At 71.4% G+C, this 50,396-nt stretch carries 45 protein-coding genes and 1 pseudogene (1 of these 46 only partly in view); 30 read left to right on the top strand and 16 right to left on the bottom strand.

Annotated features, from left to right (window positions below; translation table 11 throughout):
* Window positions 1-247: 247 nt before the first annotated feature.
* Entirely contained in the window at window positions 248-1,915 is a 1,668-nt protein-coding gene (locus KMS84_RS09725; RefSeq protein ID WP_256915699.1) for a fumarate hydratase, read from the bottom strand.
* A 189-nt stretch (window positions 1,916-2,104) separates the two neighbouring features.
* On the opposite strand from KMS84_RS09725, the gene KMS84_RS09720 reads away from it, so the two are divergent.
* Together KMS84_RS09720 and KMS84_RS09715 are read left to right on the top strand one after the other, a co-directional pair.
* Entirely contained in the window at window positions 2,105-2,812 is a 708-nt protein-coding gene (locus KMS84_RS09720) for a DUF1707 SHOCT-like domain-containing protein (RefSeq protein ID WP_256915698.1), read from the top strand.
* 131 nt (window positions 2,813-2,943) lie between these two features.
* Window positions 2,944-3,318, top strand: a complete 375-nt coding sequence (locus KMS84_RS09715) for a WhiB family transcriptional regulator (RefSeq protein ID WP_069768104.1) — start codon at window positions 2,944-2,946, stop codon at window positions 3,316-3,318.
* Between the two features lie 87 nt (window positions 3,319-3,405).
* Here KMS84_RS09715 and glpX read toward each other — a convergent pair whose 3' ends face one another.
* Window positions 3,406-4,440 carry a class II fructose-bisphosphatase gene (gene glpX, locus KMS84_RS09710; protein WP_256915697.1) on the bottom strand — a complete coding sequence of 345 codons (1,035 nt, stop codon included), beginning with the start codon at window positions 4,438-4,440 and terminating at the stop codon, window positions 3,406-3,408.
* Window positions 4,441-4,571: 131 nt separating this feature from the next.
* Between glpX and KMS84_RS09705 the strand changes: the two genes are divergently transcribed.
* Entirely contained in the window at window positions 4,572-5,096 is a 525-nt protein-coding gene (locus KMS84_RS09705; protein WP_256915696.1) for a DUF4245 domain-containing protein, read from the top strand.
* Window positions 5,097-5,194: 98 nt separating this feature from the next.
* Here KMS84_RS09705 and KMS84_RS09700 read toward each other — a convergent pair whose 3' ends face one another.
* The 3 genes from KMS84_RS09700 to xseA form a co-directional block, all read right to left on the bottom strand.
* Window positions 5,195-5,785 carry a malonic semialdehyde reductase gene (locus KMS84_RS09700; RefSeq protein ID WP_256910545.1) on the bottom strand — a complete coding sequence of 197 codons (591 nt, stop codon included), beginning with the start codon at window positions 5,783-5,785 and terminating at the stop codon, window positions 5,195-5,197.
* A gap of 455 nt (window positions 5,786-6,240) precedes the next feature.
* Window positions 6,241-6,492: an exodeoxyribonuclease VII small subunit gene (locus tag KMS84_RS09695; protein WP_256915695.1), complete on the bottom strand. Its 252-nt coding sequence runs from the start codon at window positions 6,490-6,492 to the stop codon at window positions 6,241-6,243.
* Window positions 6,489-7,763: an exodeoxyribonuclease VII large subunit gene (xseA, locus tag KMS84_RS09690; RefSeq protein ID WP_256915694.1), complete on the bottom strand. Its 1,275-nt coding sequence runs from the start codon at window positions 7,761-7,763 to the stop codon at window positions 6,489-6,491. The genes KMS84_RS09695 and xseA overlap by 4 nt, the downstream gene beginning before the upstream one ends.
* Before the next feature lie 164 nt (window positions 7,764-7,927).
* On the opposite strand from xseA, the gene KMS84_RS09685 reads away from it, so the two are divergent.
* Window positions 7,928-8,947 (top strand): 4-hydroxy-3-methylbut-2-enyl diphosphate reductase, encoded by a 1,020-nt coding sequence (locus tag KMS84_RS09685; RefSeq protein ID WP_256915693.1) that lies wholly within the window; start codon window positions 7,928-7,930, stop codon window positions 8,945-8,947.
* Between the two features lie 29 nt (window positions 8,948-8,976).
* Complete coding sequence (ppgK, locus tag KMS84_RS09680; protein WP_256915692.1) at window positions 8,977-9,723, top strand: polyphosphate--glucose phosphotransferase; 747 nt, start codon at window positions 8,977-8,979, stop codon at window positions 9,721-9,723.
* A gap of 62 nt (window positions 9,724-9,785) precedes the next feature.
* Here ppgK and KMS84_RS09675 read toward each other — a convergent pair whose 3' ends face one another.
* Window positions 9,786-10,199: a DUF6542 domain-containing protein gene (locus KMS84_RS09675; RefSeq protein ID WP_256915691.1), complete on the bottom strand. Its 414-nt coding sequence runs from the start codon at window positions 10,197-10,199 to the stop codon at window positions 9,786-9,788.
* Between the two features lie 365 nt (window positions 10,200-10,564).
* Here KMS84_RS09675 and ychF point away from each other — a divergent pair, with 365 nt between their 5' ends.
* Window positions 10,565-11,653, top strand: a complete 1,089-nt coding sequence (gene ychF / locus KMS84_RS09670) for a redox-regulated ATPase YchF (RefSeq protein WP_256915690.1) — start codon at window positions 10,565-10,567, stop codon at window positions 11,651-11,653.
* A gap of 133 nt (window positions 11,654-11,786) precedes the next feature.
* On the opposite strand, the gene KMS84_RS09665 is transcribed toward ychF, so the two are convergent.
* Window positions 11,787-12,050, bottom strand: coding sequence for a type II toxin-antitoxin system RelE family toxin (locus KMS84_RS09665; RefSeq protein ID WP_093677539.1), 264 nt, complete (start codon window positions 12,048-12,050; stop codon window positions 11,787-11,789).
* The gene (locus tag KMS84_RS09660) at window positions 12,043-12,312 is read right to left on the bottom strand and encodes a type II toxin-antitoxin system Phd/YefM family antitoxin (protein ID WP_019434848.1); all 270 of its coding nucleotides are present in this window, start codon (window positions 12,310-12,312) and stop codon (window positions 12,043-12,045) included. The genes KMS84_RS09665 and KMS84_RS09660 overlap by 8 nt, the downstream gene beginning before the upstream one ends.
* Window positions 12,313-12,750: 438 nt before the next feature.
* On the opposite strand from KMS84_RS09660, the gene KMS84_RS09655 reads away from it, so the two are divergent.
* Together KMS84_RS09655 and KMS84_RS09650 are read left to right on the top strand one after the other, a co-directional pair.
* Window positions 12,751-13,035: a hypothetical protein gene (locus tag KMS84_RS09655; RefSeq protein ID WP_256915689.1), complete on the top strand. Its 285-nt coding sequence runs from the start codon at window positions 12,751-12,753 to the stop codon at window positions 13,033-13,035.
* Window positions 13,017-13,430, top strand: coding sequence for a PIN domain-containing protein (locus KMS84_RS09650; protein ID WP_256915688.1), 414 nt, complete (start codon window positions 13,017-13,019; stop codon window positions 13,428-13,430). The genes KMS84_RS09655 and KMS84_RS09650 overlap by 19 nt, the downstream gene beginning before the upstream one ends.
* 464 nt (window positions 13,431-13,894) lie before the next feature.
* On the opposite strand, the pseudogene KMS84_RS09645 reads toward KMS84_RS09650, so the two are convergent.
* A pseudogene (locus KMS84_RS09645) lies at window positions 13,895-14,062 on the bottom strand (DNA-binding protein); the annotation flags it as partial.
* Between KMS84_RS09645 and KMS84_RS09640 the strand changes: the two are divergent.
* The 7 genes from KMS84_RS09640 (at window position 14,025) to KMS84_RS09610 (ending at window position 21,604) form a co-directional block, all read left to right on the top strand.
* Entirely contained in the window at window positions 14,025-14,237 is a 213-nt protein-coding gene (locus KMS84_RS09640; protein WP_256915703.1) for a hypothetical protein, read from the top strand. The pseudogene KMS84_RS09645 and the gene KMS84_RS09640 sit on opposite strands and share 38 nt — an antisense overlap.
* Before the next feature lie 329 nt (window positions 14,238-14,566).
* Complete coding sequence (locus tag KMS84_RS09635; RefSeq protein WP_256915687.1) at window positions 14,567-15,892, top strand: DUF4190 domain-containing protein; 1,326 nt, start codon at window positions 14,567-14,569, stop codon at window positions 15,890-15,892.
* 147 nt (window positions 15,893-16,039) lie between these two features.
* Complete coding sequence (locus KMS84_RS09630) at window positions 16,040-16,792, top strand: GntR family transcriptional regulator (RefSeq protein WP_256915686.1); 753 nt, start codon at window positions 16,040-16,042, stop codon at window positions 16,790-16,792.
* 512 nt (window positions 16,793-17,304) lie between these two features.
* Window positions 17,305-17,574, top strand: a complete 270-nt coding sequence (locus KMS84_RS09625) for a hypothetical protein (protein WP_256915685.1) — start codon at window positions 17,305-17,307, stop codon at window positions 17,572-17,574.
* A gap of 23 nt (window positions 17,575-17,597) precedes the next feature.
* Complete coding sequence (locus KMS84_RS09620) at window positions 17,598-18,008, top strand: (deoxy)nucleoside triphosphate pyrophosphohydrolase (RefSeq protein WP_256915684.1); 411 nt, start codon at window positions 17,598-17,600, stop codon at window positions 18,006-18,008.
* A gap of 248 nt (window positions 18,009-18,256) precedes the next feature.
* On the top strand, window positions 18,257-18,685 hold the full coding sequence (locus KMS84_RS09615; RefSeq protein ID WP_256915683.1) for an ATP-binding protein: 429 nt from the start codon (window positions 18,257-18,259) through the stop codon (window positions 18,683-18,685).
* A 270-nt stretch (window positions 18,686-18,955) separates the two neighbouring features.
* Window positions 18,956-21,604, top strand: a complete 2,649-nt coding sequence (locus KMS84_RS09610; protein WP_256915682.1) for a SpoIIE family protein phosphatase — start codon at window positions 18,956-18,958, stop codon at window positions 21,602-21,604.
* 7 nt (window positions 21,605-21,611) lie between these two features.
* Here KMS84_RS09610 and KMS84_RS09605 read toward each other — a convergent pair whose 3' ends face one another.
* Complete coding sequence (locus tag KMS84_RS09605; protein ID WP_256915681.1) at window positions 21,612-23,402, bottom strand: hypothetical protein; 1,791 nt, start codon at window positions 23,400-23,402, stop codon at window positions 21,612-21,614.
* 91 nt (window positions 23,403-23,493) lie between these two features.
* Between KMS84_RS09605 and KMS84_RS09600 the strand changes: the two genes are divergently transcribed.
* Complete coding sequence (locus KMS84_RS09600) at window positions 23,494-24,750, top strand: glycoside hydrolase family 18 protein (protein ID WP_256915680.1); 1,257 nt, start codon at window positions 23,494-23,496, stop codon at window positions 24,748-24,750.
* A 62-nt stretch (window positions 24,751-24,812) separates the two neighbouring features.
* Window positions 24,813-25,145, top strand: coding sequence for a hypothetical protein (locus KMS84_RS09595; RefSeq protein ID WP_256915679.1), 333 nt, complete (start codon window positions 24,813-24,815; stop codon window positions 25,143-25,145).
* On the opposite strand, the gene KMS84_RS09590 is transcribed toward KMS84_RS09595, so the two are convergent.
* Genes KMS84_RS09590 through KMS84_RS09575 form a run of 4 tightly spaced genes read right to left on the bottom strand, consistent with a single transcriptional unit; the run spans window position 25,126 to window position 29,040 of the window.
* Window positions 25,126-25,896 carry a succinate dehydrogenase/fumarate reductase iron-sulfur subunit gene (locus KMS84_RS09590; RefSeq protein ID WP_256915678.1) on the bottom strand — a complete coding sequence of 257 codons (771 nt, stop codon included), beginning with the start codon at window positions 25,894-25,896 and terminating at the stop codon, window positions 25,126-25,128. The two genes, KMS84_RS09595 and KMS84_RS09590, sit on opposite strands and share 20 nt — an antisense overlap.
* Complete coding sequence (locus KMS84_RS09585) at window positions 25,893-27,833, bottom strand: fumarate reductase/succinate dehydrogenase flavoprotein subunit (RefSeq protein ID WP_256915677.1); 1,941 nt, start codon at window positions 27,831-27,833, stop codon at window positions 25,893-25,895. Before KMS84_RS09585 ends, KMS84_RS09590 begins: the two co-directional genes overlap by 4 nt.
* Before the next feature lie 32 nt (window positions 27,834-27,865).
* Window positions 27,866-28,699, bottom strand: coding sequence for a succinate dehydrogenase subunit SdhC (gene sdhC, locus KMS84_RS09580; RefSeq protein WP_256915676.1), 834 nt, complete (start codon window positions 28,697-28,699; stop codon window positions 27,866-27,868).
* Between the two features lie 50 nt (window positions 28,700-28,749).
* On the bottom strand, window positions 28,750-29,040 hold the full coding sequence (locus tag KMS84_RS09575) for an Rv0250c family protein (RefSeq protein ID WP_256915675.1): 291 nt from the start codon (window positions 29,038-29,040) through the stop codon (window positions 28,750-28,752).
* Between the two features lie 279 nt (window positions 29,041-29,319).
* On the opposite strand from KMS84_RS09575, the gene KMS84_RS09570 reads away from it, so the two are divergent.
* The 4 genes from KMS84_RS09570 (at window position 29,320) to KMS84_RS09555 (ending at window position 38,379) form a co-directional block, all read left to right on the top strand.
* Window positions 29,320-31,716: an ABC transporter family substrate-binding protein gene (locus KMS84_RS09570; protein WP_256915674.1), complete on the top strand. Its 2,397-nt coding sequence runs from the start codon at window positions 29,320-29,322 to the stop codon at window positions 31,714-31,716.
* Between the two features lie 219 nt (window positions 31,717-31,935).
* Window positions 31,936-33,843, top strand: a complete 1,908-nt coding sequence (gene typA / locus KMS84_RS09565; protein ID WP_256915673.1) for a translational GTPase TypA — start codon at window positions 31,936-31,938, stop codon at window positions 33,841-33,843.
* A 247-nt stretch (window positions 33,844-34,090) separates the two neighbouring features.
* Entirely contained in the window at window positions 34,091-34,597 is a 507-nt protein-coding gene (locus KMS84_RS09560; protein ID WP_256915672.1) for a DinB family protein, read from the top strand.
* Between the two features lie 314 nt (window positions 34,598-34,911).
* Window positions 34,912-38,379, top strand: coding sequence for an AfsR/SARP family transcriptional regulator (locus KMS84_RS09555; protein WP_256915671.1), 3,468 nt, complete (start codon window positions 34,912-34,914; stop codon window positions 38,377-38,379).
* Window positions 38,380-38,407: 28 nt separating this feature from the next.
* Here KMS84_RS09555 and KMS84_RS09550 read toward each other — a convergent pair whose 3' ends face one another.
* The gene (locus KMS84_RS09550; protein ID WP_256915670.1) at window positions 38,408-39,193 is read right to left on the bottom strand and encodes an AfsR/SARP family transcriptional regulator; all 786 of its coding nucleotides are present in this window, start codon (window positions 39,191-39,193) and stop codon (window positions 38,408-38,410) included.
* Window positions 39,194-39,912: 719 nt separating this feature from the next.
* Between KMS84_RS09550 and KMS84_RS09545 the strand changes: the two genes are divergently transcribed.
* The 5 genes from KMS84_RS09545 (at window position 39,913) to KMS84_RS09525 (ending at window position 45,747) form a co-directional block, all read left to right on the top strand.
* A complete protein-coding gene (locus tag KMS84_RS09545) occupies window positions 39,913-41,529 on the top strand; it encodes a peptide ABC transporter substrate-binding protein (RefSeq protein ID WP_256915669.1) in 1,617 nt (538 codons plus the stop codon).
* 152 nt (window positions 41,530-41,681) lie between these two features.
* Window positions 41,682-42,608 (top strand): ABC transporter permease, encoded by a 927-nt coding sequence (locus KMS84_RS09540; protein ID WP_256915668.1) that lies wholly within the window; start codon window positions 41,682-41,684, stop codon window positions 42,606-42,608.
* Window positions 42,601-43,539, top strand: coding sequence for an ABC transporter permease (locus KMS84_RS09535; RefSeq protein ID WP_256915667.1), 939 nt, complete (start codon window positions 42,601-42,603; stop codon window positions 43,537-43,539). The genes KMS84_RS09540 and KMS84_RS09535 overlap by 8 nt, the downstream gene beginning before the upstream one ends.
* 11 nt (window positions 43,540-43,550) lie before the next feature.
* A complete protein-coding gene (locus KMS84_RS09530; protein ID WP_256915666.1) occupies window positions 43,551-44,606 on the top strand; it encodes an ABC transporter ATP-binding protein in 1,056 nt (351 codons plus the stop codon).
* Window positions 44,599-45,747 carry an ABC transporter ATP-binding protein gene (locus tag KMS84_RS09525; RefSeq protein ID WP_256915665.1) on the top strand — a complete coding sequence of 383 codons (1,149 nt, stop codon included), beginning with the start codon at window positions 44,599-44,601 and terminating at the stop codon, window positions 45,745-45,747. Before KMS84_RS09530 ends, KMS84_RS09525 begins: the two co-directional genes overlap by 8 nt.
* Window positions 45,748-45,818: 71 nt before the next feature.
* On the opposite strand, the gene KMS84_RS09520 is transcribed toward KMS84_RS09525, so the two are convergent.
* Window positions 45,819-46,358 carry a hypothetical protein gene (locus KMS84_RS09520; RefSeq protein ID WP_256915664.1) on the bottom strand — a complete coding sequence of 180 codons (540 nt, stop codon included), beginning with the start codon at window positions 46,356-46,358 and terminating at the stop codon, window positions 45,819-45,821.
* 535 nt (window positions 46,359-46,893) lie between these two features.
* On the opposite strand from KMS84_RS09520, the gene KMS84_RS09515 reads away from it, so the two are divergent.
* The 4 genes from KMS84_RS09515 to KMS84_RS09500 all read left to right on the top strand — a co-directional run.
* Window positions 46,894-47,184, top strand: a complete 291-nt coding sequence (locus KMS84_RS09515; RefSeq protein ID WP_256915663.1) for a helix-turn-helix domain-containing protein — start codon at window positions 46,894-46,896, stop codon at window positions 47,182-47,184.
* Between the two features lie 294 nt (window positions 47,185-47,478).
* Entirely contained in the window at window positions 47,479-49,110 is a 1,632-nt protein-coding gene (locus tag KMS84_RS09510; RefSeq protein WP_256915662.1) for a peptide ABC transporter substrate-binding protein, read from the top strand.
* 6 nt (window positions 49,111-49,116) lie between these two features.
* Window positions 49,117-50,040 carry an ABC transporter permease gene (locus tag KMS84_RS09505; RefSeq protein ID WP_256915661.1) on the top strand — a complete coding sequence of 308 codons (924 nt, stop codon included), beginning with the start codon at window positions 49,117-49,119 and terminating at the stop codon, window positions 50,038-50,040.
* Window positions 50,033-50,396: the beginning of an ABC transporter permease gene (locus tag KMS84_RS09500; RefSeq protein WP_256915660.1), read on the top strand. The gene runs 656 nt beyond the window's last position; the window shows 364 of its 1,020 coding nt (coding positions 1-364); its start codon is at window positions 50,033-50,035; the stop codon falls past the right edge of the window. The genes KMS84_RS09505 and KMS84_RS09500 overlap by 8 nt, the downstream gene beginning before the upstream one ends.

Below are 50,396 nucleotides of genomic sequence, written 5' to 3'. Positions count from 1 at the left end.
CCCCCCAGCCGCCCCCGCGCGCTCACCCGAGGCCGGGGCCGCGGACCGGGATCGTGGTGAAGGCGGGCGCGGGCGCCGGGTCCTGGAAGAAGTCGTTCGGCTTGTTCGTCCGACGGCACCAGCCAGCCCGTCCGGCGTTCGAGGACGAGGCCGTTCAGGCCGAAGCGGGGTCGAAGGGGCGGCAGGCCCTGGGGATGGGACGGGTAGGGGCGGCGGGGGCGAGATCCATCCCCGCCGCCGGGAGGCACTACGCCAGGCCCGGTCCCCGCACCGGGATCGACGTGAACGTCGGGGCCGGCGCCGGGTCCTGGAAGAAGTCGTTGCCCTTGTCGTCGACGACGATGAACGCCGGGAAGTCCTCGACCTCGATCTTCCAGACGGCCTCCATGCCGAGCTCCTCGTACTCGACGACCTCGACCTTCTTGATGCAGTCCTGGGCGAGCCGCGCGGCCGGGCCGCCGATGGAGCCGAGGTAGAAGCCGCCGTGGGCGTCGCACGCGTCGGTGACCTGCTTGCTGCGGTTGCCCTTGGCCAGCATCACCTTGGAGCCGCCCGCGGCCTGGAACTGCTCGACGTAGGAGTCCATGCGGCCGGCGGTCGTCGGGCCGAAGGAGCCGGACGCGTAGCCCTCGGGGGTCTTGGCCGGGCCCGCGTAGTACACCGGGTGGTCCTTGAGGTACTGGGGCATCTCCTCGCCCGCGTCCAGCCTCTCCTTGATCTTGGCGTGCGCGATGTCACGGGCCACGACCAGCGGGCCGGTCAGGGAGAGCCGGGTCTTGACGGGGTACCTGGTCAGCTCGGCGAGGATGTCGTCCATCGGCTGGTTCAGGTCGATCCGCACGACGTCGGACGACTCGTCGAGGTGCTCGTCCGTGGTCTCGGGAAGGAACCGCGCCGGGTCCGTCTCCAGCTGCTCCAGGAAGACGCCCTCGGCGGTGATCTTCGCGACGGCCTGGCGGTCGGCCGAGCAGGACACGGCGATGGCGACCGGGCAGGACGCGCCGTGCCGCGGGAGGCGCACCACGCGCACGTCGTGGCAGAAGTACTTGCCGCCGAACTGCGCGCCGATGCCGATCCTCTGCGTCAGCTCGAAGACCTTCTCCTCCAGCTCCTTGTCCCGGAACCCGTGGCCCAGCTCGGAGCCCTCGGCGGGGATCTCGTCCAGGTAGTGCGCGGAGGCGTACTTGGCGGTCTTCAGCGCGTACTCGGCGCTCGTGCCGCCGACGACGATCGCCAGGTGGTACGGCGGGCAGGCGGCCGTGCCCAGCGAGCGGATCTTCTCCTCCAGGAACTTCATCAAGGAGGCCTCGTTCAGGACGGCCTTGGTCTCCTGGTAGAGGAAGCTCTTGTTGGCCGAGCCGCCGCCCTTGGCCATGAACAGGAACTTGTACGCGCCGCCGTCCGCCGCGTACAGCTCGATCTGCGCCGGGAGGTTGGAGCCGGTGTTCTTCTCGTCCCACATGGTCAGCGGGGCCATCTGCGAGTAGCGCAGGTTCAGGTTCAGGTAGGCGTCGTAGATCCCGCGGCTCAGGGCCGCCTCGTCGCCGCCGTCGGTGAGCACGTTCTGGCCGCGCTTGCCCATGACGATCGCGGTGCCGGTGTCCTGGCACATGGGCAGCACGCCCGCGGCCGCGATGTTCGCGTTCTTCAGCAGGTCCAGCGCCACGAACTTGTCGTTGGCGGAGGCCTCCGGGTCGTCGATGATCCGGCGCAGCTGGGCGAGGTGGGCGGGGCGCAGGTAGTGCTGGATGTCGTGGATCGCCTCCTCGGCGAGCTTGCGCAGCGCCTCCGGCTCCACCTTGAGGAACGTCCGCCCGTCGGCCTCGAAGGTGGAGACACCCTCGGAGGTCACCAGCCGGTAGGGGGTGGTGTCCTCTCCCATGGGGAGCAGATCGGTGTACGCGAACTCAGGCATCTCGCCCATTCCTCACTCGACAGACGGCGCCCGCCTCCATTGGCGGGCGCCCACCAGCGTAGAACCTGCCGCGGACGGGCCGCCTGTGAGGTCGGGCTCAGTGGGGCCCGCATCCCGGCGCCGGGTTCCCGGCGGTGACGGCCTTCGGCGGGGGTATCGCGATCTATCGTGTTTGGGTACGCTGCTGCCGTGGACCTTCAGAAGCAGAGCAGCGCCCCTGCCGCCGCCCCCGCGGCCTCCGCGCCGGCCTCCGAGCTGCGTGCCTCGGACGCCGACCGCGACCGTATCGCCGACATGCTGCGCGAGGCCCTGGCGGAGGGCCGGCTGACGGCCGACGAGCACGCCGAGCGCGTCGAGGGAGTGCTGGCCGCCAGGACCGTCGGCGAGCTGGAGGCGTTCGTGCGGGACCTCCCCGCCGCGCACGAACGGCGCGCGGCCCCCGCCTCGGCCCCCTCCCGGCCCACCGCCGGCGCGATTCCGGCCGACCCCGACGACAGCGTCGTCGCGATCTTCAGCAGCGCGGTCCGCCGCGGGCGCTGGCGCGCGGGCCGGCGCATCCACGTCTACGCGGTCTTCGGCAGTGTGGAGATCGATCTCACCGAGGCGCTCTTCGAGTACCAGCAGGTCGTGATCAAGGCGATCTCGGTCTTCGGCAACGTGGAGGTCCGCGTCCCGGAGAACGTCTCGCTGCGCGGCACGGGCGGCGCGGTGCTCGGCAACTTCGAGGTGGTCGCGCTCGACTCCCCGCAGCCGGACGCGCCGGTGGTCTACGTGGACGGCTGGGCGGTCCTGGGCAACATCGAGGGCCGGCCGAAGCGGGGCAAGCTCGTGGCGGACATCCTCGACCGTGTGCAGCGCAAGGTCGACAAGGGGCTGCGCAGGCACCTGGACCACTGAGGGACGGGAACGCGCCAACAGCGGCGGCGGCGGGGTCCGGCGGTCGCCAACCCTGTGCATAGGCGCGCGTACAGCGGGTAGGCCTTGCTGCATCGTCGCTCGCTCGCGAAGCCGTCGTCAGGAGTAGACCCGTGCTGCAACCGCCGCATTCGTCCCTGCAGGTCGCCGCCGTCCCGGCCCAGCGGGTGCCAGCGCGCGACAGGGACCAAGACGCTCCCTGGCACACCGAGGCGGTGTGCCGCCGGGACGAGGCAGGCCTGTTCTTCGCCCCGTCCAAGGAGCCCACGGCCGCCCGGCTGTCGCGCGAGGAAGCGGCCAAGCGGGTCTGTGCGCGCTGTCCGGTGATGGTGGAGTGCCGCGAGCACGCGCTGTTGCAGCCCGAGCCCTACGGCGTCTGGGGCGGCCTCACCGCCGCCGAGCGCCGCGTGGTCCTCGCCCGGCGCCGCCGCCGTGACGTCGAACTGCAGAAGGCGCGGGCGGCGGGCCGCATAGCGCAGGCCGGTTAGGGCCTGCCCGGAGCATGAGAAGGGGCGCCCCCCTCCGCACCGGGGGGCGCCCGCGGTTCGCGGCCGGGCCGCTCGGCCCGGCCGGGGCTACTTCGCCCGGTCGAAGTCGACGGCGCTGTAGGCGCGCAGCTTGCTCAGCCGGTGCTCTGAGTCGATGCGCCGCACCGTCCCGGACTTCGACCGCATCACGATCGAGTCGGTGGTCGCGGTCTCCGAGCGGTACCGGACGCCCCGCAGCAGTTCGCCGTCGGTGATGCCGGTGGCGACGAAGAACACGTTCTCGCCGGTGACCAGGTCCTCGGTGGTCAGCACCCGGTCGAGGTCGTGTCCGGCGTCGATCGCGCGCTGCCGCTCCTCGTCGTCCTTGGGCCACAGCTTGCCCTGGATGACGCCGCCCAGGCACTTCACGGCGCAGGCCGAGATGATGCCCTCGGGGGTGCCGCCGACGCCGAGCAGCAGGTCGATGCCGGTGCCCTCGCGCAGGGCCAGGATCGAGCCCGCGACGTCGCCGTCGGAGATCAGCTTGATGCGTGCGCCGGTGGCCCGGATCTCCTCGATGATGCCCGCGTGCCGGGGCCGGTCCAGGATGACGACGGTGACGTCCTCGGGCGTGCCCCGCTTGGCCTTGGCGACCCGACGGATGTTGACCTCGACGGGCGCGTCGATGTCGACGAACTCGGCCGCCTCGGGACCGGTGACCAGCTTGTCCATGTAGAACACGGCGGACGGGTCGAACATCGCCCCGCGCTCGGTGGCGGCGAGGACGGCGATCGCGTTCGGCATGCCCTTGGCCGTCAGCGTGGTGCCGTCGATCGGGTCGACCGCGATGTCGACCTCGGGCCCCGTGCCGTCACCGACGCGCTCGCCGTTGAAGAGCATCGGGGCTTCGTCCTTCTCGCCCTCTCCGATGACGACCACGCCGTTCATCGACACGGTGGACACGAGGGTGCGCATGGCGCGTACCGCGGCGCCGTCGGCGCCGTTCTTGTCCCCGCGTCCCACCCAGCGGCCGGCGGCCATGGCGGCGGCCTCGGTCACCCGGACGAGTTCCAGGGCGAGGTTGCGGTCGGGGGCTTCGGAGGGGACATCGAGTTCGGACGGCAAGTGATGATGCTCGGTCATCGGAGCGCACCTTTCTGACTGATACGACGACGGCCGGATGAGGGTTCGATGCCCGACTCTATCGTCAGTCCGACAAAATGAGCAGGGGACCCCACGGATGAGCGCGCCGGGCACCTGCGACGATAGGGGGCGTGGCAGGTTCGAACGGCAAGCAGAAGACGGCCCGGGACATGATCCTCTCCCTGGGGCTGATCATGATCGCGGCGTGGGTCATCTACCTCTTCATCCCGCACGAGGACCGCGCTCCCGACGTCAAGCGGGTCGACTACCGCGTCGAGCTCCTCACCGCGCGCCGCGCGGCCTCGTACCCGGTGGCCGCGCCCGAGGGCCTGCCCGAGACGTGGAAGGCGACCTCGGTGCGCTTCAAGGGCGACGCCTTCGACGCCTGGCACCTCGGTTTCCACGCCCCCGACGGGGAGTACGTGACCATCGAGCAGTCCACTCAGCGCCGCTCGCAGTTCATCGACGAGGCCAGCCAGGGTTCGACCGCGACCGAGGTCACCGAGCGGATCGCCGGCCGCACCTGGACCCGCTACACCGGCGGCCGCTACGACGCGCTCGTGTTGCAGGACACCAAGGGCTCGACCACGGTGGTCGCGGGCACGGGCGGCTTCGGACAGCTGGCGACGATGGCCGGTGCGCTGAAGCTGGCGTGAGCGCCCCCCGGCGTACGACAGAAGGGGCCCCCGGCATGCCGGGGGCCCCTTCGCGTGTCAGCGGTCTCGCGTGTCGGCGGTCTCGCGCGTCAGCCGTCTCAGACGGTGGTGACGACCTCGTCGTACGCCAGGCGCGGGGAGCGCGGGTACCAGGCGCCCTCGCCGGGACGGCCGATGTTGACGACCATCAGCGGGGTGTGGTCGTCGTCGAGGAACTCCTTGCGGACGCCTTCCAGGTCCACGCCGGTCATCGGGCCGGCGGCGAGGCCCGCGGCACGGACGCCGATGATGAAGTACGCGGCCTGGAGCGCGGCGTTCAGCGCGGCGGCGCCCTCACGGGCCGGACGCTCGCTGAAGAAGAGGTCCTTGGCCTGCGGGAAGGCCGGGAAGAGGGTGGGCAGCTCCTCGTGGAACTCGTTGTCCGCGGAGAGGATCGCGACCAGCGGGGCGGTCGAGGTCTTGGCCTGGTTGCCCTCGGCCATGTGCTGCACCAGGCGCTCACGGGCCTCGGCGGAGCGGACCAGCGTGATGCGCAGCGGGGTCTGGTTGAACGCCGTCGGTCCGTACTTGACCAGGTCGTAGATCGCCTGGACCTGCTCGTCGGTCACCGGCTCGTCGGTGAAGGTGTTCGCGGTGCGGGCCTCGCGGAACAGCAGGTCCTGGGCGGCGGGGTCGAGAACGAGAGACATGCGTGGGCTTCCTTGGGTTGCGTCCGGCGGGTCCGATACGACCGGATCCCGTACCGGACCGTGGTCCGGATCGGCTGACGTGGTCGACCGTACGCGAGAGAAGTTCAAGGTTCAACAAAGGGTGGGGTGGAGTGATCCGCTTCACAGCCCGCCGCGACCGGGCGACCGGCGTCCGACGATCCCGCGGGAGGGCGGCGGCGCGGTGCGCCGCGCCTGGACCGGAGCCTGCGCGCGACGGCCGACGGACCTGGGACCCGCGGGAGGGAGACGGCCGATCCCGGCCGCCGGTCGCCCGTCGCCGATCCCGGTCGCCCGCCCGCCGTCGCCCGCCGGTCGTCGTCGGCCGATCACCGATCACCGATCACCGAACGCCGATCACCGAACGCCGAACGCCGAACGTCGGTCGCCAAAGGCCGGCCGCCGAATGTCGGCCGACGTGCGTCACGTGCCGGGCGTCACTCGTCGGCCGCGCCGCTCGGGGCCCGGTTCCGCTCCTCGTCCGTCTTCTCCTCGGCCAGCGCCGCGTCCAGCCGTGCCCGGGCGCCCTCCAGCCAGCGCCGGCACACCTTGGCCAGCTCCTCGCCGCGCTCCCACAGGGCGAGGGACTCCTCCAGCGTCGTGCCCCCCGCCTCCAGCCGCCGTACGACCTCGATCAACTCGTCGCGGGCCTGCTCGTAGCCGAGGGCCTCGTCCGTCCTGCTCGTCATGCACCCATTCCCTTGCCGGTTCCTGCCTGGTCGTCGACGCCGCCCGCCGCACCCGCGCCGCCCGGGCCGTCGACCCGGACGGTGAACTCGCCCTCGGCGACCCGCGCGCGCAGCACGTCGTCCGCCGTCACCTCGCCCGGGTCCCGCACCACATGCCCGTCGGTCCGTTGCAGCACGGCGTACCCGCGCCGCAGGGTGGCGGCCGGCGACAGGGCGACCACGCGCGCGTGCGTGTGCGTCAGCTCGGAGTCGGCACGGTCCAGGAGGTGCCCGAGCGTGCGCCGCGCGCGGTCCGCGAGCGAGGCGACATGGTCGGCCCGCTCGTCGATCATCCGGTGCGGATCCTGGAGCGCCGGTCGCGCGAGGGCGTGCGCGAGCCCGCGCTCCTCCCGCTCCACCGCGGCCTCCACGCACCGGCGGGCGCGCCCGCGCAGCATCCGCACCCGCTCCAGCTCCTCGCCGACGTCCGGCACCACCTTCTTCGCGGCGTCCGTCGGCGTCGAGGCGCGCAGGTCGGCCACGTGGTCGAGCAGCGGGTTGTCCGGCTCGTGCCCGATGGCCGAGACCACGGGCGTGCGACAGGCCGCCACCGCGCGGACCAGCTGCTCGTCGGAGAACGGCAGCAGATCCTCCACGCTGCCGCCGCCGCGCGCGACGACGATCACGTCCACCTCGTCCAGCGCGTCCAGCTCCTTCACCGCCTGGACGACCTGCGTCACCGCGTGCACCCCCTGCACGGCGACGTTGCGCACCTCGAAGCGGACCGCGGGCCAGCGGTGCCGGGCGTTCTCCAGGACGTCCCGCTCGGCGGCGGAGGCCCGCCCGCACACCAGCCCGATCAGCTGGGGCAGGAAGGGCAGCGGCTTCTTCCGCGACGGCGCGAAGAGCCCCTCCGCGGCCAGCGACTTCTTCAACTGCTCCAGCCGCGCCAGCAGTTCCCCGACGCCGACCGGCTTTATCTCCACGGCCCGCAGCGACAACTGTCCGCGCGGCGCGTACCACTCCGGCTTGGCGTGGACGACGACCCGGGCGCCCTCGCCCACGACGTCCGCCACCGCGTCGTAGACCTGGCGGAAGCACGTCACGCCCACGGAGATGTCGTGCGACGGGTCCCGCAGCGTCAGGAAGACGACGCCCGCGCCCGGGCGCCGGGACAGCTGGGTGATCTGCCCCTCGACCCACACCGCGCCGAGCCGGTCGATCCATCCCCCGATGAGCCGCGAGACCTGGCCGACGGGCAGCGGGGCGTCCGCGGACGTGTTCACAGCCATGCGGTCGAGAGTATCGGCACGGACCGACAACCCGGGGTCCACGACCGGGCCCCACGACCGGGCCCCACGACCGGGCCCCACGACCAGGGCCCCGCGCCCCGGCCCGGCGGGCACGCCCCCGGCGCACGCCGAGCGGAGCCGGGCACGGCCTTACGATGGGACGCATGACTGCTTCGCCTGGCCGCCGCCGTGTCCTGCTCGCCGCCCCCCGGGGCTACTGCGCGGGCGTCGACCGCGCCGTGATCGCCGTCGAGAAGGCGCTGGAGCAGTACGGGGCGCCGGTCTACGTCCGGCACGAGATCGTCCACAACAAGTACGTCGTGCAGACCCTGGAGAAGAAGGGCGCCGTCTTCGTCGAGCGGACGGAGGAGGTGCCCCCGGGCAACATCGTGATGTTCTCCGCGCACGGCGTCGCCCCCGTCGTCCACGAGGAGGCCGCGCGCGGGCGTCTGGCCACCATCGACGCGACCTGCCCGCTGGTCACCAAGGTCCACAAGGAGGCCGTCCGCTTCGCCCAGGAGGACTACGACATCCTGCTGATCGGGCACGAGGGCCACGAGGAGGTCATCGGCACCTCCGGCGAGGCCCCGGACCACATCCAGCTCGTCGACGGCCCCGAGGACGTCGCCAAGGTCGAGGTCCGCGACCCGTCGAAGATCGTCTGGCTCTCCCAGACCACCCTCTCCGTCGACGAGACGATGGAGACGGTCGACGCCCTCAAGGAGAAGTTCCCGCAGCTCGTCTCGCCGCCGAGCGACGACATCTGCTACGCCACGCAGAACCGTCAGCTCGCCGTGAAGCAGATGGGCGCGGAGGCCGAGCTGGTCATCGTGGTCGGCTCGCGCAACTCCTCCAACTCCAAGCGGCTCGTCGAGGTGGCCAAGCTCGCCGGATCCCGCGAGGCCTACCTGGTCGACTTCGCGAGCGAGATCGACGAGGCCTGGCTGGAGGGCGTCACCACGGTGGGCGTCACCTCGGGCGCCTCCGTCCCGGAGGTCCTCGTGGAGGAGGTCCTCGCGTGGCTCACCGAGCGCGGTTACGGCGACGTCGAGCTGGTCAAGGCCGCCGAAGAGCACATCACCTTCTCCCTGCCCAAGGAACTCCGCCGTGACCTGCGGGAAGAGGCGGCGGCGCTGGTCGCCGAGCGGGGCGGAAGCGGCGCTTCCGGCTCCTCGGCTGAGTGACTGTCAGTCGATCGTCGTAACGTAGGGCCATGCAGATCTTCGGCGTGGACATCGGCGGATCCGGGATCAAGGGTGCTCCCGTGGACCTGGACAGGGGCGACCTGGCTCAGGAGCGCCACAAAGTCCTCACCCCGCAACCGGCGACTCCCGAGGGCGTCGCCGACGGCGTACGGCAGGTCGTGGAGCACTTCGGCTGGACCGGGCCCGTCGGCCTGACCTTCCCCGGCGTGGTCACCGGCGGATCCACCGTCCGCACGGCCGCCAACGTCGACAAGGGCTGGATCGACACCGACGCGCGCGCCCTGTTCAGCGAGCGGCTCGGCGGGCTGCCGGTGACCGTGGTCAACGACGCGGACGCGGCGGGCGTCGCCGAGATGTCCTTCGGCGCCGGCCGCGACCGCAGCGGCACGGTGATCCTGCTGACGTTCGGCACCGGCATCGGCAGCGCCCTCTTCGTCGACGGCGTCCTGGTCCCCAACACCGAGCTCGGCCACCTGGAACTGCACGGCCACGACGCGGAGAAGCGCGCCAGCAGCAAGGCCCGGGAGGACCACGAGCTGACGTGGGAGCACTGGGCGCACCGCGTCCAGAAATACCTGGCCCACGTCGAGATGCTCTTCTCGCCCGAGCTGTTCATCGTCGGCGGCGGCGTCAGCCGCAAGGCCGACAAGTTCCTGCACTTCATCGAGGGCATCCGGGCGGAGATCGTGCCGGCCCAGCTCCAGAACAACGCGGGAATCGTCGGCGCGGCGATGCGAGCGGCCAAGCCGGAGTAGACGGACCCCGGCGCGCTTCCCCTCTCGTTCGCGGGTGGAAGAGCGCCGGGCCCCGAAGGGGGTCAACGGCGCGGCGACGCCGCGCGGCGGCGGGCCGTCGCGCGGTGCAGGCCGCGGGCCAGGACGGTCAGTCCGGCCAGCAGGGTGCCCCCGTACAGCCAGCCCACCTGCGTGGCCAGTGCCGTCACCAATCCCGCCAGGCGCTCCCCGGCCCCGTCGCCGCTCCTGGCCACGGGCAGCAGCCCGAACGCGAAGGCGATCGGCGCGACCACGGGCGCGGCGAGCAGCTCGGCCCCGCGCACCCACAGGCCGGTGAGCACGCACACCAGCAGGAACAGCACGCTGTACACCGTCAGCGAGGCCCCGAACAGCACCTGGTCCAGGTACCCGAGCACGAACATCAGCGCCCCGCTGAACAGACCGCCGCCCAGACCGGTGAGCCGCGGGCCGGGCAGCCGCCGCACCGCGCCCGGCACGGCCGGCCGGCCCGTCGCCGCCGGGACCGGCCGCTGCCCGAGGGGGCGGGCGGGCCGGCCGGAGGGGCGGGGCGATCTGCGGATTCTCTCGCGGTCGGCCTGAGGCGGCGGCTCCTGCCCGCCGGGTCGGATTCCTTGCTTCGGGGGGCGCGTCCTGTGTTGCTCCACCGGACCAACTTAGGTCGGTTTATGTGCTGAATCGGGTGTCGGACACGCCGTGCGGCGATGCCTGGCCATCCGTTCGACAGGGCCGCCGGACCGGGGCCGGCCACGCCGTAAACTGGTGGATCGGCCAGCCCTCTGGCCCCTGGCCCTCTCACTCCGGGAACGGGCCCTACGGCCCTCTCACCACGGGAAGTCGCAACGTGTCGCTCACGATCGGAATCGTCGGTCTGCCGAATGTCGGCAAGTCGACCCTGTTCAACGCCCTGACCAAGAACGACGTGCTGGCGGCCAACTACCCGTTCGCCACGATCGAGCCGAACGTGGGCGTGGTCGGCGTCCCCGACGCGCGCCTGACCAAACTGGCCGAGATCTTCTCCTCGCAGCGCGTCCTCCCGGCGACCGTCGACTTCGTCGACATCGCGGGCATCGTCAAGGGCGCCTCCGAGGGTGAGGGCCTGGGCAACAAGTTCCTGGCGAACATCCGCGAGTCCGACGCGATCTGCCAGGTCATCCGTGCCTTCAAGGACGAGAACGTCGTCCACGTCGACGGCAAGGTCTCGCCCAAGGACGACATCGAGACGATCAACACCGAGCTGATCCTCGCCGACCTGCAAACCATCGAGAAGGTCCTGCCCCGCCTCCAGAAGGAGTCGCGGATCAAGAAGGACATCGCGCCCAAGGTCGCGGCGGTCGAGGCGGCGAAGGCGATCCTGGAGAAGGGCGACACCCTGTTCTCCGCGGGCATCGTCCAGGGCTCCGGCAACGAGGAGCTCCTGCACGACCTGCACCTGCTCACCACCAAGCCCTTCCTCTACGTCTTCAACGTCGACGAGGACGAGCTGGTCGACGAGGACTTCAAGGCCGCGCAGCGCGCCCTCGTCGCCCCCGCCGAGGCGATCTTCCTCAACGCCAAGCTGGAGGCGGACCTCGCCGAGCTGGACGAGGACGACGCCATGGAGCTCCTGGAGTCCGTCGGCGCGGAGGAGCCCGGTCTCACCACCCTCGCCCGCGTCGGCTTCGACACCCTCGGCCTCCAGACCTACCTCACGGCCGGCCCCAAGGAGTCCCGCGCCTGGACGATCAAGAAGGGGGCCACCGCCCCCGAGGCCGCCGGCGTCATCCACACCGACTTCCAGAAGGGCTTCATCAAGGCGGAGGTCATCTCCTTCGCCGACCTGGTGGAGACCGGCTCGGTCGCCGAGGCCCGCGCGAAGGGCAAGGCGCGCATGGAGGGCAAGGACTACGTGATGCAGGACGGCGACGTGGTGGAGTTCCGCTTCAACGTGTAATCGAACAGTTACTGCACGCTAGATAATCCGTCAAGCGGGCAGGTCAGAAGGGGTCGACTCCTCGGGGGGTCGACCCCTTCGCCGTCACCGTGCTGGATGGGTGCTGGATATTCTGACGTTTGATCAGCTGGCGTCAGGTGTCGTAAACGGTGGAGCGATGCCCGACGTGCACGACCCACACCACGAGCTCCCCGTTGTCGATCGTGTAGACGACGCGGTAGTCGCCGACCCGCAGCCGACGGCGTTCCGGCTGCGACACGAGCGCGGTGGTGTTGAAGCCGAGAGGGTCGCTCTCCAGCTCGGTCAGCTTGGCCAGGATGCGCAGCGCCATGTCGCGCGGGATCTTCCGAAGCTCGGCCTGCGCCTCTGGCCGGAAGACGGTTCGGTACTCACTCACCGCGCGCCAGCGTCTCCCTCATGATGTCCTCGATCGGGATGCCAGGTGCCGGGTTGGCCATGCGCTCGTCGATGATCCGGTTGATCTCGCGCTCTTCCCACTCCTGGTACTTGCGCAGCACCTCGATGGAGACCACGGCGGCGACTTCCTTGCCTCGGCGCGTGATCACTGTGGGTACGTCGTCGCGATCCGCGCGCTCTACAACCTCAGCCAGGTGTGCGCGCACGTCGCGGATGGACTCTATGGGCAGCGGCTGCGTCATGCGCTCAAGCGTACCGAGTGTGCCATGTGTACACCACCTTGCCGGGCGCCGTGGTGCTGGATGTGCTGGATGAACTCGCACCGTGCTGGATAGGTGCTGGATAGCCACTTCCGGAACCGTGTTTGCGCAGGCCGGAGCTCTGAGCTGAACGTTCCGCTTCAACGTGTAGCGAGTGGCTCGACACCATGTCGCTGATCTGGCGAACATGCAGGTCAGAGAGGGTCCGGCTCTTCGGGGCCGGGCCCTTGGCGTTTTTCCGTGCTGCGATGGTGCTGGGATGGGATGAGAACGCACGTGCTGGATTTCGGGCAGTGATCTCCCGATGCGACAGGCAGGCGGGTGGTGCTCCATCCGTGCGGCTACTTCACGACTCCGGGGCCCGTGCGGATGCGATCCGTGGCGCTCGCGCTTTTCCTACTCGTTTGACACACTCGGGCTATGGGTGAGACGACGTACGGCATTGGGGAGGGACCGGCGACGCGGGTGAGCCTGTCGCTGCCGGAGGGGACCGCGGAGGCGATTCGGGCGCGCGTGGGCAAGCGGGAGTTCTCTGCGTTCATCGCCGAGGCGGTCGAGCGTGAGCTGCGTGGGCAGGTCCTGGACGAGTACCTGGCGGACTACGAGAGTCGCAAGGGGCCGGTCTCCGAGCCGGCTCGTCAGCGGGCGCGGCAGGTCTTCGACGAGGTGTTCGCCGAGGAGGCTGAGTGGCCCGCCGCAGGGTGAGTCACGAGGGGACGCTGGTCCTCGACAGTGAGGGGCTCTCGCAGCTGCTCGCCGACGACGAGCAGGTGGTGGCTCTGATCGCTGAGGCGCGCTCGCGCGGCATGGAAGTCGTGATCAGCGCGCTCACCATCATCGAAGTCGTCCACGTCCGTACGAACAAGTCCCGCCTGGACTGGGTGCTTTCGGGGCTGCGGGTCGTCCCGGTCGGTGACGAGGAGGCGAGGGTGGCCTCGAAGTTGCTGATGAATGCCGGGTTGCACGGACACAAGTACGCGATCGATGCGGCCGTCGCCGAGGTCGCGCTGCGACAGCACCGCCCCGTGGTCATGCTGACTTCCGATATTGACGACATGGCCAAGCTGTGCGGCGATCGGATCCGGCTCGTGGCGGTGTGATTTCCCCCTGGCCCGTTTTCTGCCTTTTGGCGATGGGTCAGTGAGTGACTCAACACCATGTCGCTGATCTGGCGAACATGCAGGTCAGAGAGGGTCCGGCTCTTCGGGGCCGGGCCCTTGGCGTTTTTCCGTGCGGGGATGGTGCTGGAGACGAGGGCTCCCGTGCGGTGCTCCACGCGGCGTACCTCGTGGCGGGAGTGAGGGAGGCGATCGATTCTGCGCTGCTGCTTCAAGGCCGACCACACCGGAAAGAGCGCGGAGCAACGAGTACGACACCCGCTTCGGCCCCCGACCAGATGATCGGCCACCGGCTTCCCGCCCGGTGCATCCGGTTTCAGAAATGGCCAGAGGCATTACCCCGCGTGAAATCGCCGCAGCGTCACCAGCCGTGTAGTGCTGTCCCGCCATGATGTCGGCAGGTGTCAGACGTCCTTGATCTGTACGCGATCACCGCACGGTTTCGATCAGTCGTCGCGATCCGAGGTCAGTACAAGGACGGGTGCGGGGGAGCGGAGCGCCATCGCGGCGACGAGAGAGTCGACGGCGTTCTTGTGGCCGTGCAGGCCGCCGGCGTCGTTCAGCAGGTGCACCGCGGTGAGGCTGTCCGCCTGGGTGACGTCCTGGACCTGGAGGAGGAACAAGAACCGCCTGTTCGACGCCTACGCCCGGCGCAGTGACACCGCGGAGGCGAGCCCGGACGCGGTCGACGTCTCCGACGACGGTCTCGCCCGCCGCATCGTCGAGGAGGAGCAGACCAGACTGGCCCTCCGCCCCCGGGACGCTCCCGAGCCCTCCCACCGCCTCTAGGCCGCCGCCCCCGACCGGGCCGGCCGGGCACCGGCAGCCCGGCGGGCGAGAGCCGGGCACGAGAGGGCCCGGCAGCCCGCCACGCGACAGCCCGGCCCCTCGGCCGCCCGGCCGCCGGGGGCGGTGCGCGGTCGTCGCACGCCGGTTCGGATCCGACGGGCGAAACCCCTGCCAGACTGACCGGAGCGCATGATCGGCCGCCCCGCGGGAGCAGCCCGCCGAGCGGCCCTCCGCGCGACGCCCCGCCCCGCCCGCGTCACCGACCGGACCGCCCTGCGACCGCCCCGAACCCTTTCGATCCCCTTGCCAGAACCAGGAGCACGGTGCTCGTGTCCATACCTCCGCCGCCAGGGCCCCACCAGCCCCAGGACCCGTACCGGCCCCCGCAGCCGCCGAGCCCGTACCCGCAGGACCCGTTCGCACCGCCGAAGGACCCGCACGCGCACGGGCCGTACGGCCCCGCCCCGTACGCACCGGGGCCGTACGGCCCGCAGGGGCACCAGGGCGCTCCCGGGTACCCGGGCCCGTACCCGCAGGCTCCCCACCCAGGCGCGACGCCCTACCCGGTCTGGGGGCAGGGGTACAACCCTTACGGGCGGCCTCCGGCGGTCAACGGCCTGGCGGTCGCCGCCCTCGTGCTCGGCATCCTCTGCTTCCTGCCGGCCGTCGGTCTGGTCCTCGCGGCCGTCGCGCTGACGCAGATCAGGAAGCGGGGCGAGCGCGGCAAGGGGATGGCGGTCGCGGGCGCGATCCTGTCCTCCGTCGGCCTCGCGCTGTGGGTGCTCGCCCTGGCCACAGGCGGCGCGTCCGACTTCTGGCAGGGGTTCAAGGACGGCGCGAGCGCGCGCTCCGGTTTCTCGCTCGCCAAGGGCGACTGCTTCGACATGCCGGGCGACACCTTCGACGAGGAGGTCTACGACGTCGACGAGGTGCCGTGCTCGGGCGAGCACGACGCCGAGGTCTTCGCGACCGTCCCGCTGTCGGGCAGCGGCTTCCCGGGCGACGACCGCGTCACGCGGCAGGCCGACGACACCTGCTTCCGGCTCCAGGACGCCTACGCGATGGACCCGTGGGCGCTCACCGACGACGTGGACGTCTACTACCTCACGCCCACCCCACAGAGCTGGAGGGCCGGCGACCGGGAGATCACCTGCGTGTTCGGCCCCGTGGACGACAAGGGCGCCCTGACCGGCTCGCTCCGCGCCGACGAGACCACCCTCGACGCCGACCAACTGGCCTTCCTCAAGGCGATGGCCGCCGTCGACGAGGTCCTCGGACAGGAGCCGGAGTCCTCCGCCGGCGAGGACCGGGCCGCCGAGCGGACGTGGGCCGGGGAGGCCGGGGAGGCCACCGAGCGGCAGGCGGCCGCGCTGGGGGCCCGCACCTGGTCCGCCAAGGCCGGCGGGCCCGTCGCCGCCCTGGCGAAGGACCTGCGGACGGCGAGCCGGGAGTGGGCGGCGGCGGCGAAGGCCACCGACGCCGACGGCTTCTCCGCGCACTACGAGAGGGCCTACGGCTACGTGGACGGCCGCTCGACCGTCACCGCACGCGAGGCTTTGGGCCTGGCCACCACGCCGCCCGCCTACGACGAGGGCTCCGACAGCGGGGCCGGCGGGGCGGGCGGGAGCGACGGTGAGAGCGACCTCGATGTGTGATCACGTCGACAGCGGGGAGAAAGTGCCTGGGTAAAGCGTTTCGCGAGCAGATGTCATCACATCGAGTGATTCCCTGGCCTTTGCTTGCACGGCCCAACCCACGGTTGCCAGGCTGTAGCTGTCTGTACAACCTGATGGGAGTGGCCAGTGACATTCGGTGAGCAGCCGGCGTATCTGCGTGTCGCGGGTGATCTCCGCAAGAAGATCGCCGACGGGTCGCTGCCACCGCACACCCGCCTGCCGTCCCAGGCGAGAATCCGCGAGGAGTACGGCGTCTCGGACACCGTGGCCCTGGAGGCCCGCAAGGTGCTGATGGCCGAGGGGCTGGTCGAGGGCCGCTCCGGTTCGGGGACCTACGTGCGCGAGCGGCCCGTGCCCCGCCGGATCGCCCGCTCCGGCTACCGCCCGGTGAGCGGGGCGACGCCCTTCCGCCAGGAGCAGGCCGACGCGCACACCCGGGGGACGTGGGAGTCCAGCAGCGAGCAGGTCGAGGCGGGCGTCGCCGTCGCGGAGCGGCTCGGCATCAAACCCGGCGACCGGGTCATGCGCACGAAGTACGTCTTCAGGGAGGCCGGCGAGGCCATGATGCTCTCCACCTCCTGGGAGCCCCTCGCGGTCACCGGCCGCACCCCGGTGATGCTCCCCGAGGAGGGCCCGTTGGGCGGCATGGGCGTCGTCGAGCGGATGCGGGCCATCGACGTCATCGTCGACAACGTCACGGAGGAGGTGGGGGCCCGCCCCGGCCTGGCGGAGGAACTCCTGACCCTCGGCGGCGTCCCCGGGCACGTGGTGCTGGTCGTGCAGCGCACGTACTACGCCTCGGGCCGTCCGGTCGAGACGGCCGACGTGGTGATCCCGGCCGACCGCTACCGGGTCGCGTACCACCTGCCGGTGAAGTAGCCGCCCGGGGCGAGCGGTCCGTCGTCCACCGGCGGTCCGTCGTCCGCCCGCGGCCCGTCGCCGCCGCGCGCGGCCCTTCGTCCCGGGGAGCGGGCGCCCGGGTCCGGCGGGGCGGGTGGAGCGGGGGAGGCGTGCGGGCGTCCCGGGGCCGTAGCGCATCCGGCCGGGCGGCGCACACCCTTCCGGCAGTTGCCCCCGGAACTCGCCTGCCGGAGAGCGGCTCGCGCGCCGTCGGAATCCGGTCGTTTCCGCTCAATCCCGCAGGTCGACCGGTATGCGCCCGGAACCGCGCCGACCGGACCCGTTGCGGCGCACGCACGGCGCGTTCGGTCTCGTGCGCCCCCTGCGTCTTGGCTGGTTGCGTACCTCTTTGTGCAAAGCCGTGTTCGGTGCGTAAAGGTAAGGCGTACGCTCGGGCATATGCGGATTGCGGTTTCCTTGGCAGGCGGAGCGCGCGGCGCGCCGCGGACGGGATCCGGCCGGGCCGGGACGGGAAGGGGGCGGAGGGCGCGATGAACGACAGCACCACCTCCTTGCCCTGGCTCGTCATACGGCAGGACGACAACGGCAACCGCTACCGCGTGGGCAGGTACGCGACCCGGGCCGAGGCCCAGGAGACCGCGGACAGCCTCGACGGCCGCGGGCACAAACAGCTCTACTGGGTCGAGCGGGTCGGCCAGGCCCAGGGGCAGCCGCAGCGCCACCCCCAGGCCTCCCACCACCCCCAGCCGCAGCATCCGGCCCAGGCCCAGGCGCAGAACGGGGACGGCACGCTGAACTGACCCCGTCCCGTAGGCTCCGCCGCATGACGGAACGGATCGTGGTGGTGGGAGCGGCCCTGCTCGACGCCGGCCGCCTGCTCGCCGCCCGCCGCAGCGCGCCCCCGGAGCTCGCCGGGCGCTGGGAACTGCCCGGCGGAAAGGTCGAGCCCGGGGAGAGGCCCGAGGCGGCGCTCGTGCGCGAACTGCGCGAGGAACTCGGCGTAGACGCCGAGACCGTGGGGCGGGTTCCGGGGGAGTGGCCCCTGAGGCCGCCCTACGTCCTCCAGGTGTGGACGGCCCGGCTCCGTCCCGGCTCGGCCGCGCCCCGACCGCTCGAGGACCACGACGCGCTGCGCTGGCTCGCCCCGGACGAGGTCTGGGACGTCGAGTGGCTCGACCAGGACGTGCCCGCGGTGCGCGAGACGCTCGCCGCGCTCGCCGCGGACACCCGCTGAGCCCCGACGGCCTCGGCGACCCCGGAGGGGACCGGTGGGCGCGGGCCCACCCCGCGCCGCACATCCCGCCGTACCCCCCCCGCGGACCTCGGCGCGGCACCCCGCCGCGGGGGGCGCGTCCAGGGGGCGCGTCGGCGGGCCGGACGGTGGCAGGCTGTACGCCGTTCGTGCCACTGTGCGCCCTGCCGAGCGGTACTCGCCGCGGGATATCGGGTATGTGCCCATTAACCCCACGAAACCGGACATGGGTGCACTCGCTGGGCTGGGAAGTGATCGGCGTGATCGACACCGAGGGCGACCGGGCCGAGTGGTCGTTTCCCGCGGAGCCCGGTGCGGTGCGCACCGCCCGCGGCGCCGTTCGCGACCAGCTGCACCGCTGGGACCTCGACAGCGTGGGCGACATCGCGGCTCTGCTGGTCAGCGAACTGGTGACCAACGCCCTTCGGCACGCGACCGGTCCCATCGGCGTGCGTCTGATCCGCCCGGCACGGCTGCGGGGCGTGCTCCTGGTGGAGGTGTCCGACCCGCTGCCGGACCCGCCCCGCGAGCGGGTCGCCCGCCCCGACGACGAGAGCGGGCGCGGGCTACAGCTCGTGGCCTCCTCCGCGCGCCGCTGGGGAACCCGGCCGGGAAGCGCCGGCAAGACCGTGTGGTTCGAGCTCGCGGTGCCGGGTTGACGGGGTGTGACATGGGGATGACCCCGGTGTACGGCGGGGCTCCCGCCGTGCCTGTCCGGTGCGGGTCCGGGAACGGTGCCCGAAGGTGTGATTCGACCACGTGCCCGCTGGTTAGAAGACTGGAAGTGTTGTCGCGGGACGGGCCGGAAAACGCCTGGACCGTGCTGTGATCGTGAACACCGTGTCGTGCGGACCCGTAGTGCTGGATACTGCGGGCAGCCGCCGCCGGTGACCGGTGCCGGACGCGGTGAGCTGGAGGGGACGGTTCGCGTGAGCGAGATACCAGCGAAGGCCACGGAGTCCGAGGACCCGTCGGGCCGCGCGAGGGCGGAGGCCGCGGGCGCGCCCGTCGCCGACGCCGTGCACGGCCCCGGCGACGGGGAGGGCGAAGCGGCGACGCCCGGTGACGCCATGTGGCAGAGCAGTCCGCCCGGCTCGATCTACGACTACATCAAGGTCGCCTCGTTCTCCATCGGCCCTGACGGCCTCGTCGACCAGTGGAGCCTGCGCGCCGAGCAGATCTTCGGCATTCCCGCCGAGCGAGCCGTCGGCATGGACCCCATCGACGCGTTCGTCGACCCCGACCTGCGTGAACGCGGCCAGCGCAAGATGGCCGAGATCCTCGACGGACGGGAGTGGACCGGTGTGGTCCCCTTCCGGATGCCCGATCCGGTGCCCGGCGGCGGGCGCGGCGAGCAGGGCCTCGCCGAGGTGTACGTCATGCCGACGCGCAGTCTGGACGGCGAGAAGGCCGCCGTCTGCATCGTCGTCGACGTCCGCACGCTCCGCAGCATCGAGACCGACCTCGCCGCCTCGCAGGCGATTTTCGGCCAATCCCCGTTCGGCTTCCTGCTGATCGACCCCGACCTGCGGGTGCGCCGCGCCAACCACCGGTTCGCCTCCATCTTCGGCGGCACCCCCGACGAGCACCGCGGCAAGGGCGTCCACGACTACCTGCCCCGGCCCGAGGCCGAGCGCGTCAGCGCCACCCTGCGCCGGGTCCTGGAGACCGGTGACTCCATCACCGACATGCACGTCACCGGGTTCGTCCCCGGCTCCGAGGAACGCCGGCACTGGTCGATCAACCTGTACCGGGTGCACAGCGGCAGCGGCCGTCCCATCGGCATCGCCTGGCTCGGCACCGACATCACCGCCCGTCGGGCCGCCGCGCGCGAAGCCGCCGCCGCACGGCGCAATCTCGCCCTCCTGAACGAGGCGGGAGCCCGCATAGGGAACTCCCTCGACCTGGAGACGACCGCGCGCGAACTCCTCGACGTGGTCGTGCCCGGCTTCTGCGACCTGGCCACCGTGGACCTCTACCAGGGCCTCCTGGCCGGCGACGAGACCCCGCCCGGCCTCGCCGACGGAAGCGCGGAACTGCGCCGGGTCGCCTTCTCCTCCGCCGTGTCCGACGCCCCCTTCCCGGGTGCGGGCGCGCCCGTCGCGGTCGGCGCGGTCCACCACTTCCCGTTCAACTCGCCCTGTGCGGACGCCCTGCGCACCGCCCGCCCGCAGACCATCCCCGGCGAGGAGGGCGGCCTCGTGCAGTCCACCCTCGCCGTCCCGATGGTCGCCCACGACACCGTCGTCGGCCTCGCGCAGTTCTCGCGGACCAAGGGCAGCGAGCCGTTCGGCGACCGCGACCGGGACCTGGCCGTGGAACTCGCGGCGCGCGCCGCGGTCTGCATCGACAACGCCCGGCTCTACCGGCGCGAGCACGAGCGGGCGTTGATACTGCAACGGTCGCTGCTGCCGCCCGGCGACCCGGTGGCATCGGGTCTGGACATCGCCTGCCGCTACCTTCCCGGCAACGTCTCGATGGGCCGGCCCAGCGAGGTGGGCGGCGACTGGTTCGACGTCATCGAACTGCCCGGCCACCGCACAGCGCTGGTGGTGGGCGACGTGATGGGCCGCGGGCTGCGGGCCGCGGTCGCGATGGGCGAACTGCGCACGGCCGTGCGCACGCTGGCCCTGCTCGACCTCGAACCGGCCGAGGTGCTCTCGGCGTTGGACGAGATCGCGCGCGGGCTCGGCACCCCGGGCGGGGTCCAGCAGGCCACCCGCGCCGCCCGCCGGCCCCGCGAGGCCGACCTGTCCGAGGTGTACCTCGCGACCTGCGTGTACGCGGTCTACGACTCGGTGACCCGGCGCTGCACCTTCGCCAACGCGGGCCATCTGCCCCCGGTCCTCGTCGAGCCCGGCGAGCCGGCCCTGATGCTCGACGTGCCGCCGGGCATGCCGCTCGGCGTGGGCGGCGAACCCTTCGAGGAGGTGGAGGTCGACCTCCCCGAGGGCGCGCTGCTGGCGCTCTACACCGACGGCCTGGTCGAGTCCCGCGACCATCCCCTGGACGAGGGTCTCAACGCGTTCGTCGGAGCGCTCACCGACCCGACGAGGCCGCTGGAGGACGTCTGCGACCACGTCCTGAACACGCTCGACTCCCACCACGGCGAGGACGACATCGCGCTGCTGATGGCACGCGTGCAGGGACTGCCCGCCGACTCGGTCGGCGACTGGACGCTGCCGCGCGAGCCGCGCAGCGTGGGCCGGGCGCGGGAGTACGCGCGGGCCCAGTTGCTGTCCTGGGACCTCGAAGCCCTCGTCGACACCACGGAGTTGCTGGTCAGCGAGCTGGTCACCAACGCGCTGCGCTACGGCGAGGGGGAGATCAGACTCCGGTTGCTGCTGGACCGCACCCTGGTGTGCGAGGTGTGGGACGCGGGCCTCGTCCAGCCGCGCCGCCGCCGCGCCCGGGACACCGACGAGGGCGGCCGGGGCCTGCAACTGGTCGGGCTGCTCTCGGCGGCCTGGGGATCGCGCCGCACCCCGCGCGGCAAGACGGTGTGGTTCGAACTGCCTCTGCCCGACGGCGAGACGACGCTGACGGACCCGGCGGAAGCCCTGCTGAGCCTGTTCTGACGGGCGCTCACCCCGCCGGGGCGGGCGCGGCCGGTCCGGCGAAGCCCGCGGGCGTCCCGCCGTCGGGGTCCTCGGCCGGTACGACGCCGCCGAGGACGGCCCCGCCGACGCCCACGGTGTGGTCCGGCCCCGCGTAGGGGTTCCCGTGCGCCCGGACGTCGCGTTCGGCCAGGTCACGGGCCTCCCCGGCGAAGGCGTCGGCGGGCGGACGGTCCGCCGGGTCACCGGTCGCCAGCAGCCGCTGCGCCTCCGCCAGCCGGGTGCGCGCGGTCGCGCCCACGGCCCCGCGGTGCGTCTCGACGAAGTCGGCCGCGGCGGCGGTGGCGGCCCGGGCCGTGATCAGAGCGGCGGTCCGCAGGGCCTCGTCCGACGTCGGCCCGAGGAACGAGGTCGCCTCCACGATCCGCCGCAGCACCCCCACCGGATCCCACCCCGCACCCCCCGCCCCGGGAGCGGCGGGCTCGGGTCCACCGGCCTCCTGTGCGGCGCTCGGTGGGGGTTCGGGGGCGAGGGCGTCGGTCCGGTGGCCGGGTGAGCCGTTCGCGGGGCGGTCGGCCGGCAGTCGCCGACGGATCGACGCGAGGACGGCGTCGGCCCGGGGCAGACGGGCGTGCAGCTCACCCGGGGGCGTGCCGGACGGCGCGACGATCACCGGCCGCTCCGCCTGCGCACCGTCCCCCGCCGCGGTCGCCCCGCTCTGCGGGTCCCCGCTCGCTGCGTCCCCCGGTCGCGCGTGTGCCGCGCGGGCTCGGGACACCTCCGCCTGCGCCGCCGCGAGGGCCGCCGGCGCTGTCTGCTCGGCCGCCCTCAGTTCGGCGGCCAGCCGGTCGACGCCCTCCAGGAGGACGGCGGCCTGGGCTATGACCCCCTCGGCGGCCCCCAGATGCCGGGCCGCCCGCTCCGGCTGCCCCGAATCGGCCGCCTGGCGTGCCTCGTTCAGCCGGACGGTGGCGAACAGCAGCCGGTCCCGCGCCTGTTCGACGCTGCCGACGACGCCCTCGGTGGCGGTGGGCGCGTACCGGATCCGCAACCCGGCGAGGACGGCCTCCGCGGCTCCCACCCGCCCGGTCAGCTCCCGGAACCGCCCTTCGGCGACCACCAGGGCCTCGCCCGACGCCCGGCCCGGCGCACGCAGCCCCTCGAACGCCCCGGACGCGGAGTCCAGCAGCGCCCGCGCCTCCTCGCACCGGCCGACGATCCCGGCGAGCGCGTGGGCGCGGGCCGCCTCCTCCGCCGGCGTCCCCTCGTCGTAGCGCTGCCGCATCCGGAACGCGGCGGCCAGTTCGGCCGCAGCCTCGTCGATGACGCGGCGGAAGCGGGCGGTGTCCTGCGCGGCGAACAGCTGCTCGGCGAAGCCGAGTTCGCAGCGGGCCGCGCGGACCCGGTCGTCGGCCGCGACCAGCGCGGCACAGGCCTGTTCGTCGAGGTCGTCCGGCCGCGGCGGCGACTGCGCGGGCGCGTGGCCGCCCGCCCCGCCGGGGGTCGTCCGGTCACGGGTGCGTCCGATCCGGCGTATGTACGCGTACCCGGCCGCCGCGCCGGCCGCGCCGACGGCCACCAGCGGCAGCACCAGATCGACGGTGGACCGCCCGCCGTCGGCGGTGACCGCGGCCGGGGCCGGGCTCGCCGCGGGCGTCGGTTCCTTGATCGCAACCGGAACCCCGCTGCCGGACGTCATCCCCGGCAACACCAGCCACACGACTCCGACCGTCCCGCCCAGCACGGTGTGGGCCACCCGTACGGACAGGTGCGAGCCGGTTCGCCGGGGTCGGCCTCGACGAGGCTGCGAAGGGGTCACGTTTGCGAGCGTATGGCCGTGAATGCGCGCACGCGAGCGGGATGCACCCGACCTGGGGAGCGTGGGGCGGGACGACACGGGAGGGGGCCCGATGGACCGTTCACCGGGACGGACGACCGCACAGACCGAGACCAAGCACGAGCACGAGCACGAGCACGAGCACGAGACGGATGCCGGGACCGAGACCGCGAACGGGACGGAGCAGGGCGACGAGCGCGAGACCGAGGGCGCGACGGACGGCGGGACCGGGACGGCGAACGCCTCCGCGACCGATGCCGAGGCCGTGCCCCGGGGCGGCCCGGGGGAGGGCGGCCGCGACGGCGGGAAGACCGTCCGGGGAAGACGGTGGGCGCGGTGGGCGCGCCGCGGGGCGTTCGCCGTGGCGCTGCTCGTCCTCGTGCCGGTGCTGGTCGCGGAGGCGGCGCTGCGCGTGAACTACATGGGCGATCCGGCCGAGGGCACGCGCACCCGCGGCAAGGACGCCCTGTGGCTGGGCCACGCCTGGGTCGACGGCCGCAAGAGCGACGCCGATGTCAGGACCCTGGCCGCCCGGCTGCGGGACACCGGCATCCGCGACCTCTACGTGCACGCCGGTCCGCTGGAGCACGACGGCACGCTGCCCGCGTCCGCCTACCCCCGTGCGCGGTGGTTCGTCGCCGCCGTGCACCGGGAGGCGCCGAACCTCCGCGTCCAGGCCTGGCTGGGCGACGTCCTCGCCAGCGAGAGCCCGCACGGCATGCGCCTGGAGCGCGCGGCGACCCGTGCCGCCGTCGTGCGGTCGACCCGGGAGGTCCTCGCGGCAGGCTTCCAGGGCGCGCACTTCGACCTCGAACCCCTGCACTCCGGCGACGGCCACTACCTCGCCCTCCTCGACGCCCTGCGCGCCGTCACCCGCGCCCGGCACGCCCAGCTCTCCGTGGCCGCCCACCAGATCGACCCGTTGCCCGGCTTCCACGCGTTCTGGAAAGCGACCACCGGCCATCCCAAGTGGTGGTCGCAGCGGTTCTTCGGGGCGGTCGCCCGCCGGGTCGACCAGATCGCGGTCATGTCGTACGACACCATGCAGCCGTTGCAGAGCACCTACGGCGGCTATGTCGCCCAGCAGACCTCGCTGGCCCTGGAGGCCACCCCGGCTTCCACCGACCTGTTGATGGGGCTGCCCTTCTACCGCGAGAACCGGTTCGGCCACTGGGCGCACGCGGAGACCGTCGCCGCCGCCGTCCGGGGCGTCCGGCTGGGGCTGTCGCGGACCGACGCCGACCGCGCCGGCTTCGGCGTCGCGGCCTACGTCGACTTCACGGCGACGGAGACCGACTGGCGCGCCTACCAGGGGGGTTGGGTCCGGTGAGCTGACCGGTTCTTTGCCCGCCGGATCCTTGCCGGCCGCGGGATCGCTGGGATCATGACGGCATGTACTGGGCCATGGCGGGCATCGGCGCCGTCAGCGTGACGATCATGGGGCTGATCGGCGTCGCGGCCGTCACCCGGGAGTGGGTGCCGCCGCTCGGCCGCAGACTGGTGCTGCGGCCGAGACTGTGGGGGACCGGCGCCCTGATGAGCGCCGTGGGCCTGGGCACCTTCATGTTCCTCGGCCCACTGGCCACCGACGGACGGGCGCTGGACTTCTACGTCCCGCTCGCCGGGATGATCGTCAACTTCGCCGGGCTCGGCCTTCAGACGCTCGCCCGGCGCCCCGGCCGCACCCCCCGGCTGCCCCCGGCGTCTACGACGGCCGCCTCCTGATCTTCGAGCCGAGCCACACCAGTGGGTCGTACTTGCGGTCCACCGCGCGCTCCTTCAGCGGGATCAGCGCGTTGTCGGTGATCCTGATGCCCTCGGGGCAGACCTCGGTGCAGCACTTGGTGATGTTGCAGTAGCCGAGCCCGTGCTCCTCCTGGGCCGTGCGCTTGCGGTCCAGACCGCTCTCCTCGGCCGCGTCCAGCGGGTGCATGTCCAGCTCGGCGACGCGCATGAGGAAGCGCGGCCCCGCGAAGGCCGTCTTGTTCTCCTCGTGGTCGCGCACGACATGGCAGGTGTCCTGGCACAGGAAGCACTCGATGCACTTGCGGAACTCCTGCGAGCGGTCCACGTCCTCCTGGAACATCCGGTACTCGCCGGGCCCGAGACCCTCGGGCGCCACGAACGCCGGGACCTCCCGCGCCTTGTGGTAGTTGAAGCCCACGTCCGTCACCAGATCGCGGATCACGGGGAAGGCCCGCAGCGGGGTGACGGTGATGGTCTCCGCCCGGTCGAAGACCGACATGCGGGTCATGCACATCAGCCGGGGACGCCCGTTGACCTCCGCCGAGCAGGAACCGCACTTGCCCGCCTTGCAGTTCCAGCGCACGGCGAGGTCGGGCGCCTGCGTGGACTGGAGCCGGTGGACGATGTCCAGGACGACCTCGCCGTCGTTGACCTCGATCGTGAAGTCCTCCAGGTCTCCGCCCCGCACGTCGCCCCGCCACACCCTGAAGTGGGCGTCGTAGCTGCTCATTCGTACAGCTCCTCTTCGGTGAGGTACTTGACCAGCTCCTCCTTCTCGAAGAGGGCGAGCAGGTCGGGGCGGATGGGTTCGGTGGTCTCCCGCACGAGCCGGATCCGGCCGTCCTCGGAATCGGCCGCCCGCGGGTCCTCGGCCGGATCGGCCAGCCGGCACACCAGGTTGACGTTGCGCCAGAGGCGTTCCATCGTCGGGTGGTCCTCGCGGGTGTGGCCGCCGCGGGACTCGGTGCGTTCCAGGGCCGCCCGCGCCACGCACTCGCTGACCAGCAGCATGTTGCGCAGGTCGAGGGCCAGGTGCCAGCCGGGGTTGAACTGGCGGTGGCCCTCGACGCCGGCCCGCCGGGCCCGCACGCGCAGCTGCGCCAGCTTGCGCAGGGCCTGCCTCATCTCGCCCTCCCGGCGGATGATGCCGACCAGGTCGTTCATGGTCTGTTGCAGCTCCTGGTGCACCGCGTACGGGTTCTCCGCCGGTCCGCCCTCGGGCTCCTCACCGGTCGCCTCCGCCGAGAAGGGACGCAGGGCCTCCGCGGCCGCCGCGTCCACCTGGGCGTCGTCGACCGGCGGCCGCTCGTGGACGGTCGCCGCCGCGTGCTCGGCCGCGTACAGGCCCGCCCGGCGGCCGAACACCAGCAGGTCGGAGAGGGAGTTGCCGCCGAGCCGGTTGGAGCCGTGCATGCCGCCCGCCACCTCACCGGCCGCGAACAGCCCGGGCACCCCGCGGGCGGCCGCGGTGTCGGAGTCGACCGCGATGCCGCCCATCACGTAGTGGCAGGTCGGCCCGACCTCCATCGCCTCGGCGGTGATGTCGACGTCCGCCAGCTCCTTGAACTGGTGGTACATCGACGGCAGCCGGCGCCTGATGACCTCGGCGGGCATGCGCGTCGACACGTCGAGGAAGACGCCGCCGTGCGGGGAGCCGCGACCCGCCTTCACCTCGGAGTTGATGGCGCGGGCCACCTCGTCGCGGGGGAGCAGCTCGGGGGGACGCCGGTTGTGGTCCGGGTCCTCGTACCAGCGGTCGCCCTCCTCCTCGGACTCGGCGTACTTCTCCTTGAAGACGTCCGGGACGTAGTCGAACATGAACCGCTTGCCCTCGGAGTTGCGCAGCACCCCGCCGTCGCCGCGGACGGACTCCGTGACGAGGATGCCCTTGACCGACGGCGGCCAGACCATGCCCGTGGGGTGGAACTGCACGAACTCCATGTTGAGCAGGGGCGCCCCGGCGAGCAGGGCCAGCGCGTGGCCGTCGCCGGTGTACTCCCACGAGTTCGACGTCACCTTGAAGGACTTGCCGATGCCGCCCGTCGCGATGACCACGGAGGGCGCCTTGAGGACGAAGAAGCGGCCGCTCTCGCGGTCGTAGGCGAACACCCCGCTGACCCGGGAGCCGTCCTTGAGGACGCGGGTGACCGTGCACTCCTGGAACACCTTCAGCCGGGACTCGTAGTCGCCGGTGGCTCGGTGGTCCTCCTGCTGCAACGAGACGATCTTCTGCTGGAGGGTGCGGATCAGCTCCAGGCCGGTGCGGTCGCCGACGTGGGCCAGGCGCGGGTACTCGTGGCCGCCGAAGTTGCGCTGCGAGATGCGGCCGTCCTTGGTGCGGTCGAACAGCGCGCCCCAGGTCTCCAGTTCCCAGACCCGGTCCGGGGCCTCGCGGGCGTGCAGTTCGGCCATCCGCCACTGGTTGAGGAACTTCCCGCCGCGCAGGGTGTCGCGGAAGTGGACCTGCCAGTTGTCGTGCTCGTTGGCGTTGGCCATCGCCGCCGCGATGCCGCCCTCGGCCATGACGGTGTGCGCCTTGCCGAACAGCGACTTGCAGATGACGGCCGTGCGGGCGCCCCGCTCCCGGGCCTCGACGGCGGCGCGCAGTCCCGCGCCCCCCGCCCCGACCACGACGACGTCCCACTCCTGGCGGTCGACCACGGTCATCGGCGGTCCCCGCCCCTCAGGTTCGGCAGCATCTAGAAAAACCTCGGATCGTCGAAGGCGCCGGACGCGACGAGATACACGTAGAAGTCGGCGAGGGCCACGCTCACCAGCGACGCCCAGGCCAGCAGCATGTGGCGGGCGTTGAGCCGGCCCACGAGCCGCCAGGCCCGGTAGCGCACCGGATGCCTGGAGAAGTGCTTCAGCTTGCCGCCGACGATGTGCCGGCAGGAGTGGCAGGAGAGCGTGTACGCCCAGATCAGGGTGATGTTGAGCAGGAAGACGAGGGTGCCCAGGCCCATGTGGCCCCACGCGTAGTGCTCGTCGCGGAAGGAGAGCACCGTGTCGTAGGTGAGGATCCCCGCGACGAGGAGAGCCGCGTAGAAGAAGTACCGGTGGACGTTCTGAAGGATCAGCGGGAAGCGGGTCTCGCCGGTGTACTTCGTGTGCGGCTCGGCGACCGCGCAGGCCGGGGGCGAGGCCCAGAAGCCCCGGTAGTAGGCCTTGCGGTAGTAGTAGCAGGTCAGCCGGAAGCCCAGCGGGAAGATCAGGATGATGATCGCCGGGGAGATGCCCCACCAGCCGCCGAGGAGGTCCGTGTTCGGGCCCGCGTGCATGGGGCGGCAGTTCTCGGCCAGACAGGGCGAGTAGAACGGCGAGACGTAGGGGGCCGCGTAGTAGTCCGCGTTCGCGAAGGCCCGCCAGGTGGAGTAGACGACGAACGCGAGCAGGCCGGCCGCGGTGGCGGCGGGGGCCAGCCACCAGCGGTCGGTCCGCAGATGGGGCGCGGCGATCGCGGCGCGTCCGGCGCCGCGTACGCCGCTTCGAGGACGGGGGTCGGTGGAGGGAGGTTCCGTACCAGTGGCCAACTCAGGACTCCGGTCGGTCTACGGGGTGTCGGACACCCCCTGGGCTCGGGTCAGGGCGCGTGCCGGTGCCGGGCGCCGAGTCCCTCGTCGTCGGTGTCGACCCACAGGGAGTCGTCGTAGGGGGTGTCGGGGATGGTGACGATCTCGGGCCGGTGCGGTGTGCCGGGCTGGGCGGCCGCCTCGCGGAGCAGCGCCACGCTCTCCTTCAGGTGAGCCGCGTCGGTGCGGACGCGGCGCATCTCCAGACCGCCGCTGCCGAGCTGCTGTTCCAGGCGGCCGACGGACCGGGAGAGGTCGTCGAGGCAGCGCTGGACCGCTGTCAGGTCGTCGTGCACGGACATGCCATGACCTCGCTTCCGTGGGCGTCTCGCCCTGGACGGCAACGTTCATGCGCCTGCGAGTGTTGCGCGTCACACCGGTGGATGTGAAGGCGTGTGCAGCGATTGGCGGATGCGCAGGGGGTGTGTTGCTCCGCACGAGTGGCCTTGGACGCCCCGGCCGCCGTGTCGCCCTGGGGAGGCGAACCGTTTCCCTTTCAGTGGGCCGTAGATCTGATCAACACCAAATACCGCCACATGTGATCAGCACGCACCGGCAGCGGCTCACCGGAGGTACCAGAGATGTCCCACGACGGCGTCGGCCCGCGCGCGGTGACGCGCTCGGTCGCCTTCCTCACCGCGGGCGTGCTCGCGGTGCCCCTGCTGACGGGCTGCGGCTCCCCGGACGAGGCCGGCCGGCCCCTGGCCCGCCAGGACGTCGCCCGCGCCGCCCGCGCCTCGGTCGCCGAGGGCGGCACCCTGCGCTGGGCGGTGGACGCCGTCCCCGAGACGTTCAACGCCTTCCAGTCGGACGCCGACGCCACGACCGCCCAGGTCGCCCAGGCCGTGCTCCCCGCGATGTACCGGATGGACGCGAACGGCCGGCCGCAGCGCGACGCCGACTACCTGGAGTCGGCGAAGGTCGTCGCCACCGAGCCCAAGCAGGTCGTGCTGTACAAGCTGAACCAGCAGGCCGTCTGGAGCGACGGCCGCGAGATCGGCGCCGCCGACTTCGCGGCCCAGTGGCGCGCCCTGTCGGGCAAGGACAGCGCGTACTGGACCGCCCGCAACGCCGGCTACGACCGCATCGAGAAGATCGAGCGCGGAGCCAACGACCTGGAGGTCAAGGTCACCTTCAGCCGGACCTACGCCGACTGGCGGTCGCTGTTCTCCCCGCTGTACCCGAAGGACGTCATGGGCACGCCCGACTCCTTCAACGACGGCGCGCGACGCAAGCTCAAGGTCACGGCCGGACCGTTCGCCCTGAAGAAGGTCGACCGCAAGAAGAAGCAGGTCAGCCTGGCCCGCAACCCCCGCTGGTGGGGCAGGCCGGCCAAGCTCTCCGAGATCGTGCTGACGGCGGTCCCCAGGGACGAGCGCACGTCCGCGCTGGCCGCCGGGAAGATCGACCTGGCCGAGGTCGACCCGTCCGACGCGCAGAACGTCGACGGGGCCGCCAAGGGCACCGCCGGACCGCCCGCCGGCTCCGGGCCCGCCGGCCTGGAGGCCCTGCGCAGATGGGCCCGCGCCCACGGCATCGACACGGCCGACAAGACCGACAAGACCGACGACAAGACCGACGGCAAGGCCGACGACGGGGCCGACGACGAGGCCGGCGACGAGGAGAAGCCGTCGGCCGGGGCCGCGGGAGCGGACGGGGCCAAGGCCCGCGCCGAGCTGACCGCGGCGATCGCCGAGTGGGAGAGCAGGCGCAAGGCGCTGAGCGCCTTCGAGGTGCGCAGATCCCTGGAGCCCGCCTACACCCAGTTGGCTCTCAACGGCGCCCAGGGGCCGCTGGCCGACGAGCGGGTGCGACGGGCCGTGGCCCGCGCCCTGGACCGCAAGGAACTGGCCAAGGCCGTCCTCACGCCGCTGGGCCTGCCCGCGGAGCCCGTCGGCAGCCATCTGGCGCTGGCCGGACAGGACGCGTACGCCGACAGCAGCGGCGCGCTCGGCGGCCAGGACACGGCCGAGGCGCAGGCGCTCCTCGCGGACGCCGGCTGGGTGGTCGGCGGCCCCGTCAAGGACAAGGGCGAGGACCAGGGCGAGAAGGCGGCCGGCTCGGCCGGCAAGAAGGACACCGGCGCGCACGCCGAGAAGGGCGAGAAGGGCGAGAAGGCCGGGAAGTCCGGCAAGAAGGATGAGAAGAAGGACGACGACGGCACCTACGTCGTCGGCGAGGACGACAAGGCGCCGGCCGGATCCGACCGCGACGACCACCACGCCGCGAAGAACGAGGCCGGCGGACGCCGGCTCGCCCAGGACGGCGCGCAGTACAAGGGGCTGCACCAGGGCGGCGTCCCCGGCGCCTACGCGCCGAAGGGCACCGCGGCCCCCGGGGCCGCGGCGGCGCTGCGGGCCGGCGCGGCCCCGAAGGGCACCGCCGCGCCCGTCGGCGCCCCCGCCAAGGCGCTGGCCAAGGACGGCAAGGCGCTCGACCTGCGGTTCGTCCTGCCGTCCGGCCCGGGATCGCGGTCCCTGGAGGCGGTCGCCGAACGCATCACGAAGATGCTGGCGAAGGTCGGCATCCGCACCGAGATCACCAAGGTCTCCGACGCGAGCTACTTCAAGGACCACATCGCGTCCGGCGACTACGACCTCGCCCTGTACTCCTGGCCCGCGTCCGCCTTCCCCGCCACCGACGCCCGGCCGATCTACGCCAAGCCGCGGCCGGCCGCCGACGGCTCCCTGAGCGTGGAGCAGAACTACACCCGGGTCGGCACCGACCAGGTCGACCAGTTGTTCGCCCAGGCGCTCGCCACCCTGGACCAGGACGAGGCGCGCTCCCTGATCCGCAAGGCCGACTCGCGCATCTGGGCGGCGGCCGGATCGATCCCCCTCTACCAGCGGCCGCAGCTCACGGCCGTGCGCAAGAACGTGGTGAACGCCGGGGCCTTCGGTTTCCAGACGCCCGTCTACGAGGACATGGGATTCCTGAAGAAGGGCGCGAAGGCCGCCGGGAGCCCCGCGCACAAGTGAGCGCACTCCGGGCCCGCAACCGGCGCACGACCTGCACGGAAGCGGGCCCGGAGGTGAGCGGCGGATGGCCGCCGGACGAACCGTGCGGCCCTGCGGAGGCCTTCCCCCGCGGGGCCACGTACCATGGGGTGAGGCCGTGGCGTGTCAAGCCCGGCAGGGCCCGCGTAACACAGACGTACGCAGCAGGGTCGCCCTCACACTCCGGGAGAACGCCGCTTTATGGCCACGCGCCACGACATTCGCAACGTAGCCATCGTCGCCCACGTCGACCACGGCAAGACGACTCTGGTCGATGCCATGCTCAAGCAGGCCGGCGCCTTCGCCGCGCACGCCGCAGAGTCGCTCGACGACCGCATGATGGACTCGAACGACCTGGAGCGTGAGAAGGGCATCACGATCCTCGCCAAGAACACGGCGGTGAAGTACCACCCCAAGGACGGGGGGGACGTCGTCACGATCAACATCATCGACACCCCCGGCCACGCCGACTTCGGCGGCGAGGTGGAGCGCGGCCTGTCGATGGTCGACGCCGTCGTGCTGCTGGTCGACGCCTCCGAGGGCCCGCTGCCGCAGACCCGTTTCGTGCTGCGCAAGGCGTTGCAGGCCCGCCTGCCCGTCATCCTGTGCATCAACAAGACGGACCGCCCCGACTCGCGCATCGACGAGGTCGTCAACGAGGCCTACGACCTCTTCCTCGACCTCGACGCCGACGAGGACCAGATCGAGTTCCCGATCGTCTACGCCTGTGCGCGTGACGGCGTCGCCTCGCTGACCAAGCCGGAGGACGGCACGGTCCCGAAGGACAGCGACAGCCTGGAGCCGTTCTTCTCCACGATCCTGTCGCACGTCCCGGCCCCCGAGTACGACGAGGAGGCCCCGCTCCAGGCGCACGTCACCAACCTGGACGCCGACAACTTCCTCGGCCGTATCGCGCTGCTGCGCGTCGAGCAGGGCGAGCTGCGCAAGGGCCAGACCGTCACGTGGATCAAGCGCGACGGCACCCTGTCCAACGTGCGCATCACCGAGCTGCTGATGACCGAGGCGCTCACCCGCAAGCCCGCCGAGAAGGCCGGCCCGGGCGACATCTGCGCCGTCGCCGGCATCGCGGACATCATGATCGGCGAGACCCTCGCCGACCCCGAGAACCCCGTCGCGCTGCCGCTCATCACGGTCGACGAGCCGGCCATCTCGATGACCATCGGCACCAACACCTCGCCGCTGGTCGGCCGGGGCGGCACCGGCAAGGGCGCCGACAACAAGGCCGCCGTCAAGGACCGCAAGGTCACCGCCCGCCAGGTCAAGGACCGTCTCGACCGCGAGCTGGTCGGCAACGTCTCGCTGCGTGTCCTGGACACCGAGCGTCCCGACGCCTGGGAGGTGCAGGGCCGCGGCGAGCTGGCGCTGGCCATCCTGGTCGAGCAGATGCGCCGTGAGGGCTTCGAGCTGACCATCGGCAAGCCGCAGGTCGTCACCAAGCTCGTCGACGGCAAGGTCTACGAGCCCGTCGAGCGCATGACGATCGACGTGCCCGAGGAGCACATGGGCGCCGTCACGCAGCTCATGGGCGTGCGCAAGGGCCGCATGGACAACATGTCCAACCACGGCTCCGGCTGGGTCCGCATGGAGTTCGTGGTCCCCTCCCGCGGCCTCATCGGCTTCCGCACCGAGTTCCTCACCGGTACGCGCGGCACGGGCATCGCCCACTCCATCCACGAGGGCCACGAGCCGTGGTTCGGCACCCTGACGACCCGTAACAACGGCTCGCTCGTCGCCGACCGCGCCGGCGCCGTCACCGCGTTCGCGATGACCAACCTCCAGGAGCGCGGCGTCCTGTTCACCGACCCCGGCACCGAGGTGTACGAGGGCATGATCGTCGGCGAGAACTCGCGCTCCGACGACATGGACGTGAACATCACCAAGGAGAAGAAGCTCACGAACATGCGGTCGTCCTCGGCCGACTCGTTCGAGGCGATCGTCCCGCCGCGCAAGCTGTCGCTGGAGCAGTCCCTGGAGTTCTGCCGCGACGACGAGTGCGTCGAGGTGACCCCGGAGGCCATTCGCATCCGCAAGGTCGTCCTCGACCAGCGCGACCGCGCCCGCACGGCGAGCCGCGCCAAGCACAGCTGATCCGCGGGCAGTCCGCGGGCGGGCGCACGCGTCCGCAGGCCCGGGTCCCCTCTTGGGGGCCCGGGCTTTTCGCGCGCCGCGCCCGCCCCGGACCGGCGCGGCCACGACACCCGGCGCCCCCTGAGTCACCCCGTGGTGCGGCGGGGGACACCCCCCCCACGATCCCGTGGACGGACCCCGGCAACCCCGTACGCACGCGGCGCAATCCGCTCGACAGGCCCACCCGGGCCCGGACATGCTCGGCGCGATGACGAGAATCGACGACATGCCCGCCGCCTGGGACGAACGCGCCCAGCTCACCACCTTCCTCGACTACGCCCGCGACACCGCCCGCGCCAAGTGCGCGGACCTCTCCGACGCGGACGCCCGCAGAGCGCCTCTGCCGGGTTCGCCGCTGATGACCCCGAGCGGTCTGATCAGCCATCTGCGCTGGGTCGAGTACTACTGGTTCCGCGTCGTCCTCCTCGGCGAGGAGGACGAGGGACCGTGGACCGACGAGGACCCCGACCGCGAGATGCGCATCGCCGTCGACCTCCCGCTCGTGGACCTGCTCGACGAGTACGCCGAGCACGCCGCCGCCCACCGCGCGCTGGTCGCCGACCACGACCTGGACACCCGGGCCGTCCGCCCGGCCAGGGACGGCCGCCACGTCGACCTGCGTTGGATCCTCCTGCACCTGATCGAGGAGACGGCCCGGCACAACGGCCACCTCGACGTCCTGCGCGAGCTGATCGACGGCACGACCGGCGTCTGAGGCCGTGCAGGGTCACGGGAAGGCCGCTGAAGGAGCGCCGAAAGACGGCTGAAAGGCCGTGGAAAGACCGCTGAAAGGTCGTTGAAGGAGCCGGGAAAGACGGCCGGCGGAGACTGGTGGTGCGGGGCGGGCGACCGACGGGGGACACGCGGCGCCCGCCCCCGCCTCACGCGTGCCGCCTCATGCCGCGCCGTGCCGGCCGCCTCCGGCCGGGCCGCCCGCACGTGGCCGGAATCCGCCCTCGGACGGCCCGCGGATTCGCGCCGGCGAAGCCCTGCGTTGCTCGGCCGTCGCCGCTGGACTACGTTCTGTCAATGCTCACCCCACGGCTCCGTTTCCGTCTGCTCGGTCCCCTGGACATCGAGATCGACGGACGGGCCGTCTCGCTCACCGGACGCCAACGGGCCCTGTGCGCGGTCCTGCTGCTGCACGCCAACCACGTCGTCTCCGTCGACCGGCTGATCCAGTGCCTGTGGGACGACCGCCCGCCCGGCGCCGGCGCGGCTCGCGTCCGGGCCCTCGTCGCCGAGGTCCGGCGCGCTCTCGGGCCGTCGGGAACCGAACTGCTGACCACCCGTCGACCCGGTTACGTCATCCACGCGGGCCCGGCCGAACTCGACCTGCTGGCCTTCGAGAACCTCGTCCGGGACGGCTCGCGGGCCGCCGCCGACGGCGACTGGCGCACGGTCCGGCGCTGCGGCGAGGAGGCCCTGGAACTGTGGCGGGACGAGCCGCTGGCCGACCTCCCGGGCGTCGCGGTGCGCGAGGCGGAACGTCAACGCCTCGGCGAACTGCACCTGGTGGCCCGGGAGAGCGTGGCCGAGGCGGAGATCGAGACCGGCCGGCACCGGCAGGCCATCGCCGAGCTCCTGCGGCTGACCGCCGCCCACCCGCTGCGCGAACGCCCGCACGGCCTGCTGATGGCGGCCCTCCACCAGGACGGCCGCAGCGCCGAGGCGCTGGAGCTGTACGCCGCGCTGCGCCGGCGCATGGTGGACGAACTGGGCATGGAGCCCTCCGTCGATCTCAGGGACCTGCACCAACGCCTGCTGGCCGGTGACGGGGCCGGCGACAGGGCCGGCACGGTCCTCGCCGGCGGATCCGGCGGCCACCGGTCCCGGTCGCAGGCGCTGTCGCAGTCCCAGCCCCGGTCGACGTCGCCGTCACCCTCGCGCCCGCAGTCGCCGGCCCCGCCGCCGGCCGCCGCGACCGAGCGGCCCGTGCCCCGTCAACTCCCGCCCACGCCACGCCGTTTCGTCGGTCGTGACCGGGAACTCGACCGCCTCGACTCCTGTCTGCGCGACGCCGAGCCGCTCGCCCTCATCGTCGGACCGGCGGGCGTCGGCAAGAGCGCCCTCGCGCTGAACTGGGCCCACCGGGTCGCCGACCGCTTCCCCGACGGCCAGCTCTTCCTCGACATGCGGGGCTTCGACAACGCCGAGCCGATGACCCCGGACGAGGCGCTGCCGCTGCTTCTTCAGGGCCTGGGCTGCGCGCCGCGCGACATCCCGCTGGGCGCCGAGGCGCAGACCGCGCTGTACCGGACGCTGCTGGCGGACCGCCGGGTGCTGGTCGTGCTGGACGACGTGGCCGACGCCTCCTACGTACGGCGGCTGCTGCCCGCCTCGGCCGGCTCCCTCACCCTGGTGACGAGCCGCGACAAGCTCAGCGGCCTGGTCACCCTGGACGGCGGCTACCGGGTCTCCTGCGACGTCCTCGACAGCGCCGCCGCGCTGGAGCTGATCAGCGGCGCGGTGGGCGCGGAGGCCGTCGCCGCCGACCCGGAGGCCGCGACCCGGCTCGTCGAACTCTGCGACCACCTGCCGCTCGCCCTGTGTGTGGCGGGCTCCTGGATCGGCGACCGGCCAGGCAGTATCCGGGCCTACGTCCGTGACCTCGCCGACCGGGGACGACTGGCCCGGCTGCACGTCGAGGGGGAGGAGTCCGTCGCCGTCCGGGCGGCGCTCGACCTGTCGTACGCGGCGCTGCCCGACGAGGCCCGGCTGGCCTTCCGCCGGCTGGGCGTCCTGCCGGGCACCGGCCGGTCGGTCACGGCGGCCGCCGCTGCCGCCGGGTCCGACGAACGCGGCCTGGCCGACCGGTTGCGGCTCGCCCAGCGCGTGCACCTGCTGCGCGACGTCGAGCACGGCCGCCCCGCGTGGCACGACCTCGTGCACGAGTACGCCCGCGACCGCACGCTCGCCGAGGACTCCCCCGAGGAGCGGGAGGCGGCCGTCGCCCGGGTCCTCGACCACTATCTCCAGAGCGTGGTCAACGCCGCCGCGACGGCGGGCCTGTACGTCATGCGCACCCGTCCCGGCCCCGTGGAGGGCTCGCTGCCACGGGAGTTCGGCACGACCGAGGAGGCGTACGCCTGGTTCGACGGCGAGTGGGACGACATCGCGGCCGCCATCGGACACGCCGCCGAGCACGGCCCCGCGCCGTTCGTGTGGTGGCTGGTGGACGCGCTTCAGGACCTCTTCCACCACCGCCGTCCGCTGTCCGACTGGATGCGGCTGGCCACCCTCGCCCGGGAGGTGGCCGCGCGCCACGGGGACGAGGTCGGCCAGGCCTCCATGTGCCTGTCCCTGGGCAGCGCCCGCTGGCGCAACGGGGACCTGCGGGGCGCGCTGGCCGAGTACGAGGAGGGGGAGCAGCTGGCGCGCCGGGCCGGCTGGGCCTACGGCGAGGCCGGCAGCCTCCAGGGCAAGGGCGTCACCCTGAAACTCCTCGGCGAGCTGCGCCGCGCGCTGCCCTGCTACGACCGGGCGCTCGCCCTCTACCGCACGCTGGGGAACGTCAAGAACGAAGAGATCATGCTGATCAACACGGCGTCCCTGAACCTGGCCCTGGGCCGGCTGGACGCGGCCGAGGAGGCGGCCTGCGCGGCCCTCGACCTGATCGGCGACACCGTCCACCACAACCGGGCGATGGCGCTCGTCAGCCTCGCCCAGGTGCGGCAGCGCCAGGCCCGGTTCGACGAGGCGGCGGCGGCGCTGCGCACCTGCTTCCTCGTCTCCCGCGACTCCGGCTCCACCTATACCGAGGCGGTGGCCCTGGAGGCGCTGGGCCGGGTCCGCGCCGACTCCGGCCGCGACGACCGCGCGCTGCTGGCCTACGAGGACGCCCTCGCCGTCTCGCGCCGGGTGGAGAACCGCAACTGCCAGGTCGACAGCCTGGTCGGGATCGCCTCGGTGAAACTGCGGGCGGGCCGTGCCGAGGAGACGGCCCGCCACCTCGACACCGCCTTCGAGACGGCCGAGCGCACCGGTCACCGGGCGGGCCTGGTCGAGGTGCTGCTGGCCCGCGCCGACCTGGCCCGCGCCCAGGGCCGCCCCGCCGACGCCCTGGACTGCCTGCAACGCGCCGAGGACCTCGCCACCGACGGAACCCCGCTCGCCCTGCCCCGCATTCACCTGGCCACCGCCCTGACGCTCCTTGATATGGGTGCATATAGGGACATGGACGCAGATATTGACGGTTCGGCCCGGGGCAGGGCCCGGGCCGAGGCGGAACGCGCCGTCGTCTCGGCCGAGGCCTCCGGGCAGCGCCTGCTCCAGGCGCACGCCCTCGCGGCCCTCGCCGCCGCTCACGAGGCGCACGGCGACGACGAGTCGGCGCACTTCGCCCGCGCCCGGGCCGACGCGCTGTACGCGACGATCGGCGTGCGGACCGGTGCCGGGACGCCGCCGCGCGTGCTCCCGGGGCACCGGCACCGCGAGCTGCCCCAGGACGCGGAGTCCCGTCTCACCCTCTATCTGACCGAGCACTTCGACGGCTGACCACGGCCGCGGTCACGGTCACGGTCGCTCACACGGACGTGGCGTACGCGCTGCCGAGCTCCAGCCGGGGATCGCGGGCGAGGATGCGTTCCTGGAGGGACCGCAGGTCCGGGCCCGGCTCGCAGCCCAGCAGGTCGATCATCCGCAGCCGCAGCAGCTGGAAGCAGTCCAGCGCGTCCGCCTGCCGTCCGCCGCGGTGCAGGGCGAGCATCAGCAGGCCGGCGACCTTCTCGTCGAAGGGGTGCATCTCGGCGAGCCAGTGGAGCTGGGGCAGGCACTCCTCGTGCCGTCCCGCGCGCAGGTACAGCTCGGTGCTGCCGATCAGCGCCTCGCGGTGCTCGCGCCGCAGCGCCGTCCGCGCCGACTCCGCCCAGGGCGTGCGCACGTCGGACAGCGGCTCGCCGCGCCACAGCTCCAGCGCCCGTCCGTACAGCTCGAGGGCGTCGTCCGTCCGGCCGTCGCGGGCGGTGTGGCGCGCCTGCCGGACGAGGCCGCGGAACCGGCCGGTGTCCACGGACCGCTCGTCGACGACGAGGACGTACCCGCCCCGCCTGCGGGCCAGTTCGAAGCTCCCGGTCCGCTGCGCGTCGGCGCCCAGCGCTTTGCGCAGCCGGGTGGCCTGGATGTACAGCGCGTCGCGCGGGTGCATCGGCCGACGCTCCTGCCACACCCGCTCGATCAGCGTCTCGTCGGCCACGAAGGCGCCCGGCGTCCATGCCAGCGCCGCCAGCAGCAGCTTCGTGCCGTGCGGCAGCGGCAGCTTGTCGCCGGAATGGGCGCGGGCCTCCACGCAGCCCAGCAGCTGGATTTCCATGCCGTACCCCCGTACCTCGAACCACGTGAGTCACCACTGTGCGCGCCCGGTGTTCGGGTGGCGCATGGATGCTGCACGGAAGCGGGAGCCGCGAGCGGCGGCCGAAGGCGGCGGGAAGGCCGAGGGCGGGGGCGGCCCGAAGACGGCGGGGGGACCGGCGAGGGTGGCCGGGCGGCCGAGGGATTGCCGAGGGGTTGCCGAGAGGTTGAGGAATACGTAGGGAAAACCCTTCATCCTGCTCGTGGAGTCCGCTCCAAGGGCCTTTGCCCACTAGCCTGCTGTGTGAACGCCAGGCCTGCGCGACGTCGAGCGCGCCTGCGTGTGTCCGCGGACGCCCCGGCGAGGGCGCGTCGACACGGCCGATGCACATGGTCGGCCGGGGAGCAAGTGAATTTCCTCTCCCCGTTGTCCGCAATACGGACAGTCATCCCCGATAGATGTGTAACAAGTCCGTTTCGCAGGGATCTTTCTGCTAGCCGTTTGTCCGGATTTTGGAAGAAGTACACATCAGGTGTGATCGAACCGAGACCTTTGGGGTGTGGTTCGCTCTTCGCCCATGGCAGATAGTTAGGCGCGTAGAGCTCGGAATGAACGGGTCACGCGCTGCAGCTGCGGCGACTCGCGAGCCCGGGGGGCACCAGACTGTTTCAGGCACCGGTGACGGTGGTGTCTTGTGCCCCTTCATGCGGTGAACCAATGGACTCATGAGGAGGAGCCCCATGCGTGGTGCCAAGAGCGCCAAGTGGGTTGCGATAGCCGCCGTTGTGGCGCTGGGTGCGACGGCCTGTGGCGGTGGCGGTGACTCGGGCAGCTCGGCCAAGGGCGACGGCACCGTGTCGGTGGAGATCGGCGAACCGCAGAACAGCCTGGTCCCCACCAACACGTACGAGACCGAGGGCGGCCAGGTCATCAACGCCCTCTTCACGGGTCTGACCAAGCTTGACGCCAGCAACAAGGTCGTCAACGCCATGGCGCAGTCGATCGAGTCCACGGACAACAAGGTCTGGACGATCAAGCTGAAGTCGGGCTACACCTTCCACAACGGCGAGAAGGTCACCGCCCAGTCCTTCATCGACGCCTGGAACTACGGCGCGAACCAGACCAACGCGCAGCAGACCAACCCGCTGTTCAGCCACATCCAGGGCTACAGCGACCTGAACCCGGGCGAGGGCAAGAAGCCCACGACCGACAAGCTCTCCGGTCTGAAGGCCGTCGGCGAGGACACCCTCCAGGTCACCCTGACCGGCGCGTTCTCCGCCTTCCCCTCGCAGCTCTCCTTCACCGCCTTCGTGCCGCTGCCGAAGGCGTTCTTCAAGGACCCGAAGGGCTTCGGCGAGGCCCCGATCGGCAACGGTCCCTTCGAGATGAAGGGCAAGTTCAAGCACAACGAGTCGATCAGCACCACGAAGTACGACAAGTACCCGGACGCCTCGAAGATCGAGGTCAAGGGCGTCGACTTCAAGATCTACTCGAACCTTGACACCGCCTACAAGGACCTCGTCGCCGGCAACCTCGACAGCCTGCTGACGATCCCGACCTCGGGTCTGCCGACGTACAAGAAGGACCTGCCGAACCGCACGCTCGACGAGCCCGACTCGGCCGTCGGCTACATCGGCTTCCCGGTCAAGTACAACAAGGCCTTCCAGAACCCGGATCTGCGCAAGGCCGTCTCGATGTCGATCGACCGGAAGACGATCTCCGAGAAGATCTTCCTCGGCGCCCGTACCCCCGCGGACGACTACATCAGCCCCATCATCGACGGCTACCGCAAGGGCGCCTGCGGTGAGGCCTGCACGCTGAACCCGGCGAAGGCCAAGGAGCTGTACAAGAAGAGCGGCGGGCTGCCCGGCAACACGCTGGAGATCGGCTACAACGCCGACGGCGGTCACAAGGACTGGGTCGAGGCGGTCGCCAACCAGATCCAGCAGAACCTGGGCGTCAAGGTGACGGCCAAGCCGTTCGAGCAGTTCCAGACGATCCTCAACGACCTGGACGCCAAGAAGTACAGCGGCGCCTTCCGGATGGCGTGGAGCATGGACTACCCGGACATGGAGGACTACCTCCGTCCGGTCTTCTCCAAGGACGCCATCGCCAACGGCTCGAACTACTCGGGTTACGTCAACGAGGACTTCGAGAAGCTCCTCGTCAAGGGCGACCAGGCCCCGACGCACGAAGAGGCCGTGAAGCTGTACCAGCAGGCGGACGACGTCCTGCTCAAGGACCTGCCGTACATCCCGGTGTACTTCTACACGATGAACGCGGGCTTCAGCGACAAGATCAAGTCGATGAAGGTCGCCGGTCACCAGATCCTGTGGGACACGGTCAAGCTCAGCTGACCCGAGTCTGAGCAGTTCCGACACACCGCGGAACAGGGTGAGCAGGGGGGCGGGTCACCAGCCTTCCCCTGCTCACCCCTTCTGCCGTCTCCCGTCCGACAGTGCCGCCTTCCCGGCAGCGGGCGGGTCGAGCACCCCCCTCTGGAGTACCGATGGGCCGATACGTCGTGCGCCGCCTCCTACAGGTCATCCCTGTGGCGATTGGCGTCACGTTCATCATCTTCTGCCTGGTCTTCGCTCTGCCCGGCGACCCGATCCAGGCACTGGCCGGCGACAAGCGCGCCGACCCCAACATCGCGGCGATCCTGCGCGACCACTACCACCTCAACCAGCCGCTGTACATGCAGTACTGGCACTACATCAGCGGCGTCTTCACCGGTGACCTCGGTGAGACGTACAACGGACGTGCCGTCTCCGACCTCGTGTCCCAGCGGTTCCCCATCACGTTGAAGCTGGGGCTGACCGCCTTCGCGCTGGAAGCCGTCATCGGCGTCGTGGCGGGCATCTTCGCCGCGCTCAAGCGCGGCAAGTTCCTCGACAACGTGGTGCTGATCTCCACGCTCGTGCTGATCTCCATCCCCGTCTTCGTCCTGGGCAGCGTGCTCCAGCTCGAGTTCGGCGTGAACCTCAAGATCACGCCGGTGGCCGGCATCCAGCAGGGCTGGCCGCAGAGCTACATCCTCCCGGCGATCGTGCTGGCCACGACGTCGATGGCGTACATCGCCCGGCTCACCCGGGCGAGCATGACCGAGTCGGTCCGTGCCGACTACGTGCGCACGGCGGTCGCCAAGGGCCTGCCGCAGCGCCGGGTCATCGGTCTGCACGCCCTGCGCAACTCGCTGATCCCGGTGGTCACCTTCCTGGGCTTCGACCTCGGAGCCCTGATGGGCGGCGCCATCATCACCGAGCGCGTGTTCAACATGCCGGGCATCGGCCAGCAGTTGGCCCAGTCCCTCTATCTGCGCGAGCGCCCCGTCGTCGTCGGTCTGGTCACCCTCCTGGTGCTGATCTACCTGGTCGCGAACCTTCTCGTGGACCTGCTGTACGCCGTGCTCGACCCGAGGATCCGTTATGAGTGAGAAGACGATAGAGAGGCCGACGACCGACGAGGCGGCCCTCGCCAAGGAGATCGAGGCCGACGAGAAGGCGGCGGCACGTCAGGCGAGCCTGCTCAAGGACGGCTGGGCCGACCTGCGCAAGCGGCCGATGTTCATCGTGTCGGGACTCGTCATCGTGTTCCTGCTCGCCGTGGCCGTCGTCCCGGGTCTGTTCACCGCGCGCTCCCCGTTCTCGGACGGCTTCTGCCAGCTCCAGAACTCGATGACCCCGCCCACCTCGGGCCACCTGTTCGGCTACGACGTGCAGGGCTGCGACATCTACACGCGCACGATGTACGGCGCCCGCAACTCGATCATCGTCGGCGTGGTGACCACCATCGCCACGACGCTGATCGGCGGCCTGGTGGGCATGCTGGCCGGCCTGATCGGCGGCTGGATCGACGCCCTGCTGTCCCGCATCACCGAGGTCTTCTCCGCCCTGCCGCTGCTCGTCGGCGGTCTGCTGATCATGTCGATCTGGGGCGGCGGCGACGTGTGGTCGGTGTCGTTCATCATGGCGATCCTCGGCTGGCCGCAGGTCTTCCGCATCATGCGCGGCGAGGTCATCTCCAACAAGTACAACGACTACGTGGCGGCCGCCCGCGCGCTCGGCGCGGGCCCGGGACGGATCGCGTTCCGGCACATCCTGCCGAACACGCTCGCCCCCGTCATCGTCATCACCACCATGAACCTGGGCGTCTACATCGCGGCCGAGGCCGCCCTGTCCTACCTGGGCATCGGCATCCAGTACCCCAACATCTCCTGGGGTCTGATGATCAGCGACGCCCAGGACCGGTTCCTGACCTCGCCGCACGCACTGCTGTTCCCGGCCGGCGCCCTGAGCATCACCGTGCTGGCGTTCATCATGCTCGGCGACGTGGTGCGCGACGCCTTCGACCCGAAGATGCGCTGAGGGAGGCGTACGTGACCATCATCGACCAGACAGACGCCATCCCGGCTCCGCGTGACGGCGAGAGCACCGGACCGCTTCTCGACGTGCGGGACCTGCACGTCGAGTTCCACACCCGCGAGGGCGTGGTCCGGGCCGTCAACGGAGTCAACTACTCCGTGAACTCCGGCGAGACGCTCGCCGTGCTCGGCGAGTCCGGCTCGGGCAAGTCCGTGACGGCCCAGGCCATCATGGGCATCCTCGACATGCCGCCGGCCCGCATCCCGCAGGGCGAGATCCGCTTCCACGGCCGGGACATGCTCGCCATGTCCGAGGAGGAGCGGCGCAAGATCCGCGGTGCGCGCATCGCGATGATCTTCCAGGACGCGCTGTCCTCGCTCAACCCGGTGCTCAGCGTGGGCTTCCAGCTCGGTGAGATGTTCCGCGTCCACCAGGGCATGTCCCGCAAGGACGCCAAGGCCAAGGCCGTGGAGCTGATGGACCGGGTGAAGATCCCGGCCGCCGCGGCGCGGGTGAGCGACTACCCGCACCAGTTCTCGGGCGGTATGCGCCAGCGCATCATGATCGCGATGGCGCTCGCCCTGGAGCCGGACCTGATCATCGCCGACGAGCCGACCACGGCCCTCGACGTGACCGTCCAGGCCCAGGTGATGGACCTGCTCGCGGAGTTGCAGCGCGAGTACCAGATGGGTCTCATCCTCATCACCCACGACCTCGGTGTGGTCGCGGACGTCGCCGACAAGATCGCGGTGATGTACGCGGGCCGGATCGTGGAGACCGCGCCGGTGCACGAGCTGTACAAGCGCCCCGCCCACCCCTACACGCGCGGTCTGCTCGACTCGATCCCGCGTCTGGACCAGAAGGGCCAGGAGCTCTACGCGATCAGGGGCCTGCCGCCCAACCTGCTGAAGGTGCCGCGTGGCTGCGCCTTCAACCCCCGTTGCGACCGCGCGCAGGACGTGTGCCGCACGGACGTCCCGCCGCTGGTCCAGGTGACCGAGCGGGACGGGACGGCACTGCCCGGCCGCGCCAGCGCGTGCCACTTCTGGAAGGAGACGATCCATGGCTGACACGACCAAGGCCACCGAGCCCGGGGACGCCACGCCCAACGTCTCCCCGCTGGAGGTCGCCGACGTGCACTCGGTGGAGGAGAAGGTCGCCGCCCTCGAAGCGCCCGTCGAGCGCGGCGAGCCGATCCTCCAGGTGCGCAACCTCGTCAAGCACTTCCCGCTGACGCAGGGCATCATCGTCAAGCGCCAGGTCGGCGCGGTGAAGGCCGTCGACGGCGTCTCCTTCGACCTGTACCAGGGCGAGACCCTGGGCATCGTGGGCGAGTCCGGCTGCGGCAAGTCGACCGTCGCCAAGGTTCTGATGAACCTGGAGAAGGCGACGGCCGGCGAGGTCTTCTACAAGGGCCAGGACATCACCAGGCTGTCCGGGCGGGCGCTCAAGGCGGTCCGCCGGAACATCCAGATGATCTTCCAGGACCCGTACACCTCGCTCAACCCGCGCATGACGGTCGGCGACATCATCGGCGAGCCCTTCGACATCCACCCCGAGGTGGCCCCCAAGGGCGACCGGCGGCAGCGCGTGCGCGAGCTGCTGGACGTCGTCGGTCTGAACCCGGAGTACATCAACCGCTACCCGCACCAGTTCTCGGGCGGTCAGCGTCAGCGCATCGGCATCGCCCGCGGCCTGGCGCTCAACCCCGAGGTCATCATCTGCGACGAGCCGGTCTCCGCTCTGGACGTGTCCGTCCAGGCCCAGGTCATCAACCTGATGGAGCGACTCCAGGACGAGTTCAACCTCTCCTACGTCTTCATCGCGCACGACCTGTCGATCGTCCGGCACATCTCGGACCGGGTCGGCGTGATGTACCTCGGCCGGATCGCCGAGATCGGCTCCGACGAGCAGATCTACGAGCACCCGACGCACCCGTACACGCAGGCGCTGCTGTCGGCGGTCCCGGTGCCCGACCCGGACGCCCGTGAGGGCCGCGAGCGGATCATCCTCACCGGTGACGTGCCGTCGCCGGCGAACCCGCCGTCCGGCTGCCGCTTCCGCACCCGCTGCTGGAAGGCCCAGGACAAGTGCGCCGAGGAGACTCCCCTCCTGGCCGTTCCCGAGCGCTTCAAGGGCGTGGACACGCCGGCCGCCCACGAGTCGGCCTGCCACTTCGCCGAGGAGAAGGACGTCGTCCACGCGGGGTGACCCGCCGGGCCGACGCGCCCGCGCACACCAGAGCGGCCCGCCGGGACTCCCGGCGGGCCGCTCTCGTCACGCTACTTCCACTCCAGGCCCCAGACGTTGGCGTTCTTCTTCACCGGGGCGGTGAACCACTTCGCCCACTTCGTGCTCTCGTGGTACTTGCAGTGGCCGTCGTAGTAGTACGTGAACTTCGTGGCCTTGAACTTCTTGGACTCGTGGAACATCGTCATGCGGACCTTGGTCTTGCCCGCCTTGTTCTTCGCCGGAATCGAGTAGGTCCAGCTGTTGGACTTCGACCACGACTTGCCGACGGTCACGCTGAACGACGTGCTCGCCTTGGCGAAGATGACCCCGGCCTCGGCCTCGACGCCCGCGGTGCCGCTGGCGCTCACCGTGGCGGTCGCCGAGTGGTTGTAGGTGAGGTTGCCGCCGAGGTTGTCGTACATCCAGTCGCTGTGCAGGTTGGTCGGCTTGCTCACCGTGGACTTGTTGGTGATGTGGTAGCCGGTTCCCGGGTTCGGCGCGCACGCGGCCGAGGCGGGCGCGGCCACGCCGCCCACGATGCCGCCGGCGACGACGGCGGTGGTGATCAGGGTACTTGCGATCTTCCGCACGTACTTTCCCTTCGAGTGAGTAAGTCGGCAGCCGGCTCGCACCGGGCTGCCTGTGCGCGCTCCAGGCGGTCTCGACGTACTCACCAGAACCCCCGTGAGGATCCCCGCCGGCCTGCCGCGGAGGGCGGCCGGGCGGGTGATCACCGAAGCGCGACGCCAGGATCGGCAGTGTTCCGGCCGCGCACAACCGGCCGGCCGGACCGGCCCGCCCGGCCCGCGGGGCGAGGGCCATTGACACCCGTGACCGCTGCCGGGCAAAGCGTGCAGACGGGAACCCGCAAGGGCGCCGGCACGTGCGATTCGGCGCTTCTGCGCGGTACGTCACCATCACTTCGGCGGCATGTCGTGAGGAAGGTCTCATCGGGGAACGCCATGCGGCGCGCGGTATGACAGGCCCCCCTCAAGTCTTCCCCAAGCCCGGAACCGCCCGTGGGCCGGCGCGGGTCCTGATCGGCAGAGCGTCTCGTGGACCCCTCCCGGCGTGCGCGGGGCGCCGACGGCTGTGACGAACGGGGAGAGTGACGAAGTGTTGGCTGTGACGCATCGCAGAAGGGCCGGAGCCGGCGACCCGGTGCAGGGCGAGTGGCTCGGAAGGCCCTTCGGGGCGGCCGTACGGGCCCGGCGCCTGGAACTGGGGCTGACCCAGGAGCGCCTCGCGGCGCAGGCGGGCATGAGCCAGGGGGCGCTGTCGCGGCTGGAGCACGGCCGCGGGGTTCCCACGCTGCCGTTGCTGGAGCGACTGGCGGCGGCCCTGTCGTCGAACCTGCTGATCTCGCTCTCGCCGCACGGCGCGGTCCACGTGGTCTTCAAGGCGCCGCCCCGCTGACCCGTCCCCGCCGAACCGCTCCCGGACGTCCCGTGCCGCGAAGGCACGGGACGTCCGCGTTCCTCCGGTCCTCCCCCCTGCCTGCCCCGGTTGCGCGCGTGCGCCCGCCGCCACCCGAACGGCTCAGCCGGGTCGTGCGGCGACCGTCCTCCCGGCGCCGACACAACCCGTACGGGTGTGGTGAGGGTGCGTCACCGATGCGATGTGCGGATATTGACTGGCAAAGGATCAGATTCCCGGCGCCGGCGGCACTCCGTCGCTCAGGACAGGCGCGCGGTCAACGAGGAGGCATCCATGCGTGGAGCCACGCACGCCAGGTGGGCCGCAGTGGCGACGGCGGCAGCGCTCACGGCGACGGCCTGCGGGAGCGGGGGGAGCGACAGCGGGAGCAGCGACGGCGGCGCGGTGCTCAGCTCCTCCTGGGGCGACCCGCAGAACCCGCTGGAGCCGGCCAACACCAATGAGGTGCAGGGCGGCAAGGTCCTCGACATGATCTTCCGCAGCCTGAAGAAGTACAACCCGGAGACCGGCGCGGCCGAGGACATGCTGGCCCAGAAGATCGACACCACGGACTCCCAGAACTTCACCATCACCGTCAAGGACGGCTGGACGTTCAGCAACGGCGAGAAGGTCACGGCGAAGTCCTTCGTCGACGCCTGGAACTACGGCGCGAGCCTGAAGAACAACCAGAAGAACGCCTACTTCTTCCAGTACATCGACGGTTACGCCCAGGTGCACCCCGACTCGGGCACGCAGAGCGCCGACACCCTCTCCGGCCTGAAGGTCGTCAACGACAAGACCTTCACCGTCAAGCTCACCCAGAAGTTCTCCACCTTCCCCGACACGCTGGGCTACCCCGCGTTCGCCCCGCTGCCGCAGGCCTTCTTCAGCGACCACGCCGGCTGGCTGAAGAAGCCCGTCGGCAACGGTCCCTACACGATCGACTCGTACACCAAGGGCTCCCAGATGGCCCTGAAGAAGTGGGACGGCTACCCGGGCGACGACAAGGCGCAGAACGGCGGCGTGACCCTGAAGGTCTACACCGACAACAACACCGCCTACACCGACCTGCTGGCCGGCAACCTCGACCTGGTCGACGACGTGCCCGCGGCCCAGCTCAAGAACGTCAAGGCCGACCTCGGCGACCGCTACCTCAACACCCCGGCCGGCATCATCCAGACCCTCGCCTTCCCGTTCTACGACCCGAAGTGGAACACCGCCGGCTCGGCGAAGGTCCGCACCGGCCTGTCCCGCGCCATCGACCGCGACCAGATCACCCAGACGATCTTCCAGAAGACCCGCACCCCCGCCACCGACTGGACCTCCCCGGTGCTCGGCAAGGAGGGCGGCTTCAAGGAGGGGCTCTGCGGGGACGCCTGCGACTACGACCCCGCGGCGGCGAAGCAGCTCATCAAGGAGGGCGGCGGCCTCCCCGGCGGCCAGGTCAAGATCACGTACAACGCGGACACCGGTTCCCACAAGCAGTGGGTCGACGCCGTCTGCAACTCGATCAACAACGCCCTCGACAACGACAAGGCCTGCGTCGGCAACCCGGTCGGCACCTTCGCCGACTTCCGCACCCAGATCGGCGAGCGCAAGATGAGCGGCCCGTTCCGGGCGGGGTGGCAGATGGACTACCCCCTCATCCAGAACTTCCTCCAGCCGCTCTACTACACCAACGCCTCCTCCAACGACGGCAAGTGGTCCAACAAGCAGTTCGACTCGCTCGTCAACCAGGCCAACACCGAGACCGACACCGCCAAGGCCGTCCAGACCTTCCAGCAGGCCGAGGAGGTCGTCCGCGACAACATGGCCGCCATCCCGCTGTGGTACCAGAACGGCAGCGCCGGCTACTCCGAGCGGCTCTCCGACGTCAAGCTCAACCCGTTCTCCGTCCCCGTCTACAACGAGATCAAGGTCGGCTGACCCGCCATGGGCCGGTATGTGATCCGGCGTCTGCTCCAGATGATCCCGGTGTTCATCGGGGCCACGCTGCTGATCTTCCTGATGGTGAACGTGATGGGCGATCCCATCGCCGGCCTGTGCGGCGACCGGCAGTGCGACCCGGCCACCGCCGCCCAGCTCAAGAAGGAGTTCGGCCTCGACAAGCCGGTCTGGCAGCAGTACCTGACCTACATGGGGAACGTCTTCACCGGCGACTTCGGTACGGCGTTCAACGGTCAGCCGGTCACCGAGCTGATGGCGTCGGCGTTCCCCGTCACCATCCGGCTGACGATCGTCGCGATCCTCTTCGAGATCGTCATCGGCATCGCCCTGGGCGTCGTGACGGGCCTGCACCGGGGCCGGCCCGTCGACACCGGGGTGCTGCTGCTCACCCTCGTGGTGATCTCCGTCCCCACCTTCGTCACCGGCCTGCTGCTGCAACTGCTGCTCGGCGTCGAATGGGGCTGGATCAAGCCGTCGGTCTCCACCGACGCGACCTTCGGCGAGCTGATCGTGCCGGGCCTGGTGCTGGCCTCGGTCTCCCTGGCGTACGTCACCCGGCTGACCCGCACCTCCATCGCGGAGAACAAACGGTCCGACTACGTCCGCACGGCCGTCGCCAAGGGGCTGCCCCGGCACCGGGTCGTCACCCGGCACCTGCTGCGCAACTCCCTCATCCCCGTGGTCACCTTCATCGGGACCGACATCGGCGCGCTGATGGGCGGCGCGATCGTCACGGAGCGCATCTTCAACATCCACGGCGTCGGCTTCCAGCTCTACCAGGGCATCCTCCGCCAGAACACCCAGACCGTCGTCGGCTTCGTGACGGTCCTCGTCCTGGTCTTCCTGGTGGCGAACCTGCTCGTCGACCTCCTGTACGCCGTACTCGACCCGAGGATCCGCTATGCCTGAGCCGACGCCGGAGCACCACCTGCCGGGCGCGGGCCGCACCCCCGAGGACGGCGCCATCGCCGACACCGGCATGGGCGGGACGATGGACCTGGCCACGGCGGAGGGGGAGACCCTGGAGCGGGCCCCGGGCGGACCGCCGGGCGACGTGGAGGGGGCGTCGGGCGAGCGGGCCCGCTCGCTGTGGTCCGACGCCTGGCGCGACCTGCGCCGCAACCCGGTCTTCATCATCTCGGGCCTGGTCATCCTCTTCCTGGTCTTCATCTCCCTGTGGCCCGGTTCCATCACCTGGCTGAGCCCCCTCAAGTGCGACCTCGCCAAGGCCCAGGAGGGCTCCCAGCCCGGCCACCCGTTCGGCT

It is taken from the genome of Streptomyces hilarionis, assembly GCF_024539675.1.
Classification (GTDB): domain Bacteria; phylum Actinomycetota; class Actinomycetes; order Streptomycetales; family Streptomycetaceae; genus Streptomyces; species Streptomyces hilarionis.
Note: the sequence above shows the minus strand (reverse complement) of the source record. Positions and strands in the feature narration are given on the sequence as shown.

Coding starts and splice junctions, on each gene's coding strand:
- KMS84_RS09550 (WP_256915670.1), bottom strand. CDS start 39,193: ATGGAAATCCAGCTGCTGGGCTGCGTGGAGGCCCGCGCCCATTCCGGC.
- KMS84_RS09525 (WP_256915665.1), top strand. CDS start 44,599: ATGGCTGACACGACCAAGGCCACCGAGCCCGGGGACGCCACGCCCAAC.
- KMS84_RS09595 (WP_256915679.1), top strand. CDS start 24,813: ATGTACTGGGCCATGGCGGGCATCGGCGCCGTCAGCGTGACGATCATG.
- KMS84_RS09540 (WP_256915668.1), top strand. CDS start 41,682: ATGGGCCGATACGTCGTGCGCCGCCTCCTACAGGTCATCCCTGTGGCG.
- KMS84_RS09570 (WP_256915674.1), top strand. CDS start 29,320: ATGTCCCACGACGGCGTCGGCCCGCGCGCGGTGACGCGCTCGGTCGCC.
- KMS84_RS09655 (WP_256915689.1), top strand. CDS start 12,751: ATGGGTGAGACGACGTACGGCATTGGGGAGGGACCGGCGACGCGGGTG.
- KMS84_RS09600 (WP_256915680.1), top strand. CDS start 23,494: ATGGACCGTTCACCGGGACGGACGACCGCACAGACCGAGACCAAGCAC.
- xseA (WP_256915694.1), bottom strand. CDS start 7,763: ATGGCTGTGAACACGTCCGCGGACGCCCCGCTGCCCGTCGGCCAGGTC.
- KMS84_RS09590 (WP_256915678.1), bottom strand. CDS start 25,896: ATGAGCAGCTACGACGCCCACTTCAGGGTGTGGCGGGGCGACGTGCGG.
- KMS84_RS09575 (WP_256915675.1), bottom strand. CDS start 29,040: ATGTCCGTGCACGACGACCTGACAGCGGTCCAGCGCTGCCTCGACGAC.
- typA (WP_256915673.1), top strand. CDS start 31,936: ATGGCCACGCGCCACGACATTCGCAACGTAGCCATCGTCGCCCACGTC.
- ppgK (WP_256915692.1), top strand. CDS start 8,977: ATGCAGATCTTCGGCGTGGACATCGGCGGATCCGGGATCAAGGGTGCT.
- KMS84_RS09555 (WP_256915671.1), top strand. CDS start 34,912: ATGCTCACCCCACGGCTCCGTTTCCGTCTGCTCGGTCCCCTGGACATC.
- KMS84_RS09535 (WP_256915667.1), top strand. CDS start 42,601: ATGAGTGAGAAGACGATAGAGAGGCCGACGACCGACGAGGCGGCCCTC.
- KMS84_RS09695 (WP_256915695.1), bottom strand. CDS start 6,492: ATGACGAGCAGGACGGACGAGGCCCTCGGCTACGAGCAGGCCCGCGAC.
- KMS84_RS09625 (WP_256915685.1), top strand. CDS start 17,305: ATGAACGACAGCACCACCTCCTTGCCCTGGCTCGTCATACGGCAGGAC.
- KMS84_RS09505 (WP_256915661.1), top strand. CDS start 49,117: ATGGGCCGGTATGTGATCCGGCGTCTGCTCCAGATGATCCCGGTGTTC.
- KMS84_RS09725 (WP_256915699.1), bottom strand. CDS start 1,915: ATGCCTGAGTTCGCGTACACCGATCTGCTCCCCATGGGAGAGGACACC.
- KMS84_RS09620 (WP_256915684.1), top strand. CDS start 17,598: ATGACGGAACGGATCGTGGTGGTGGGAGCGGCCCTGCTCGACGCCGGC.
- KMS84_RS09560 (WP_256915672.1), top strand. CDS start 34,091: ATGACGAGAATCGACGACATGCCCGCCGCCTGGGACGAACGCGCCCAG.
- KMS84_RS09700 (WP_256910545.1), bottom strand. CDS start 5,785: ATGTCTCTCGTTCTCGACCCCGCCGCCCAGGACCTGCTGTTCCGCGAG.
- glpX (WP_256915697.1), bottom strand. CDS start 4,440: ATGACCGAGCATCATCACTTGCCGTCCGAACTCGATGTCCCCTCCGAA.
- KMS84_RS09685 (WP_256915693.1), top strand. CDS start 7,928: ATGACTGCTTCGCCTGGCCGCCGCCGTGTCCTGCTCGCCGCCCCCCGG.
- KMS84_RS09660 (WP_019434848.1), bottom strand. CDS start 12,312: ATGACGCAGCCGCTGCCCATAGAGTCCATCCGCGACGTGCGCGCACAC.
- KMS84_RS09545 (WP_256915669.1), top strand. CDS start 39,913: ATGCGTGGTGCCAAGAGCGCCAAGTGGGTTGCGATAGCCGCCGTTGTG.
- KMS84_RS09510 (WP_256915662.1), top strand. CDS start 47,479: ATGCGTGGAGCCACGCACGCCAGGTGGGCCGCAGTGGCGACGGCGGCA.
- KMS84_RS09585 (WP_256915677.1), bottom strand. CDS start 27,833: ATGACCGTGGTCGACCGCCAGGAGTGGGACGTCGTCGTGGTCGGGGCG.